Origin of the sequence: Vibrio sp. CDRSL-10 TSBA, from assembly GCA_039696685.1 — a bacterium.
Taxonomy (GTDB): Bacteria; Pseudomonadota; Gammaproteobacteria; order Enterobacterales; family Vibrionaceae; genus Vibrio.
Map to the genome: position 1 here is coordinate 1,439,649 of CP155565.1, position 56,610 is coordinate 1,496,258.

General features: G+C 51.3%; 34 protein-coding genes and 18 pseudogenes (1 of these 52 cut by a window edge). 35 read left to right on the forward strand and 17 right to left on the reverse strand.

Annotated features, from left to right (window positions below):
• Nucleotides 1–536 carry the beginning of an MFS transporter gene (locus ABDK09_07070; GenBank protein XAW87870.1) on the reverse strand. 646 nt of this gene lie to the left of the window's left edge, so 536 of the gene's 1,182 nt are visible here — the first part of the coding sequence; it begins with the start codon at nt 534–536; its stop codon lies beyond the left edge, outside the window.
• A 237-nt stretch (nt 537–773) separates the two neighbouring features.
• On the opposite strand from ABDK09_07070, the gene ABDK09_07075 reads away from it, so the two are divergent.
• The 3 genes and pseudogenes from ABDK09_07075 to dkgB all read left to right on the forward strand — a co-directional run bounded on the left by ABDK09_07075 (nt 774) and on the right by dkgB (nt 3,958).
• Entirely contained in the window at nt 774–1,655 is an 882-nt protein-coding gene (locus tag ABDK09_07075; GenBank protein XAW87871.1) for a LysR family transcriptional regulator, read from the forward strand.
• Between the two features lie 230 nt (nt 1,656–1,885).
• Nucleotides 1,886–2,987 (forward strand): annotated as a pseudogene (locus tag ABDK09_07080) (alkene reductase).
• Between the two features lie 170 nt (nt 2,988–3,157).
• Nucleotides 3,158–3,958 carry a 2,5-didehydrogluconate reductase DkgB gene (gene dkgB / locus ABDK09_07085; GenBank protein ID XAW87872.1) on the forward strand — a complete coding sequence of 267 codons (801 nt, stop codon included), beginning with the start codon at nt 3,158–3,160 and terminating at the stop codon, nt 3,956–3,958.
• A 160-nt stretch (nt 3,959–4,118) separates the two neighbouring features.
• Here dkgB and ABDK09_07090 read toward each other — a convergent pair whose 3' ends face one another.
• The 6 genes and pseudogenes from ABDK09_07090 to ABDK09_07115 all read right to left on the reverse strand — a co-directional run bounded on the left by ABDK09_07090 (nt 4,119) and on the right by ABDK09_07115 (nt 9,369).
• Nucleotides 4,119–4,784: an HAD-IB family hydrolase gene (locus tag ABDK09_07090; protein ID XAW87873.1), complete on the reverse strand. Its 666-nt coding sequence runs from the start codon at nt 4,782–4,784 to the stop codon at nt 4,119–4,121.
• A gap of 1 nt (nt 4,785) precedes the next feature.
• Nucleotides 4,786–5,827: pseudogene (locus ABDK09_07095) on the reverse strand (ABC transporter ATP-binding protein).
• On the reverse strand, nt 5,827–6,606 hold the full coding sequence (locus tag ABDK09_07100; protein XAW87874.1) for an ABC transporter permease: 780 nt from the start codon (nt 6,604–6,606) through the stop codon (nt 5,827–5,829). Before ABDK09_07100 ends, ABDK09_07095 begins: the two are co-directional and overlap by 1 nt.
• Nucleotides 6,593–7,483, reverse strand: coding sequence for an ABC transporter permease subunit (locus tag ABDK09_07105; GenBank protein ID XAW87875.1), 891 nt, complete (start codon nt 7,481–7,483; stop codon nt 6,593–6,595). Before ABDK09_07105 ends, ABDK09_07100 begins: the two co-directional genes overlap by 14 nt.
• On the reverse strand, nt 7,480–8,289 hold the full coding sequence (locus ABDK09_07110; protein XAW88483.1) for an alkaline phosphatase family protein: 810 nt from the start codon (nt 8,287–8,289) through the stop codon (nt 7,480–7,482). The genes ABDK09_07105 and ABDK09_07110 overlap by 4 nt, the downstream gene beginning before the upstream one ends.
• Before the next feature lie 9 nt (nt 8,290–8,298).
• Nucleotides 8,299–9,369: an ABC transporter substrate-binding protein gene (locus ABDK09_07115; protein ID XAW87876.1), complete on the reverse strand. Its 1,071-nt coding sequence runs from the start codon at nt 9,367–9,369 to the stop codon at nt 8,299–8,301.
• 234 nt (nt 9,370–9,603) lie between these two features.
• On the opposite strand from ABDK09_07115, the pseudogene ABDK09_07120 reads away from it, so the two are divergent.
• Nucleotides 9,604–10,324: pseudogene (locus ABDK09_07120) on the forward strand (UTRA domain-containing protein).
• A gap of 3 nt (nt 10,325–10,327) precedes the next feature.
• Here ABDK09_07120 and ABDK09_07125 read toward each other — a convergent pair.
• On the reverse strand, nt 10,328–10,987 hold the full coding sequence (locus ABDK09_07125) for an HAD family phosphatase (GenBank protein ID XAW87877.1): 660 nt from the start codon (nt 10,985–10,987) through the stop codon (nt 10,328–10,330).
• Between the two features lie 266 nt (nt 10,988–11,253).
• Between ABDK09_07125 and ABDK09_07130 the strand changes: the two genes are divergently transcribed.
• A complete protein-coding gene (locus tag ABDK09_07130; protein XAW87878.1) occupies nt 11,254–12,993 on the forward strand; it encodes a SulP family inorganic anion transporter in 1,740 nt (579 codons plus the stop codon).
• A gap of 88 nt (nt 12,994–13,081) precedes the next feature.
• Here the strand turns inward: ABDK09_07130 and ABDK09_07135 are convergent.
• The 5 genes and pseudogenes from ABDK09_07135 to ABDK09_07155 all read right to left on the reverse strand — a co-directional run bounded on the left by ABDK09_07135 (nt 13,082) and on the right by ABDK09_07155 (nt 18,518).
• A pseudogene (locus ABDK09_07135) lies at nt 13,082–13,703 on the reverse strand (glutathione S-transferase).
• A gap of 255 nt (nt 13,704–13,958) precedes the next feature.
• The gene (locus ABDK09_07140; GenBank protein XAW87879.1) at nt 13,959–14,990 is read right to left on the reverse strand and encodes an NADP-dependent oxidoreductase; all 1,032 of its coding nucleotides are present in this window, start codon (nt 14,988–14,990) and stop codon (nt 13,959–13,961) included.
• An 85-nt stretch (nt 14,991–15,075) separates the two neighbouring features.
• A pseudogene (locus ABDK09_07145) lies at nt 15,076–15,673 on the reverse strand (TetR/AcrR family transcriptional regulator).
• Between the two features lie 177 nt (nt 15,674–15,850).
• Nucleotides 15,851–17,548, reverse strand: a complete 1,698-nt coding sequence (locus ABDK09_07150) for a pseudouridine synthase (protein ID XAW87880.1) — start codon at nt 17,546–17,548, stop codon at nt 15,851–15,853.
• A 118-nt stretch (nt 17,549–17,666) separates the two neighbouring features.
• Nucleotides 17,667–18,518, reverse strand: coding sequence for a DMT family transporter (locus tag ABDK09_07155; protein ID XAW87881.1), 852 nt, complete (start codon nt 18,516–18,518; stop codon nt 17,667–17,669).
• Between the two features lie 134 nt (nt 18,519–18,652).
• Here ABDK09_07155 and dmeF point away from each other — a divergent pair, with 134 nt between their 5' ends.
• The gene (dmeF, locus tag ABDK09_07160) at nt 18,653–19,609 is read left to right on the forward strand and encodes a CDF family Co(II)/Ni(II) efflux transporter DmeF (GenBank protein XAW87882.1); all 957 of its coding nucleotides are present in this window, start codon (nt 18,653–18,655) and stop codon (nt 19,607–19,609) included.
• A gap of 17 nt (nt 19,610–19,626) precedes the next feature.
• Complete coding sequence (locus ABDK09_07165; protein ID XAW87883.1) at nt 19,627–20,043, forward strand: MarR family transcriptional regulator; 417 nt, start codon at nt 19,627–19,629, stop codon at nt 20,041–20,043.
• Nucleotides 20,044–20,093: 50 nt separating this feature from the next.
• Here ABDK09_07165 and ABDK09_07170 read toward each other — a convergent pair.
• Nucleotides 20,094–20,679 (reverse strand): annotated as a pseudogene (locus ABDK09_07170) (LysE family translocator).
• A gap of 108 nt (nt 20,680–20,787) precedes the next feature.
• On the opposite strand from ABDK09_07170, the gene ABDK09_07175 reads away from it, so the two are divergent.
• The 23 genes and pseudogenes from ABDK09_07175 to ABDK09_07285 all read left to right on the forward strand — a co-directional run bounded on the left by ABDK09_07175 (nt 20,788) and on the right by ABDK09_07285 (nt 49,338).
• Nucleotides 20,788–21,231, forward strand: a complete 444-nt coding sequence (locus tag ABDK09_07175; GenBank protein XAW87884.1) for an Lrp/AsnC family transcriptional regulator — start codon at nt 20,788–20,790, stop codon at nt 21,229–21,231.
• 387 nt (nt 21,232–21,618) lie between these two features.
• Nucleotides 21,619–21,904, forward strand: a pseudogene (locus ABDK09_07180) (type VI secretion system PAAR protein).
• Nucleotides 21,819–22,895 carry a sel1 repeat family protein gene (locus ABDK09_07185; GenBank protein ID XAW87885.1) on the forward strand — a complete coding sequence of 359 codons (1,077 nt, stop codon included), beginning with the start codon at nt 21,819–21,821 and terminating at the stop codon, nt 22,893–22,895. Before ABDK09_07180 ends, ABDK09_07185 begins: the two are co-directional and overlap by 86 nt.
• Before the next feature lie 441 nt (nt 22,896–23,336).
• Nucleotides 23,337–23,847: pseudogene (tssB, locus tag ABDK09_07190) on the forward strand (type VI secretion system contractile sheath small subunit).
• Between the two features lie 46 nt (nt 23,848–23,893).
• Nucleotides 23,894–25,367: pseudogene (tssC, locus tag ABDK09_07195) on the forward strand (type VI secretion system contractile sheath large subunit).
• Between the two features lie 2 nt (nt 25,368–25,369).
• Nucleotides 25,370–25,807, forward strand: a complete 438-nt coding sequence (tssE, locus tag ABDK09_07200; protein ID XAW87886.1) for a type VI secretion system baseplate subunit TssE — start codon at nt 25,370–25,372, stop codon at nt 25,805–25,807.
• Nucleotides 25,808–25,811: 4 nt separating this feature from the next.
• Nucleotides 25,812–27,582 (forward strand): annotated as a pseudogene (tssF, locus tag ABDK09_07205) (type VI secretion system baseplate subunit TssF).
• Nucleotides 27,546–28,563, forward strand: a pseudogene (gene tssG, locus ABDK09_07210) (type VI secretion system baseplate subunit TssG). The pseudogenes tssF and tssG overlap by 37 nt, the downstream one beginning before the upstream one ends.
• Nucleotide 28,564: 1 nt before the next feature.
• A complete protein-coding gene (gene tagH / locus ABDK09_07215; protein ID XAW87887.1) occupies nt 28,565–30,145 on the forward strand; it encodes a type VI secretion system-associated FHA domain protein TagH in 1,581 nt (526 codons plus the stop codon).
• Between the two features lie 2 nt (nt 30,146–30,147).
• The gene (gene tssJ, locus ABDK09_07220) at nt 30,148–30,624 is read left to right on the forward strand and encodes a type VI secretion system lipoprotein TssJ (GenBank protein ID XAW87888.1); all 477 of its coding nucleotides are present in this window, start codon (nt 30,148–30,150) and stop codon (nt 30,622–30,624) included.
• A 6-nt stretch (nt 30,625–30,630) separates the two neighbouring features.
• Nucleotides 30,631–31,966: pseudogene (gene tssK, locus ABDK09_07225) on the forward strand (type VI secretion system baseplate subunit TssK).
• Nucleotides 31,967–31,968: 2 nt separating this feature from the next.
• Nucleotides 31,969–32,742, forward strand: a complete 774-nt coding sequence (icmH, locus tag ABDK09_07230) for a type IVB secretion system protein IcmH/DotU (GenBank protein XAW87889.1) — start codon at nt 31,969–31,971, stop codon at nt 32,740–32,742.
• A gap of 24 nt (nt 32,743–32,766) precedes the next feature.
• Nucleotides 32,767–35,378 (forward strand): annotated as a pseudogene (gene tssH / locus ABDK09_07235) (type VI secretion system ATPase TssH).
• A gap of 2 nt (nt 35,379–35,380) precedes the next feature.
• Complete coding sequence (locus tag ABDK09_07240; protein XAW87890.1) at nt 35,381–36,961, forward strand: sigma-54 dependent transcriptional regulator; 1,581 nt, start codon at nt 35,381–35,383, stop codon at nt 36,959–36,961.
• The gene (gene vasI, locus ABDK09_07245) at nt 36,958–37,614 is read left to right on the forward strand and encodes a type VI secretion system-associated protein VasI (protein ID XAW87891.1); all 657 of its coding nucleotides are present in this window, start codon (nt 36,958–36,960) and stop codon (nt 37,612–37,614) included. Before ABDK09_07240 ends, vasI begins: the two co-directional genes overlap by 4 nt.
• Nucleotides 37,615–37,623: 9 nt before the next feature.
• Nucleotides 37,624–39,031 (forward strand): annotated as a pseudogene (gene tssA / locus ABDK09_07250) (type VI secretion system protein TssA).
• A 61-nt stretch (nt 39,032–39,092) separates the two neighbouring features.
• A pseudogene (gene tssM / locus ABDK09_07255) lies at nt 39,093–42,595 on the forward strand (type VI secretion system membrane subunit TssM).
• Between the two features lie 77 nt (nt 42,596–42,672).
• Nucleotides 42,673–43,947, forward strand: a complete 1,275-nt coding sequence (locus ABDK09_07260) for a type VI secretion system ImpA family N-terminal domain-containing protein (protein XAW87892.1) — start codon at nt 42,673–42,675, stop codon at nt 43,945–43,947.
• 194 nt (nt 43,948–44,141) lie between these two features.
• Nucleotides 44,142–46,215: pseudogene (tssI, locus tag ABDK09_07265) on the forward strand (type VI secretion system tip protein TssI/VgrG).
• Nucleotides 46,197–46,805 (forward strand): DUF4123 domain-containing protein, encoded by a 609-nt coding sequence (locus tag ABDK09_07270; GenBank protein XAW87893.1) that lies wholly within the window; start codon nt 46,197–46,199, stop codon nt 46,803–46,805. The pseudogene tssI and the gene ABDK09_07270 overlap by 19 nt, the downstream one beginning before the upstream one ends.
• Complete coding sequence (locus tag ABDK09_07275) at nt 46,802–47,674, forward strand: LysM domain-containing protein (protein ID XAW87894.1); 873 nt, start codon at nt 46,802–46,804, stop codon at nt 47,672–47,674. Before ABDK09_07270 ends, ABDK09_07275 begins: the two co-directional genes overlap by 4 nt.
• A gap of 19 nt (nt 47,675–47,693) precedes the next feature.
• Nucleotides 47,694–48,503 (forward strand): hypothetical protein, encoded by an 810-nt coding sequence (locus ABDK09_07280; protein XAW87895.1) that lies wholly within the window; start codon nt 47,694–47,696, stop codon nt 48,501–48,503.
• Nucleotides 48,418–49,338 carry a hypothetical protein gene (locus tag ABDK09_07285; GenBank protein ID XAW87896.1) on the forward strand — a complete coding sequence of 307 codons (921 nt, stop codon included), beginning with the start codon at nt 48,418–48,420 and terminating at the stop codon, nt 49,336–49,338. The genes ABDK09_07280 and ABDK09_07285 overlap by 86 nt, the downstream gene beginning before the upstream one ends.
• Before the next feature lie 29 nt (nt 49,339–49,367).
• Here the strand turns inward: ABDK09_07285 and ABDK09_07290 are convergent, their stop codons facing one another.
• The 3 genes from ABDK09_07290 to ABDK09_07300 form a co-directional block, all read right to left on the reverse strand.
• Nucleotides 49,368–49,586 (reverse strand): hypothetical protein, encoded by a 219-nt coding sequence (locus ABDK09_07290; GenBank protein ID XAW87897.1) that lies wholly within the window; start codon nt 49,584–49,586, stop codon nt 49,368–49,370.
• 1 nt (nt 49,587) lies between these two features.
• Nucleotides 49,588–50,388 (reverse strand): SUMF1/EgtB/PvdO family nonheme iron enzyme, encoded by an 801-nt coding sequence (locus ABDK09_07295; GenBank protein XAW87898.1) that lies wholly within the window; start codon nt 50,386–50,388, stop codon nt 49,588–49,590.
• Nucleotides 50,389–50,735: 347 nt separating this feature from the next.
• On the reverse strand, nt 50,736–50,999 hold the full coding sequence (locus ABDK09_07300; protein ID XAW87899.1) for a DUF3012 domain-containing protein: 264 nt from the start codon (nt 50,997–50,999) through the stop codon (nt 50,736–50,738).
• A gap of 413 nt (nt 51,000–51,412) precedes the next feature.
• Here ABDK09_07300 and rbsD point away from each other — a divergent pair, with 413 nt between their 5' ends.
• The 5 genes and pseudogenes from rbsD to rbsK all read left to right on the forward strand — a co-directional run bounded on the left by rbsD (nt 51,413) and on the right by rbsK (nt 56,542).
• Nucleotides 51,413–51,832 carry a D-ribose pyranase gene (gene rbsD, locus ABDK09_07305; GenBank protein ID XAW87900.1) on the forward strand — a complete coding sequence of 140 codons (420 nt, stop codon included), beginning with the start codon at nt 51,413–51,415 and terminating at the stop codon, nt 51,830–51,832.
• A 27-nt stretch (nt 51,833–51,859) separates the two neighbouring features.
• Nucleotides 51,860–53,369 (forward strand): annotated as a pseudogene (gene rbsA / locus ABDK09_07310) (ribose ABC transporter ATP-binding protein RbsA).
• An 11-nt stretch (nt 53,370–53,380) separates the two neighbouring features.
• Nucleotides 53,381–54,349 (forward strand): ribose ABC transporter permease, encoded by a 969-nt coding sequence (gene rbsC, locus ABDK09_07315; protein ID XAW88484.1) that lies wholly within the window; start codon nt 53,381–53,383, stop codon nt 54,347–54,349.
• A gap of 178 nt (nt 54,350–54,527) precedes the next feature.
• A complete protein-coding gene (gene rbsB, locus ABDK09_07320; GenBank protein XAW87901.1) occupies nt 54,528–55,406 on the forward strand; it encodes a ribose ABC transporter substrate-binding protein RbsB in 879 nt (292 codons plus the stop codon).
• 214 nt (nt 55,407–55,620) lie between these two features.
• Nucleotides 55,621–56,542, forward strand: a pseudogene (rbsK, locus tag ABDK09_07325) (ribokinase).
• The last annotated feature ends 68 nt before the right edge of the window (nt 56,543–56,610 follow it).

The window sequence follows — 56,610 nt, forward strand, 5'->3', positions numbered from 1 at the left end:
GGCACCAGCAGGGCGCTGCCGATCAGGGCGATAAGGCCCAGCATAGCGACTGTTAAAAAAGTGGTCTGCCATCCAAAATGCTGACCAATGTAAGTGCCGAGCGGCACGCCGGTCACTAAGGCAACGGTCAGGCCGGTAAACATGATCGCAATCGCGCTGGCGGCTTTGTCGCGCGCCACCAGTCCGGTTGCTATGGTGGAACCGATAGAGAAGAACACGCCGTGCGCCAGGCCGGTCAGAATGCGCGCCATGATCAGGGTGCTGTAACCGGGTGACTGCCAGGCAAGCAGATTACCGGCGACAAACAGCGTCATCACCGCCAGTAACACGCGTTTGCGGTTCCAGTTGCCGGTCAGAGCGGTGAGGACCGGCGCGCCGATGGCGACGCCGAGCGCATACAGGCTGACCAGTAAACCGGCAGAGGGCAGAGAAACGTTGAGGTCGGTGGCCATGGTCGGCAGCAGGCCGACGATGACAAATTCAGTGGTGCCGATGGCAAACGCACTGAGGGTTAACGCAAATAAAGCGATAGGCATAACATTTTTCCTGTTGATGGCTGTTGGCGCGCAACCAAGCGATGTGCTGAGCAAAGTACGTGTTTAGCTGGTATCTATTTAACTAAGTATCCGTTTAACAACGTATGCATGAGCAAGACAGGCGTTTGCGCCAACAAGCTGACTGAGTAGAGAGGCGCATTATTCATGAGCTTTTGTTTGCTAAAAACGCTAGTATTGGCAAAATAATTTTGTCATTTATGTAAAAGTGGAGCGCCTATGCTGACCCGTTCTGATGATTTGGAAATCTTACTGGCGGTGATCGATAGCGGCAGTTTTTCTCAGGCTGCCGAAGTGCTGGATGTGCAGGTTGCCAAGGTGTCGCGCGCGGTGAGCCGGATTGAGCAGCAGCTCGGCATGACCATCTTAAACCGTACTACAAGGCGGCTGGATCTGACCGAAGAGGGGCGGCGCTTTAGTGAAACCATTCGTGCCGGATTGCAGCAATTGCGTCAGGCGGAAGAAGAGGTGGTGTCGCGCGGGGAACTGCCGAAAGGTAAGCTGCGCGTCGATGCGGCCAGCCCGTTTATGCTCCATCAACTGGTGCCGCTGGTGCGTGAATTTCATCAGGCCTATCCGGATATTGAGCTGGAACTGACCTCCAATGAAGGCTATGTCGACCTGCTGGAAAAGCGCACCGATGTGGCAATCCGGATTGGTAAACTCAATGATTCCACGCTGCATGCCCGGCCGCTGGGAAAAAGTCCGCTGTTTGTGGTCGCTGCGCCGGACTACCTTGCCCGGCACGGTTTCCCGGCGACGCCATCGGAGCTGCGACAGCATGAAATTGTCGGCTTCACCAGTCCGCGTGCGCTGAATGTCTGGCCGCTGCAGGGCAGTGATTACGTTGAGCCGACCATTGCCTGCAGCAGTGGAGAAACTGTGCGCCAGTTAGTGCTGGCCGGCAATGGTATCGGGTGCCTGTCCGGCTTTATGATTCATGAAGACTTGGCCGCCGGCCGTCTGGTGACTTTGCTGACATCGTACCGCCAACTGAATTCAGATCGTGAACTGGTCAACGCGGTGTATTACAAATCCTCTAACGTGGCGCGGCGCATATCGGCCTTTATCGATTTTATCCAGCCCAAATTTACCCTGTGAAACTTTGCTGTTGGTGAAACCATGCGTTTGGTGAAAACTGACGTGCTGCCCGACAACACAGATGGCTCATGGTTTTTGCAAATTTGACAAAAAAGTTTTGTCTTTGTGTCGGTTAATCCCCGCAAGTGCGCTTGTTATGATGCAGCCATATCAAGTTTAGTGACTGTTGCCTGCGCGATGCATACTGTGATGACAGCGCGGCCAGTTGAACTGCTACCAAGGGGATTACTATGACCGATGTACTGTTTGAGCCACTGCAGGTGGGCCGTTTTCGTCTCGCTAACCGAATTATTATGCCTCCGATGACCCGCTCCCGCGCTTCGCAGCCGGGTGATGTGGCCAATGACATCATGGCGACTTACTACGCGCAGCGCGCCGGTGCCGGCCTGATTATTGGTGAAGGTACCCAGGTTTCTGCCATGGGCAAAGGCTACGCCTGGACGCCGGGTATTTACAGTCAAGAACAGATCGCCGGCTGGCGTGGCGTGACAGATGCCGTGCACGACAAGGGCGGCATTATGTTTGCCCAGTTGTGGCACGTTGGCCGGGTGACCCATCCCGACAACATTGGCGGCGAGCAGCCGATTTCCGCCTCGGCGCTCAAAGCCGAGAAACGTGAAAGTGTTTGTCGATAACGGCAGTGATGCGCCGGGTTTTGTTGATGTGGTTGAACCGCGCGCCATGACCCATGCCGATATCGAACAGGTGATTGAGCAGTTTCGTCAGGCAGCAAAAAATGCGCTGCTGGCCGGATTTGACGGCGTTGAGCTGCATGCGGCCAACGGCTATCTGATTAACCAGTTTATTGATTCTCAGTCTAACCAGCGCAATGACGAATATGGCGGCAGCCTGGAAAACCGTCTGCGTTTCCTTGACGAAGTGGTCAGCGCTTTGTGTGAAGTGATGGGCGCGGATCGGGTTGGCGTGCGTCTGGCACCGCTGACCACGTTAAACGGTACGGTGGATGACCATCCTGAGCAAACCTACGTTGCGGCGGCCAAACTGCTCAATCAGCACGATATTGCCTATCTGCACATCGCCGAAGCGGACTGGGAAGATGCTCCGCTGATGCCGGTCGATTTCAAACAGGCGCTGCGTGAGGTGTTCTCCGGCGCGATTATCTATGCGGGTAAATACGATGCGGAGCGTGCGCGTCAGGCCATTGAATCTGGTGTGGCCGATCTGATTGCTTTCGGCCGCCCGTTTGTCGCCAATCCGGACTTGCCGCAGCGTATCCGCCACGGCCAGCCATGGGCGGCGCATAATCCGCAAACTTTGTTCGGCGGCGCAGAGCAGGGCCTGACCGATTATCCGGCCTATTCTGCTGTTTAACACGTTCTGCGGTTTAACACGGTCACTGATTGAGAAGATACAGCGTGCCCGGTCATGTACGGGGCACGCTTTACTATTAACTGATGACAGTTTATTGACTTACTCTTCGTTAATCCATGTTATATCAATGGCTTAATGATATTAAATAACCACGATAAGGAGCGAACTCCATGCAAATTCCTCAGCTTGGCGCAGGTACATTCCGTCTGAAAGGCGATGAAGCGGTTCAGTCGGTTGCGATGGCACTTGAGGCGGGTTATCGCCACATTGATACCGCGCAGATTTACGGCAACGAACAAGAAGTTGGCCAGGCGGTAAGTGCGAGTGGTATCGCGCGTGAAGAGCTGTTCATCACCACTAAAGTGTGGATGGATAAACTCTCGGACGAGCAGTTTTTGCCGAGCGTGAAACAGAGCCTGCAGGACTTAAACACAGATTATGTTGATCTGTTGCTGATTCACTGGCCGCTGGCAGATGACAGCGTAGCGATGGGTGATTACCTGCGCAGCCTGAAACAGGCGCAGGATCAGGGTCTGACCCGTCACATCGGCGTGTCGAACTTTACTGTAGCACAGATGAAACAGGCGATTGAAATTCTGGGCGAGGGCGTTTTGTACACCAACCAGGTGGAAGTACACCCTTACCTGCAAAACAAGGCTGTGGTTGAGTTCTGCCGCGCGCACGACATCATTGTGACGGGTTATATGCCGTTTGCTTACGGCGATGTACTGAAAGATGACGTGATCGTTGAGATTGCGCAGCAGCATCAGGCAACACCGGCTCAGGTGGTTCTGGCCTGGATGGCGGCGAACGACTTTGTCACCATTCCGTCGTCAACCAAACGTGCCAATATCGATAGCAACCTGGGTTACGTCAATGTCTCGCTGAGTGAGCAGGATATGGCGCGCATTGCGACTCTGGATCGTAATCATCGCCTGGCTAACCCGGGCTTTGCTCCCCAGTGGGACTGATCCGGTCGCGTGACCGCGACCCTGAGTTGTTAAGATAACTACGCTGATTAAGATGCTGATTAAGACGAAAAGCCCCGGCCATTGTATTGATGGCCGGGGCTTTTGCTTGTCATAGCGGGCGCGCTATATCAGCAACAGTGATAACGAAAACAACCTCAGCTTAAGCCTGACCCCAGCTCAGTACCTGCCAGTGCGGCTGCCCGGCGTGTGCAGCCAGACGCTGGCACGGATTGACCAGATAAGCGAAATCGGCGTGCTGGCACAGCGGTAAATCGTTGATCGAATCGGTGAAAAAATGCACTTCACCAAGGTGTTGCGGGTGAGTAAGTAACCACTCCTCTAACCGCGCCACTTTTCCCTCACGATAACTCGGCACGCCGACAATCTCGCTGCTGTAATGACCGTTGCTGACTGCCATATCGATGCCAAGTGCATGGGCAATTCCGACCCGTTGCGCGACCGCCTCGACTATAAAACTGACCGAAGCTGAGATGATTAGCATGGTGGTGTGTGCGGCGTGTAAGTCGGCAATCAGGTCACGTGCTTCGTTAAACAGGCGCGGCATAATGCGGCTGTCGACACACTCATCCACCAGCGCGTGGACCTGTTCAACCGGCAGAGCGGCGAGCGGCTGCATCACGTAGTCGAGATAGTCTTCCATATCCATCTCACCGCGCGCGTAGAGTGACATCAGATAGCGGTCCTGATTAAGAAATTCCGGATCGGTGGCGATGCCTTTATCGACCAGAAACTCATTCCAGATCATCGCGCAGTCGCCGTCGATTAAGGTGTCGTCCATATCGAACACGTACAGGGGTTGAGACATATCAGGCACTCACAGGTTGTATTTCATTAAGATTAAAACGCAGCTCCAGCACACTGCCCGCTGGCAGTAAGCGCTCGGAAGAGCGGTTGAGCTGATCGACGGTCAGTTCGCAGTCATCCAGCGCGACCTGATAACGGATCACGTTACCCAGCAGTTGATGACTTTTGAGAAACGCCGCGCATCGGCGCTGACATATGCGCGCCGCCGCCATAGTGGTGACCCGATTCGTGACGACCAGCTTCGGCTACGTAGATCGACTCCGGGCGTACCGCCACTTTGCGCTCGCCGTCGAGGGCAAACAATCGCTTGGCCTGCGCGGCACTGAGCAGATTGTAATGGCCCATAAAGCCGGCGACAAACTCATTGGCCGGCTGGGTGTAAATTGTCTCCGGCGAGCCTTGCTGCACTATTTTACCCTGATGCATGAGAAAAATGCGATCCGACATGGTCATCGCTTCTTCCTGATCATGGGTGACAAAAATCGTGGTCAGGTTAAGCGCCTGCTGAATGTCGCGGATTTGCTGGCGCAGGTGTTTACGGATTTTGGCATCCAGCGCCGACAGCGGTTCATCTAGCAGCAAAATGCGCGGTTTGACCACCAGAGCGCGCGCCAGAGCGACGCGCTGACGCTGGCCGCCGGACAGTTGGTGCGGATAACAATTTTCCTTGCCCTGCAATGCGACCAGCTCAATCACCTCGGCGACGTTACGCTCAATCTGCTTTTTGTCGGCGCCTTGCATCTTAAGACCAAAGCCGATATTGCCGGCCACCGTCATATTCGGGAACAGGGCGTAAGACTGAAACACCATGCCGATACCGCGCTGCTGTGGCGCGCGATGGGTGATATCCTCACCGCCGACTAAAATCCGGCCGCTGTCGACCGGGTTGAGTCCGGCCAGGCTGCGCAGCAGAGTGGATTTTCCGCAACCGCTCGGACCGAGCAGGGTAATGAATTCGCCCTGGCGGATATCGAAATCGATCGCTTCGAACACGCTGTGATCGCCAAAGCGTTTGGTGAGTCGGGAGACAGAAACGTCACTCATTATTTTGCTCCAATCCGGCTTGCCAGCCAGGTACAGATAAAGATAAACAGGAAGTAAGTCATTACTAACGCTGAGGTGAAATGGCCGCTGGTCTGGCGCATGTTGTAGAGATAAATCTGCAAGGTTTCATAGCGGGTGCCGACCAGAATATTGGCAAACACAAACTCACCGAGCAGGAATGAAAACGACAAAAACAGTGACGCCATCAGCCCTTTGCGCACGTTGGGCAATACGATATGCCAGAACGCCTGCAACGTGCTCGCGCCGAGCAGATGCGCGGCGTCCATCAGATCGCGCAGATTGATGGCCGTGAAGCTGTTGGCAATCGCGCGATACATAAACGGCAGCGCGATGGTGAAATAGGTGCCGATCAAAATCCACGGCGTGCCGACAATCTGCACGCTGCTGTCGGCGTACAGTTGCAGCAGACCGACTGAAGAGACGACCGGCGGCACGGCAAACGGCAGCAGGATCAGCAGGTTCATCACGTTGTCGAGTTTAGGGAAATAGTAAAACACCACAAAAATCGCCGGCAGCACCAACAAAGTGCTCAGCGCCAGCGCCGCGACGCACACCAGCAGTGAGCGACCAAAAGCGGCGAGAAACCGGCTGTCGCTGAGTAACTGCAGGTACCAGTTAAAGGTAAAGCCATCGGGCAGAATGGTCGCCCCCCAGCGTGAAGAGAGTGAGTAAGCCAGCGTGGCAAGGATCGGCACCAGCATCAGGGCGACAATGCCGTACACCACGCTTTTGTGATAAACAGAATTAGCGTGTTGCATGATAGCTCCGGGCAATCAGCCATTGGTTAATCAGGGTAATCGCAGCCAGCAGCGCCATCAGCAGCACCGAAATGGCCGCCGCCAGATTCGGTTCGAGAAACAGATCGCCGGACACCAGGCTGGCGATACGGACGGTGATCAGGTTGTAGTTACCGGAGGTGAGGGCATACACACTGGCATACGCGCCCATGGCGTTGGCAATCAGAATGATCAGGGTGCCGAGCAGCGCCGGAGACAATACCGGCAGGGCAATGTGCGCCCAGTAGCGCCAGGTCCGCGCGCCAAGTAGCGCCGCCGCAGCCTGCCAATCATCGCTCAGGGCGTCAAAAGCCGGATAGAGCAGCAGCACCGCGAGCGGGATCTGAAAGTAAATGTAGATCGCCATCAGGCCCCACTGACCATACAGATTAAAGTCATCAATCAGGCCATATTGTTTGAGCAGCAGGGTCAGCGCGCCATTGGTGCCGAGGATGATGATGAAGGCAAAGGCGAGCGGCACACCGGCAAAGTTACTGCTCATATTGGTAAACGCAATCACTGCATCGCGCAAACGTCCCGGTACCCGGCGCAGCGAACTGACCAGTACAGCGGCGATGGCAAGCCCGGCCAGGCTCGACCACAGCGCCAGCCATAAGCTGTTGCTAAAGCCCTGCAGGATAAAACCGGATTCGAATATTTCCCGGTAGTTGCCGAGCGACCACTGATCGTCGACCTGAAAGCTGTTGACGGTCACCCACAGCATCGGGGCCAGCTGGAACAGATAGAAAAACAGTGCAAACGGCGACAGCCAGGCGAGTGGCACAAAGCGTTGCCAGGCGCGGGGTTGGCTGCGTTTGGCAGCGTTAGTGGTTGTTTGGCTCAGAGTGGAACTGCTCATAGCGCTAATACCTCAGGCGCGTAAGGCTTGTCGTGGTTAAGACGCAGCAGCTCGCACACGGTGCCGCAGATGTCAGTCTGATGCAGCGCAACCTGTGACTGATGGGAGAAACGCTCGCCAATCACAAACAGGGGTACCGCGCGTTCTTCTTCCAGCGTGCCGCCGTGCGTGCAATCGTCGTTCATGCCGTGGTCACTGGTGACCATTACCTGGTAACCGTCGGCCAGCCAGGCCGGCACAAAATGCGACAGCAGTACATCGGCATGACGGGCGCTGTTGCGGTATTGGGGCGAGTTGAGTCCGTAGCGGTGGCCGCAGTCATCAATGTTCATCGGATGAATCAGCAGAAAGTCCGGATGATGCGTCCGGCGCAGCGTTTCGCCATCAAGAAACAGGGCTTCATCCGGGTAGTGATCCCAGTGATAAAAGCAGCCGTGCTGAATGTTGAGTTCTGCATCGTGGGTAAAGCGATCGCGCACCGCATCATAAGGCGCGCGGTTGTACAGTTCGCTGACCCAGTGATAAGCCGCGGCAGCCGTGGTTTTGCCCTGCTGCGTGGCGAGGCTGAACACAGATTCAAACTGAGAGCGGCGCACTGTCTGGTTACTGACAATGCCGCTTTCAACCGGCGTGACGCCGGTCAGCAGGCACTCGTACAGCGGACGGGACAGAGAAGGCAGTTCGCACTGCAGGGAGTAGAGTGTTGCTCTTTGCTGCTCAATCAAACCGTGCAGGTAGCCCATGCACTGACGGGCTACCTGAAGATTGAGTCCATCGAGAACAACAAGGATAACCTTATTGCTCATCATGACCTCTTACTGCTGGTGGATAAGAACATTTTCCTGCCATTGACGCGGCAGTTTACGTGCGGATTTTTCCCATGCGCTGAAATCGGTGACCGGATGCACGTTCTGATAAGCGGAGTTAGGCAGCAGCTTGTCCTGAACCGATTGCGGCAGGCTGATGTTGGTGCGAATCGGACGGGCGTAGCCTTCGGCCAGATTGATTTGGCCCTGGTCGCTGAAGATGTATTCGCGTGCCAGTTTCGCGGCGTTTGGATTGGCTGCGTATTTGTTGATGATGGTGGTGTAACCGGAAATAACGGAACCGTCCTGCGGAATGGTGACGGTAAAGCGGCTGCGGTCAATCTGGTCACGATAGTTGAGGGCGTTGAAATCCCACATGATGGCCACTTCCACTTCGCCTTTTTCCAGGTTAGCCAGACTCGGGTCGGTAAACGACAGGCGGCCTTGTTTGGCAAGCTTGGAGAAGAAGTCCAGGGCAGGCTGGAGGTTGCTTTCATTACCGCCATTGGCAAACGCAGCGGCCAGCACGGCGTTATTGGCCTGCGCCGCAACACCCACGTCACCGACGGTGACTTTGTACTTGCCGCTTAGCAGTTCGCTCCACGATTTTGGCGCATTCTCAACCAGGTTATTGTTACTGATAAACGCGATGGTGCCGGTATAGGCCAGAGCCCAGTGGCCGTCTTTATCTTTGGCCCAGTTCGGAATGTCACTCCAGGTGGTCGGTTTGTACGCCTGAGTCACACCTTTTTGCACCGCAACACGGGCAAACGCGAAGCCGACATCACCGATATCCGCCGTGGCGTTATTTTTCTCAGCGGCAAACTTGGCGATTTCCTGCGCCGAGCTCATGTCGGTATCCTGATGCTTGAGGCCGTAGTGCTGATTCAGATCCTGCCAGGTGCCTTTCCAATTGGCCCAGCTGTCCGGCATACCCACACTGTACACCGCGCCTTCTTGCTTGGCGGCGTCGATTAACGACTGGATGTTGCCCTGCTCAGCGAAAGCAGGCATGGCAAGTGTGGTGGCTAGTAAAGTGGCGCCGGTGAACATGGCCGAGCGGTTCAGTAACGTTTTCATTGTCTCTATCCTTGTTGGACTAGGTCAGTAAGTACGTTTTTTATCCTAGGCAGCGAATATGACGATTTGGCGCCAGTCAGATGACGCTTTTACGGCGCTTTTATGGCAGTTATGTTGCGATAAAGCTCTAATGTGCGGTAATTGTGCAGTGAATGTGCAGCAATAGCCTGTCATAAATCTGTTATCTGCGCTGACTATGCTGGGCGGAGGAATAAGGACTTGGACTAGATCAGGATGAAGCTACAAGCGACCACGCAATTGGGCTCGATAAAATCGACGCTGCGTGATCAGATTTGCTCGGGAGTGATGAACCAGCGTCAGAAGCTGCCGTCAGAGCGTGAGTTGAGTGAGCTGTTTGAAACCACCCGCATCACGATTAAAGATGCGCTGGTATCACTGGAAACAGAAGGGCTGATTTACCGTGAAGAGCGGCGCGGCTGGTTTGTGTCACCGGAGCGGGTACGGTACAACCCGTTGTCACGCTGCCATTTTCATCAGATGATTGCAGAGCAGAACCGTATCGCTGAAACTAAGGTGGTGCAGGTACGCAGTGTGCTGGCAACTCAGGACTATGCGCGCGCGATGCAGATCACCCGGATGACTCCGGTACATATCATTGAACGGCTGCGCTTTATTGACGGACGCGCTGTGTTATTTGTCGAGAAACTGCCTGATCGCTGCTTTGTTCGCGGATATTTTGCGTGAGGATCTGGCTGGTTCACTGACCGGGCTGTACGCTCGCAAATATGGTTACCGCACCCAGCGCTCGCGCTTTGATGTGGTGCCGACCGCCGCGCCTGTGCACGTTGCCAAGGCGCTCAATCTGGCCGCCGGTCAGCCGGTGCTGAAGATCTGCCGGGTGAATTACAATCAGCATGGTCAGATCATGGATTGTGAGTTTGAATACTGGCGGCCGGATTCGGTGGTCATCACCATCGACAGTTGCAGCGACTGAGGCTTAGCCGCGGCGCTGTTTCAGTTCATCCAGCACATCGTCAAGGGACGGCCGGACATGGTGTCCGAGTGCCAGCACCTCTTCACTGGGTTCGACCAGATCGGGGATCTGGTAGGTGATCATCCTGGCTGCGACCGCCGATTTAACCCCGTTATTGGAATCTTCAAAGGCCAGACAGCGCTCTGGTGCAACTTGCAGGCGATCCGCCGCCAGCAGGTATATTTCCGGATCCGGTTTGCCGTTGTTCACTTCACAACCGGTCGAGTACGAATCGAAATAGTGGTCAATCCCGGCCAGTTGCAGCTTAATCTGTGCCACTTCCCGTTGGGTTGAGGTGGCGACGGCGGTCGGAATCTTATTGGCTTTCAGCCATTCGAGCAGTTCAATCACACCTTGTTTGACCGGGATCGGCTGGTGTTTGACCACTGCGTTGTATCGCTGGCGCCACGCTTCATGCAGGGCCGGATAATCGAGGTCCGGTCCGTAGCCGGCGCGTAATGCCTGCTCAATTCCGGCCGCATTCCGGCCAATAACAGTCAGGTACAGATCGCGCAGAAAGGGTACGCCTACAGCGTGACAGGCTTGTTCAAAAATCTCTATACAGACCCGCTCGGTATCGAGCAGCAGTCCGTCCATATCAAAAATAGCGGCTTTAAAGTGCATAACGGCCATCAGGGTAAAAACAGAATGCGATCATTGTCACACAAGCTCGTCGGCGAAATCGACCATTTTCTCGTCTTTTATCGGCTGGTTGGCGATTATCTGTTGAGTTACGCGCCAGAAATACTTTTGATCATTGTTATACAAATCAGCAAATTAGATGCGTGATTATCCAATCTTGGTTTATGCTTAATGATATAAGTGTCGCATGGGCGACCCATAACAAAGAGGTAACCAAGCCTTGAGAAACAGCGTGGTTGCGGCAGACGATGCCGGGTTTTTATCAGTTAAAACAGTATGAACGTGCCTGGTTAAAGGATGATGTGCGTGCCGCTCTGTCGGTTGTTGCTGTCGCCTTGCCGGTAGCGATCGCTTATGCCCAGCTGACCGGGGTATCGGCGATTGTAGGGCTCTATTCCTGCGTGGTGCCTATGCTGGTGTATGCTTTGTTTGGCACTTCGCGCCAGTTGATTGTCGGGCCGGATGCCGCCACCTGTGCGGTGATTGCCGCTGTGGTGACTCCGCTGGCAGGCGGCGATGCGACCAAGCACTGGCAACTGGTGATGACCATGACCGCCATGACTGGTATCTGGTGCATCGTGGCGAGTAAATTCCGGCTCGGCATTCTGGCGGACTTCCTGTCGCGGCCGATTTTGCTCGGCCTGATTAACGGTGTCGCCCTGACGATTATTGTCGGTCAGCTGAGTAAAGTGGCCGGGGTCAATTACCAGGCGCGCTATCTGCTGGAGCGGTTACTGGAAGCGCCGCAACGGGCGCTCGATGTACATTGGCAGACCGTGCTGGTCAGCGTGTTAACGGTAGTGGTCTATTTTGTTTCGAAACGGCTGCGTCCGGCCTGGCCGGCAGCAATGCTGGCGATCATCGCGGCCGGGGGGCTGGTGTGGGTGACCCAGCTTGATGCCAGCGGCGTCAGCGTGGTCGGCGCGATTGAAGGTGGCTTACCAGTATTTCAGGCTCCGGCGTTTGATATCGGGATCAGCCGTGAACTGGTGGTGCCGGCGCTCAACCTGGCAATGGTCAGCTTCGTCAGCATGATGCTGACGGCGCGCAGTTTCGCTGCCAAAAACGGCTACGATATTGATGCCGATAAAGAATTCCGCGCACTGGGTATTGCCAATATTGCATGTGCTTTTTCGCAGGGCTTTGCCATCAGCGGCGCGGATTCGCGCACTGCAGTCAACGATGCCAACGGCGGTAAATCGCAGCTGGTGTCGGTGATCGCGGCAGTGCTGATCGGCATCATTGCGCTGTTTGTCTACCGGCCGCTGCAATATATTCCTACTGCGGCACTGGGTGTGGTGCTGATCATTGCCTCGACTTCGCTGCTCGATCTGAAAGGATTATGGAAATTACGCAAACGTGATAAAGATGCGTTTTATCTTGCCACTGTGACTTTTATTGCTGTGCTGGTGGTTGGCGTGATCCCGGGGATAACTCTGGCGGTGCTGCTCGGTCTGTTCCAGTTTTTGCGTGTGGTGATGCGCCCGAGTGACCAGCGTCTTGGCCTGGATAAAGACGGTACCATCCGCACCATTGACGGCAGCGGTAAGGCGACCGCGATCCCGGGACTGGTGCTGTATCGTTTTAATTCACCGCTGACCTATTTTAACGCCCCCTATTTTAAACGCCGGATACTGGAAGTGGTGGAAGGCAATGACAGTGAAGTGAACTGCGTGATCATTGATGCGGTGGCCAGTTTCACTCACCTGGATTTGAGCGTGATGGCGATGATCAGTGATGTGCAGACCATGCTGAAAAAACGTGGTATCCGGCTGATTCTGGCCGGACGCAAGCGCAGCATGCGCCAATGGTGTGAACTGAGCGGCGTACCGGTCGGGGACGGTGGTTTGGTACTGCGCGCCGATATGTATCTGGCCATCAAACTGAGCGGCTGTTATATCCAGGCAGTCGAAGAAGGCCAGATCCCGGAAGTGCAAAAAGAAGCGCCGGTCGACGCGCCGCCTAAGGCGGTGCCGGAAGTGGCGTGATACGCCGTGGCAAGAAAACGCTGCTGCGTGATATACAACAAAGCCTGCCGTGTGGCAGGCTTTTTAACGTCTGGTCTGAAGGCAGAAATCAGGCGCTCAGCTCGGCTTCAGTCTGATTGGCTTTCTGGTAACCCGGCAGGGTCGACAGATGACCTAGATAAGCTTTTATGTTCGGGAAATGCTCCAGCATGCCGCTGATGTATACCGCTTCCGCGATAAATGACATCATGATATCAGCACCGGTCAGTTTGCCCGCCACCAGATACTGTTTGCCTGCCAGTTGGGCGTCCACATAGCCCAGAAACTTTGGCCGCTTCGCCATTGGCGTATTGTTCCAGAAATTGGGTTTGTGCACTCTCCATACCGATGAACAGTTTGAGCAGTAGGGGCAGCATGCCCGAGCTTTCGGCAAAGTGCAGCCACTGCAGATAATCGATGTATTCGTCACTGTCTTTAGCCGGAGCCAGTTGCTGCGGTGCATAACGTTCGATCAGATACTCGGTGATGGCACCCGACTCTGCAATCACCCGTCCGTCGATTTCAATCACCGGTGATTTACCCAGCGGATGAATGTTTTTCAGTTCCGGCGGGGCGAGGAAAGTCGCTTTGTCACGCAGATAAGGGACGACGCGGTACTCGACGCCGAGTTCTTCCAGTAGCCAGATAATACGCTTGGAGCGTGACTGATTGAGGTGGTGCAGGGTTATCATGATATGTCCTTGTTTCTGTGAATGTATGTGCTGATGTGCTTGGCATTCGCTGCGTTGTACGCAGCGAATGACGGTTTGGACTTATCCCCTTCCTACTTGAAGCTGCAGCGGTGTTGGCTGCATTCGTTCACCCCAATCACATAGTGTCTCTATGCTAATGGGGATTCACTCATTTGCCGCCTACCTGCAACTCCAAGTTGTTTGGGTATATAAGGGGTTGGATTTTTAACGGTTTAGGCTGATAACGGTTGGTGCTTATAACGGCGAGTTAACTTCAATCACCAGCTTACCAAAGTTTTTTCCTTCCAGCAGGCCGATGAACGCCTGCGGCGCGTTGTCCAGACCAGCGACGACTTGCTCACGATAGTGCATTTTGCCTTCTGCCAGCCACTGTGTCATATCGGCGGCAAACTCGTTATAGCGATGGGCATAATCATCAAAGATAATAAAGCCTTGCATCTTGATGCGTTTCACCAGTAGTTGCACCATCAGGCTCGACATGCGATCCGGGCCTTCTGGCAGGGCGGTAGCGTTGTACATCGACACCATTCCGCACAGTGGTACTCGGGCAGCGGTGTTGAGCAATGGCAGGACCGCATCGAACACTTTTCCACCCACGTTTTCAAAGTAGACATCAATACCTTGCGGTACTGCAGCAGCCAGCTGCTCGGCAAAATCGTCGGCTTTGTGGTCGATACAGGCATCAAAACCCAGTACTTCCACCGCATGACGACATTTATCTGCGCCGCCGGCGACACCCACCACACGGCAACCTTTTAGTTTACCAATCTGGCCCACGGTTGCACCGACCGGGCCGGTGGCCGCTGCGACCACAATGGTTTCGCCGGCTTTTGGCTGGCCGATGTCGAGCAGGCCCATGTACGCGGTAAAGCCTGGCATACCCATGATGCCCAGCGCGTAAGACGGGTTGGCTGGTTGCTTACCCAGTTTGAGCAGGCCTTCACCGTTAGAAATCGCGTATTTCTGCCAGCCGGTATAAGCCAGTACCCATTCACCCACCTCGAAATCGGCGTGGTTGGACACTTCGACCTGACACACGGTACCACCGACCATCACCTCATCTACTGCAACCGGATCGGCGTAGGATTTGGCGTCGCTCATGCGGCCACGCATATAAGGGTCAAGAGACAGGTAAATGGTGCGCAGCAGCACTTCACCTTCGCCCGGCATATCGACCGGCAGGCTTTCAGTACGGAAATTGTCGGCCGTTGGCGCGCCGACCGGGCGTGAAGCGAGTACGATGCGTTGGTTTGTTGCTTGAGTCATCTCTGGTTTCCTTTTTCAATTAGACCAGTCGTCTAGTGTGGGTTGCAAAAAAACCGCCATCGAGATAGCGGGTCGAATTGATATATCAGTCAGGCGTATTGCCTTGCAGGATCTGCTCTGTGCTGCGCAGTGCCTGCTGCAGGCTGACATCATCCTGGCGAATTTTGTTGAGTAAGCTGGCACCAATCCACAAATTGTACAGCAGCTCGGCAGTGCTCAGGCTGTCTTTAACCTGTACTTCACCACGCGCGATGCCCTGCTCAATGCAGCGCGCCAGCCGATCGATCAGTTGGCGTGTCCCTTTGAGCAGTGCCCGGCGCATCGGCTCGGAGAGGTCGGACACTTCACCGGCCAGTTTTACCACCAGACAACGAGATGCGTTGCAACGCTGGCTGTTGTATTCGGTCCAGTAGTGCCAGTAACGCATTAATTGCTCATAGCGTGATTCCTCGTTGTCGATAAACAAGGTATCAAGCCGGGACTGATAATGGTCAAAATAGGCAACGAGCAGGGCTTCACCAAACTGCTCTTTGGATTTGAAGTAGTGATAAAACGAGCCTTTAGGCACATCTGCACTGCGCAGCAATTCTGACAGCCCGACCCCGGTAAAGCCTTTATTGACTACCAGTTTCGTAACCGACATCGAGAATATGCTGACGGGTATCTTGGGTTTTTGTGTTCATGACAGGCAGTGTAAATGGAATTAGACCGGTCGTCTAGTTTGCCTTTAGGAACTGAGTGTTCCTGTTCAGGTCACTCGATGATCAACAGAAAGGAGTGATCAATAGTAAAAAACAAGATCGCACGTGGCGATCTTGTTTCTCAGCGGATTTTGAAGCCTGTTTCGTTGGTCGCGGAGCTTAAAAATCGGCGTCAATCTGAAATGTCATCCGCTGTTTGGTGTAGGGATGGTCGAAACTCAGGGTTTCGGCGTGCAGATGCAGGCGATCGGCCTTTTCGCCGTACAGGTCGTCACCGGCTATCGGGGTATTGAAACCCTCGGCGTGGGCACAGTGCACTCTGAGCTGATGGGTGCGGCCGGTTTTCGGATACAGATAGACCCGGGTCTGGCCTTGCTCGGTGCCGATGGTCTGCCAGAAGGTTTCTGCCGGTTTGCCGTGTTGTTCACACACCATCTGGCGCGGACGGTCATCCAGGTCAGGCCGCAGCGGCAGGTGAATGTAGCCTTCTCCGTGGGCAATTTCCCCGCTCAGCAGCGCGACATAACGCTTTTCAACCTCACGGGTAATGAACTGCTTTTGCAGGCTTTTATTGGCGCGGCGGGTGAGGGCAAACACCAGCAGGCCGGAGGTCGACATGTCCAGCCGGTGCAGGACAAACGGGCCTTCCACATCAGGAAAACGTTGCTCAAGCCGGGTCAGGACCGAATCTTTGACGTTCACCCCGGGCACCGATAAAAACTCAGCCGGTTTGTTGACCACCACGATCGCCTCATCCTGATAAATAATGTCGATCTCTTTACCTTGTGCCGGATTGTCGAGCAGCGGATTGGGATCGAGTTCCATGCCCGCCAGCATATGGCCGAGGATCGGATGACACTTGTTCTGGCACGCCGGATAGAATTTCTTGTGCTGACGGATTTCCGATTTCGGTGAGCTGCCCCACCAGAATTCAGCCAGTGCGAGTGGTTGCAACTGATGCGAGAAAGCATATTGCAGCAATTTGGGCGCAGCACATTCACCTGAACCCGCTGGCGGGATTGGGTTACTGCCGGCCGCAAAAATGGCATTCAATGACTGTTCGTCACCCGCGCGGTTGAGAAAGCGATACTGACCAAACAGCTTACCCTGCAAAGCGGCGGAGAGCTGTTTGCGCTCTTCTTTGAGTTGCTCCAGTTGCTGATTGAGGCTCTCGGACTGGCGGCGCAGTTCGCTGAGCTGAATGTCCCACTGCTGCTTGAGCTGCTTTAACTGATTTTTTTCCGCCACACTCTGCCTGCCCAGTTGATCAAGCAAGGTTTGCAAGGCGGCCGGATCCAACGACTGTTCCCCTGCAGCGCGCTGCGTTTTACGCTCTGCGCGGGTGATGATCATCTGCTGGCGAAAGGTTTCGATCGCCTGCTCAGCATCCTGCTGGCACTGTTGGATGGCGGCGTCTAATGTTGCGCGACGCGGATCCTGCCTGAGCGCTTTGACTTGCTGATTCATCACGTTGATTTGGTCGGCTTCAGCGCGGAAAAAGTCCGGATCGGCAAAGCGGTCAAAGACCGGCGGGACGAAAGCAGGCCAGTGACTCTGTTCGGCCAGTTGTCCGGAAAAGGCGCTCAGATAGCCCAGCTCTCCATCGTGCGTTCTGACCACCAATACGCCAAACATTTTACCGCTCGCACCAAGCTGCGGCTCACCTTCAAGACCAAACGGATGTGACCAGTCCTGCTGCGTCATAATATGCTGCTGCAGCTCTTCGGCGGCAATGACGCTGAGCGGATGCGGTTCATAGCAGAAGGGATAAGTAAACCGCTCTGGCAGGGCAAGGGCGGAAATATCGCGCTGGAACGGAGTAAAGCAGGCAGCGGTCTTGGGCGCAGTAGATGACATAATGAGGTTCATGCTGGTGATCGACGCTGCGAATTGTACTTGGCTGCGAGGGAAAATCCAGCCCGGATTGCTGCCGTGCTCCTGCGTCTGACCTGCTCAGATGTGCAGGGATAAACTGTCAGCCATTAGCACGCTGGCGGGCGATAAACACCAGGCCAATTCCGCCCAGGATCAGCAAACTGATCAGGCTCAGGCGTAAGGTCAGCATCTCTTCCAAAAGCAGACTGCCGGCAATTAAAGCGATTGCCGGGACCGATAATTGCGCCACGGAAGCCTGCAAAATGGTCAGGCGGCGTACTACCTGATACCACAAAATATAACCGGCGGCGGACGCGATACAGCCGGAGGCCAGCGCCAGCACAACGCCTTGTGTGGTCAGGTCATCCGGATGGATCAGCCACGGTGCGAGCAGCACACACAGCAGGCTGGCACACCAGAATCCCTGCGCGATCGCGCTGGTCGGGTTGTCACTTTGCCGGCCAAGCAGGGTAAATCCTGCCCAGCAGAGTCCGGATATAATCATGAGCACTGCCGACCAAGGATCGGGTTGCTGTGCGCTGGGCAGCATCAGATAAATAAAGCCGGCGACGGAAATCGCCAGGCCCAGCCATTCGAGACGGTTGACGGTGTTTCCCTGCCAGCAGTGCGCGATGAGTAAGGCCAATTGTACGGTGCCAAACAGCAGCAAGGCGCCGGTACCAGCCGACAGATGCAGGTAAGCAACCGAGAAGCTGAGTGCGTAGCCGAACAGAGCCAGCCCGGCTTTGAGGGCAAAACGCCATTGATAGACCCGCTGCGTCTTGGGTACCACTAAAGCATGCAGCGCAATCAGAGTCAGGCCGCCGGAGATCAGTCGCAATGCGGTAAATGATCCGGCATCAATCGCACCCTCCTGCAGGGCCAGGCGGCATAAGATGGAATTGGCAGCAAATGCCAGCATAGTGATGGCGGTAACAAGGCTCGCTGGCACGGACAGATTCCTTATGTCGTTGGATTATTAAGTGTTTAACATTTAATGCGAAAATGCATAACGAGACCAATTTATTTTACTTTGATTATCAAACAAACTATGATTTAGAAAATTTGATAATCAAAGTATTTATTATGCAATCACCGAACTGCCCTCAGGTACACACTTTCTCTTACTCCAACCGGCAAGGGGAGAAGAACACGATTTATGTGCTGCTGCTCACTCTGGTGACCATGGTGGTCGAAATCGTCGCCGGGACTGTCTATGGCTCGATGGCGCTGCTGGCTGATGGCTGGCACATGGGGACTCATGCCGCTGCTTTCTGTATTACGCTGTTTACGTTACGTTATGCGCGTAAACATCAGGATTCACGTCAGTTTACCTTTGGTACCGGTAAAGTGGGCGTGCTGGGCGGCTATACCAGTGCGATTGGTTTGGGGCTGGTGGCGATTATCATGCTTGGCGAGTCGATTCATCGCTTGTTTGATCCGCTTTCGATTCAGTTTAATGAAGCGATTCTGGTGGCGGTGGTTGGTTTGGTGGTGAACGTCGCCAGTATGTTTTTGTTGCATGATCATCATGGCCACCATCATGCTCACGACCACGACCACGACCACGACCACGACCACGACCACGACCACGACCACGACCATGCTCATTCTCATGAGCATCAGCATGATCACAACCTGACCGCAGCTTATATGCATGTCCTGGCGGATGCGCTGACCTCACTGCTGGCGATTGCAGCCTTGATTGTCGGTAAGTACCTCGGCTGGGTATGGCTTGACCCGATTATGGGCATGGTCGGCGCATTGGTGATCACCAAATGGGCGCTGGGGCTGATGAAACAGACGGCACCGATTCTGCTCGATGCGCACATTGGTGAGGATTATGAGCAGCGGATTTTGGATCGCCTCGATGATGATGAAGTGAAGGTTGTCGATATGCACATGTGGAAAGTGAGCGCCAACCACTATGCCGCCACGATTCGCCTGACAACAGACAGCGATAAAGATGCTGACTACTTTAGACAGCAACTGAAAGACTTTGATAAACTGCACCACCTCACCTTAGAGGTTAATGCCAAGTAAAGAGACAAGGCCCTGATATGCCACACCTGACTGAACTGAATAATCTGATCACCGAGTTTTACGACAAAATGTCCTCCTGGGAGATGTCGGTGGTGAAAGAGACCGGCTATTCTCTGGCGCAGATCCACACTCTGGAAGTGCTGGGCAGCCATGGTGCCATGCGTATGAAAGAGCTGGCTAACCGTCTGGGGATCACCACCGGTACTCTGACGGTGCAGGTAGAAAAGCTGGTTCAGGCCGGGTTAATTGAGCGTCGTGCGATTGAAGGGGACCGACGCTCAGTGTTGGTTGACCTGACTGAACAGGGGCAGGGCGTGTTCCGTCAGCATAATGCGTTGCACTTAACGCTGACCCAGGATCTGACCCGTCATTTTACTCAAGAGCAGCAGCAGCAACTGGCCAGCATGTTGGCCAGTATGAACCGCGAATTTTGAGGATTTGGATGTGTTGTCCTACCAACCAGCCATCACCTTCGGCTATCTGATTACAACATCGGAAGGGTCGATGCCAGCAGTAACCCTCCCATTGCACCATTAAACCAGCCCACATATTTCGGATGTGTCATCCAGCTGCTGAGCTGTTTACCGGCCGCTGTCCACACACTGACGCTTGGAATATTGACCAGAGCAAACACCAGAGAGATCAACAGCAGTTGCAGCCAGCTGGCACTCTCGTTGTAAACACTCACTGCGGTCAGTGCCATTGACCAGCCTTTCGGATTGACCCATTGAAATAATACCGCCGAGATAAACGACATCGGACGGTACTCCTGCACACTGCTCACAGGGCGACTGCGAGCAATCTTAATTGCCAGATAGACCAGATAGGCCAGACACACCACATTAAGAATCTGTTGCAGCAGCGGATACGCCTGAAACAGACCGGTTAATCCGACCCCAACCAGCAGTACCATCACGCTAAATCCGACCGTGATTCCTAACATGTGCGGAAACGGTGCGCAGAAAGCCGACGTTGGCTCCGGAGGTCATCAACATAATGTTGTTCGGACCCGGGGTAAAAGTTGAAACAAATGCAAATGCCACTAAAGGGCCCCATTGACTGTAATCCATTGTGCTACTTCTCAGCGATTGAACATGGGATAAATAGTAATGGCGAATGAGCGCAATTTTGTGCTTATATTTGTGTTGAATGATAAATGTAAGCAACAAAGGTGTGTTATGGATAGGTTTGATGACAGAATATTGCGTGAGCTTCAGAGGGACGGCAGAATCTCCAACGTTGAGCTCTCCGAGCGGGTCGGTTTGTCACCCTCAGCGACGCTGAGACGGGTGCAGGAGCTGGAGCGCAAGAAAATCATTAAAGGGTATCGCGCGGTGCTGGATAAAACCCAGCTTGAAGTCGGTTTTGTCGCTTATGTCTCGATTGGCTTGAACAGCCATACCAAACAATCACAGTTCAGTTTTGAAGAACATGTCAGCGATGCCAGAGAAGTGGTGGAATGTCATAACATTACCGGCATGAACGAATATTTACTGCGGGTCGAAACTAAAGACCTGAGTGCTTATAAACGTTTTCATGCAGATGTATTAGGAGAGTGTTTACAAGTGCAATCGATTACAACTATGGTAGTCATGGATTCTCCCAAAGATGAGCGAGAGTAAAGATAAATTTTCTATCAGAGAATATTAAAATAAGGATTAATTTAATTAGGATATAATAATAAATAGATTATTTTAGTTAACGTTAAATCTATTAAAATAATAGCAATTGGTTTTAGTGACATCGAGTCATTAAAATTAATAATTAAATGACCATTTTGTTATTAGTTGTTGTTTTTAGAGTGATTACTTTAAATTTTTTCTTTTCTCTGACATTTAATTCGACCTGAGCAAGTTATCGTATAGGTCAGAACATATTGTTGCCTGGATCAGGTAAGAATTTGCCTTGTTTAATAGTAAATTCTGCTACTGCCTATATCAGGTTCGGGTATATAAATTGCTTTTAGGCTTCTCAGCTATTATTTATCTATCAATCAGAGAAGGCTTAATATGGGAAAAGGTATAGTTGTCGGTGCTCAGGGTACCGATCACGAAGGATTTCCGCCTACCCCCGTTATTGCGGGGTCGGGTTCGGTCAAAATTGACGGCAAACCTGCGGCAAGGATGGGGGACCCATTAGAAATGCACAGTAAACCTATGCATCCACCACATCCCCGAAACCATTGCGGCAGGTTCAGCAACCGTCATGATTGACGGTAAACCAGCAGCCCGAGCAGGGGATGCGATTGATTGTGGCGGCGTATTACAAGGTGGCAGCAGTGTTAACATCGGCTAAAAAATTACTTCTTTCCATTGTCTTTGGGCTGTCTGTATTGAGTGCCGGAGCCAGTGCAGACAGTTACGATGTCGAGACGCTCTCCGCTCAGCAGGCGCTGGAAAGCGGACGTTTATTAAGGGCGCAGTTTAAGAACATTGAAGCGCGTAATTACCTCAAGCATGCGGCCGATAAGGGCAATGCCGACGCTGCGTATCTGTATGCGATGGAGCTGTCGAACTACAATACCACGATACGTACCCCACCGAGAGCGAGAGATTACTTATTGCAGTCTGCTAATGGCGGTAACCGCCATGCAATGCACCATCTCTATACTCATGGCGATTGGTTGACAGAGCATGAGCAGACATATTGGCAACAGCAATATCATGATGCTTTGGTGACTTTGGGGCAAAAGGATGCGCCGCAAGCCTTGTATGAACTGGCTCAGTATTATCAACCGATTGACCCGACTCTGTCAGAACAGTACCTAGAGATGGCCGTCGATTTTAAGCAGCCACAGGCCTTGATGGAAAAGGCAAGACGTTATCAGAATGGTGACGGTTATTTTGTCTTACCGGGTGCTCGTGATACGCAAGTGAGAAAAATGTATCTCGAAGCTGCGCAAACCGGTTATATCCCGGCAATGCGAGCTTATATTAGTCTACTTGAAGATAAGGGCCGCTATAAGGAGGCACTGCAATGGCGTGAAAAAGCGCTGCATGCCGGTGATCTGACTTCTCTGGCTGCGCTCGGTTTTGTGTATGCTGGCCAAAGCGAAAACTATCAGTTTGTGCAAACGGACCTGGCGAAAGCCCGGGCTTATATGGATACTTATATTGAGACAGCGGGTACCAACCGTCTGAAAAATCTCTATCTTTCTGTTGAAGAGAGTAATAAAAACATTACTCAGCGCATGAATGTGACCCAGAAAAAACGTGCTGAAAATATCGAATATAAACTTAATGATAATGTGGTTTATTATAACCATGATATTTTTTGGGACATTTAATTATCCTTTATATTAGGAATTAGTTATGAGAGTTTGGCTTTAATGTATTTCTGGACCAAGGTCAAATTTTAGCGTTTTTCTTTACAACAAATACATTCAAAATGAATAGAATGTTCCAAAAAAATTAGTATTACAACATCGTCAGATTTTCAAATCCCTATTAAGGGAATTATAAGTAAGCTAGTGCGTGCTGATTCGCTATTAGGACAGAGTTAATTTTTCATAAACATAATTAAAAGATTGCTATGAATTGTTTTGAATATCTACAAGTTGCGACTGAAACTATAGATATTTAGGACAACGATTAGTTACGTATCAGTCTGTAGTATCTAGTTTATTATAAATAACAACATTTTTATTATTGTTAATTGTGCAGAGTCCGCAAGGCATCTGCATGGTTAATTTATCACAACGATTGGCATAGGTATTTGGAGACGTTATATGTCTAAAGAAGGAAGTGTCGCTCCTAAAGAGCGCATTAATATCAAATATATTCCTGCAACTGGGGATCCTCAGGGAGAAGTTGAGTTACCGCTGAAGACCTTGGTCGTCGGTGACTTCAAAGGTCACGCTGAAGAGACGCCTGTCGAAGAGCGCTCGACCGTTTCAGTCGACAAAAACAACTTCGAAGCCGTAATGCGTGAAAGTGACCTTAAGTTGAGCACAACAGTGCAAAACAAACTGGGTGAAGACGAAAGTGCAGAACTGCCTGTCGAGCTGAGCTTTAAGTCTCTGGCGGACTTTTCACCAGATGCTGTCGCATCTCAGGTTCCTGAATTGAAAAAGTTAATCGAGCTACGTGAAGCGTTAGTGGCGTTGAAAGGCCCACTGGGCAACATTCCAGCGTTTCCGCGATCGTTTGCAAGAGCTGCTGAACTCAGAAGAGTCGCGCGAGAAATTGCTGGCGGAACTTAACCTGGTCAGCGACGCAGAAGAGCAGACTCAGGCATAACTTGACTTGATACTTTTGTCATTAATTCGGAATTAGGAACTAACAGATGTCTACTACTGAATCAGTATTGGAAAGATCGCAGCTGGCTGAAGGCAGCCTGCTGGATGAAATCATGGCTCAAACCCGTATCGCGCCGAGCGAAGAAGGGTACGATGTAGCGAAGAAAGGCGTGGCTGCCTTTATCGAAAACCTGATTGGTAGTGACCATTCAGAAATGGTCAACAAATCTCTGGTTGATCAAATGCTGGTTGAACTGGATAAAAAAATCAGTGCCCAGATGGACGAAATTCTGCATGACGAGCAGTATCAGCAGATGGAATCGGCCTGGCGTGGTCTGAAACTCTTTGTCGACCGTACTGATTTCCGCGAAAACAACAAAGTCGAGCTGCTTCATGTCACTAAAGAAGAGCTGCTGGAAGACTTTGAGTTTGCTCCTGAAACAAGCCAGTCTGGCCTGTATAAACACGTTTACTCATCAGGTTATGGCCAGTTTGGTGGTGAACCAACCGGTGCCATCATCGGTAACTTTGCATTCACACCTTCAACACCAGACATGAAGCTGCTGCAGTACATGGGCTCTTTGGGCGCTATGGCTCATGCACCGTTTATTTCCAGTGTAGGACCTCAGTTCTTTGGCATTGATTCATTTGAAGAGCTGCCAAACGTCAAAGACGTGAAGTCTATCTTTGAAAGTCCGAAGTACACCAAGTGGCGTGCTCTGCGTGATTCAGAAGATGCTCGTTATATCGGTCTGACGGCGCCACGTTTCCTGCTGCGTGTTCCTTACGATCCAACCGAAAATCCAGTTAAATCATTTAACTACTCAGAGAATGTTAGCCAGTCGCACGAACATTACCTGTGGGGTAACACCGCGTTTGCTTTTGCAACCCGCCTGACTGACAGCTTTGCTAAGTACCGTTGGTGTCCGAACATCATCGGCCCGCAAAGCGGCGGTGCTGTTGAAGATCTTCCTGTGCACGTCTTTGAGTCTATGGGTGCACTGCAGAGCAAGATCCCGACCGAAGTGCTGATCACTGATCGCAAAGAATTCGAACTGGCTGAAGAGGGCTTTATTGCTCTGACGATGCGTAAAGGCAGCGACAACGCGGCGTTTCTTCTCCGCAAACTCGATTCAGAAGCCAAAAGTCTTCCCGAATACCAAAGAAGGCAAACAAGCTGAGACCAACTACAAGCTGGGTACTCAGTTGCCTTATATGATGATCATCAACCGTCTGGCTCATTACGTGAAAGTCCTGCAACGTGAGCAAATTGGTTCATGGAAAGAGCGTCAGGATCTTGAGCGTGAACTGAACGCGTGGATCAAACAGTTCGTAGCTGATCAGGAAAATCCACCAGCAGACGTTCGCAGCCGCCGTCCTCTGCGCGCAGCGAAGATTGAGGTCATGGATGTCGAGGGTAACCCGGGTTGGTACCAGGTGTCTCTGGCGGTACGTCCGCACTTCAAGTACATGGGTGCAAACTTTGAGTTGTCATTGGTAGGCCGTCTGGATCAAGCTTAATCATGACATATATAGCACCTGAAGAGAGTGTTTTTGGGGTTGGCTTCTTCGAGCGTTTAGAAGCCAACGCTAAACCTGTGTCTCTGACCCAAGGTCCGGACGCATGGGATGTACTCGACTCCGTTAAACGTAACGTATCCAACATTCTTAACACCCGAATTGGTGGTGCGCAAAGCGCACCTCATTTGGGCTTGGTCGATTTCAATGACGCCACGTTGGAAACCATGGACTTATCGTTACGTATCAAGCTGGCGATCCAGCAATGCCTGGAGCGTTATGAACCGCGTTTAAAGAATGTGTTGGTTCGTTCAGATAACGATCACCACAATCCGCTTACGTTGCGTTTTCATATTGCTGCCAGCATCAACAGCGATGCATTACACAAGAAAGTTCAGTTCAGTCTGTCACTGGATCAAAATAGAAAGTATCGAGTGTATTAATTGTATGACCCAAGATAAGTATTTCAGGGAAGAACTTGCTTTTCTTAAAGAGCAGGGACAAGCGTTTACCGAAATTCATCCCCAGCTATCCCGATTTCTGCAGGCGAAAACGACCGATCCGGACGTTGAACGTTTGTTGGAGGGGTTTGCGTTTCTGACCGCGCGTCTGCGTGAGAAAGTGGAAGATGAATTCCCTGAACTTACTCACTCGATCATTAACATGCTGTGGCCGAACTATCTGCGTCCGGTCCCCAGCATGAGTATTGTCACTTTCACTCCGGATAAGAGTGTCAGTGAAAAGCAGACCGTCTCGCGCGGGACCCAGCTCGACAGTAAACCGGTATTTGGCACTAAGTGTCATTTTCGTACCTGCCGTGATATCGAGCTCTATCCGCTGCAATGTCTGGATGCGCATGCGCAACATACCCGCGAAGCAACCACTATTAAGCTGGATATGAAAATGAACGGCGACATCGCCTTTGGTGACGCCGGGATTGAGGATCTGCGCTTTTATCTGGGGGGCGATAAATACAGTTCACAAATGCTCTATTTGTGGCTCAACCACTATTTGCAAAAAATCAGCGTTGAAGTCAACGGGACCGAATTTATTCTTCCGGCCAGTGCGTTTTCCACGGTAGGCTTTGGCAGCGACGAATCGCTGCTGCCTTATCCGAGCAATGTTTATGAAGGTTATCGCATTCTGCAGGAATACCTCTCTTTTCCTGAAGCCTTCCACTTTTTCGACATTAAAGCGCTCGGCCGCACTGTGCCAAAATCGGTGCAGGGTGACTTCACTCTGAATATTCATTTCTCGAAAACTTTGCCGGCAGATGTGCGGGTGCGTAAGGATAATTTCCAGCTTTACTGTACGCCGGTCATCAATCTGTTTGAGCACGATGCCGATCCTATCGATCTCAATGGCCGTAAAGCCGAGTACCGCATCGTGCCATCGAGCCGTTATCCGGCGCACTACGAAGTGTTCAGCGTGGACAGTGTGACCGGTTGGCAGGACAGCAGCCAGAAACGGCCAGCGTATGCGCGGTGAAAAGCGGCATTACTCAGCGTTTGAAACCTTTCAGCATGAAGTTGAGCGAGCACGTGATAGGCAGGCTCTGTATTACCGCACCCGTGTCAAAGAAAGTATCCGTGGTGATGGTTTTGATTCGTTTATGTCGTTTGTGCGCGGTGATGAAACCTTGTCCGTCGACGTGGACGAAGCGGTCTCCCTCAAACTGACCTGTACCAATCGCCTATTACCGCTTGAACTGGGGATTGGTGACATCTGTGAGCCGACGGATACCTCACCACCTTATGCGGACTTCCACAATATTACCATCCCGTCGCAGTCACTGCGTCCGGTGCTGGACGGCAGCCTGCTGTGGACCCTGATTTCTAACCTGTCACTCAATTACCTGTCTCTGCTTTCCAAAGATGCGTTAAGCAGCGTGTTACGTGCTTATGATTTCCGCGCTCTGGTGGATCGCCAGGCTGAGCGCGTGGCGCGTCTGCGTCTCGATGGGATCAGCAAAATCGAGTCGAAACCGGTCGATAAAATTTTGCGTGGTTTACCGGTGCGCGGCCTGCAATCGACACTGTACATCGATCAAGCGGGTTTCGGCTCTGAAGGCGATCTTTACTTGTTCGGTACAGTTCTCAGCCATTTCTTCGCACTTTACGCCAGTATCAACTCGTTTCATGAGTTGGTTGTGGTCAATTTAACCAATCAAGAGAAGTACACATGGGGAACACAGACAGGAATGCAGCCGTTGATATAACGGCCGATAGTCCGGTTGTGCCTCAGCCGCATTTACCCGGAGATGTACGCTCTTACAATTTTTACCAGTTGGTGGAGTTGCTGCAAAAACTTCATCAACTGAATCCGGAGTCGGAAGAGTGGGAACGCCAGTGTCAGCTGGTATTCAGTGCGAATCCGAGTCTCGGTTTTTCACCCAGCGATGTGAATGCGTTGCAGGAAAGGCCGGATGACAGACTGGTGATGCTGACTAATTTTTTTGGTCTGTCCGGTGCGCAGTCACCATTGCCCGGTTTCATTATCGAACAGCTGGTGAATGAAGAACCCGGCGGTATTAAGCAGCCGTTTATGGACTTCTTTAATAACCGTCTGATTAACCTGGTTTATCGCATCTGGCGCAAATACCGTTATTACGTGCGTTTTCAACCGGATGCACAGGATACCTTCTCGGCACAGCTGTTTGCTTTGGTCGGATTGGGCGACCCGGATTTGCGCGGCGAAACACCGATTAACTGGTGCAAGATGCTGGCCTATGCCGGCACGCTGGCTGGCCGCAGCCGTTTCCCCGCAGGTGGTGGCGGGTATTATCGCTCACTGTTTTGATCTTGAGGATGTGCAGATTCGGCAGTGGGTCCGTCGCAAAGTCAGCATTGACCCGTCTCAGCAATTATCACTGGGGCGCCAGAATGGCGAACTCGGGATGAACACCATGCTGGGTGAGTCGGTCATGGACTGTAACGGCAAATTCGCGATTTGTATCGGCAAATTGTCACGTGAGCGTTTTGCGGATTTTCTGCCGTCAGGCAAAGAATATCAGCCGCTGTGCAAACTGGTCGAATTCATTTTGCGTGAGCAGATGGCCTATGACCTTGAGTTGTCGATGGACGCTGATGAAGCGCCGCCGCTTAGTCTGCGGGCAGACAGCGGTGTGGCATTAGGCTGGACTTCATTCCTCGGTAAGCATACCGAGGACAAATACGTTTTGATTCAAGTGAGACAATAACATGAATGCCATGACACAGCCCTCGGTGACTCTTCTGGTAACCAATGTCCAGATCCTCGAATCCGGACTGGCTGCTCAATCCACACTTACGGTCGATGGCGGTACTATCGGCAGCGACGCCTACGCCACCTGGCGTCTGAAAGATACCCAGGGCAAGGTGAAACCTCTGCATTGTGAAGTGATGTCGGTCGATGGCGCTTTTTGCGTTAAAGATCTGTGCGGTGACACTTATGTCAACGGTTCGCATATGCCACTGGGCCGTAATCAGCTGGCGCGTCTGGAAGATAAAGACGAAGTCACCGTCGGCCCTTATCAACTGCGCGTGTTGCTGGATAAATCACGCGATAGTGAAGACAGCGATGGTCCGCTGGATGCGATGTTTAAGTCGCAGCAAGTTGATTTACTCGCAGACGAAGTTTTCGATGACAGTGAGCTTATCGCTGCGGATGAAGAACAAGCCAACCACGATCCTCTGGCCGCGCTGGATGCGTTGGTCAGCAGTGAAGATGACGGCGAATCTTTACTCAAGGAAGTCGAAAAAGCACCGGACAGTGAGCAACCAGCCAGTCTCGTTCCGCAGGATAACCTGGTGCTTAATGATCCTTCTTTCACTCCGCAGGCCGACAGTGAGTACGAGATGACTTCTTCTATCCGCCTGAAAAAAATTCTTGGCTTCGGACGTTCTGCTTCGGCAAATGAGTCGTCACAACAGCCTGCGGCTGCTCAGCCGACCATGCATCAGCAGGACGCCCAGCAGCATCAGTATCAGCAAAACGATCAGTCTGGAAATAACGATCAGGTCAGCAATTACGATCGGTTAATAAATAACCAGCAATTTAAAAATAATACAGCACCAACAGATATAAACACAAACAACGAATCAGAGGGCTTAACCATGGATGAAAACGTACTGGATCTTCTCGAAGAAGAAGTCGCCAAAAGTATGCAACCTGCGACCGATCACACCACCACATCTGCCGCCGGCGGCCAGCATCTGCTGACCGGACCTATGCTGCAGGGCCTGGGTATTGATCTGAGCGAGAACAATGATATGGAACGCATGCACATGCTGTCCCATGAACTCGGTGAATCGCTGCAGGCGTGTGTCAAAGGCTTACTGCAACTGCACGAACAGGTTAGTGAAGGCCGTTTTGGCACCATGAACCGTAACCTGCAGCCGATTGAAGATAACCCGCTGCGTCTTGGCCTTAATTACCCTGACACCATCCGCACCATGTATGACGCGGATAAAAGCCTGGTTCACCTGTCTGCACCGGCCGCCATTTCTGAAAGCCTGAAAAATGTGCGCGACCATAACGAAGCAATGCAACACGCAACGACTGAAGCACTGAGCCAGATCCTGAATGCATTTTCGCCTCAGGTCCTGCTGCGTCGTTTTAATCACTACAAGCGTAACAGTGATAACCAGACCGGTTCTGATGAAGCCTGGGCATGGAACATGTACTGCAACTACTACCAGGAACTGACTTCGAACCGTCAGCGTGGTTTTGACAAGCTGTTCTGGGAAATTTTCGAGCAGGCTTACGACAAGAAAATCCGTGAGAAGCAACTGGAGCTGTAATCGTGAACAAGCTGCTGTTTATGCTGCTTTCGCTGCTGCTGTTGTCGGCCTGTAGTTCGACAGAGCCCTACGAGCCCGCGAAAGAGCCGACTAAGGTGACATTCAGTCTGCTGACCGATGAAGGGGTGAACCCGAGCATCTGGGGAGAAGCGTCGCCGGTTGAAATCCAAGTTTTTGAATTGCAGGACGACTCGATGTTTATGTCGGCCGACTATGACCAACTCAAAGACGATTATAAAAAAGCACTGCGCAGTAACTTTGTTAAAAACTACGACTACGTGCTGATGCCGGGACAGTTCAAATTCGTCAACCCATTTGAACTGGATGAAAACACCCATTACATCGGCGTGATGGCGCATTTTTCGGATCCGGAAATCAGTGAATGGAAAAAAGCGGTCAAAGTGCTCAATACAGGCAGGGAATACCACCTGCTGATGTTTTTTAAAGATTACAACGTCAAACTGGATAGGGTGGAATAACACAAGATGTTTGCTCGAAACCGTGTGATCTGGAATGAAGGGCTGTTCATTAAACCCCAGCATTTCCAGCAGCAGCAACGTTATACGGAATACCACATCGATGAGCGCATGAGTGCGGTCAGCCGTTACCTGTATGGTGTTTCAGAGTTGTCACTGAATCCTGAATATTTGTCTTTTGGTCGTATTGCGATTGAACGTGCGGTGGGCATCATGCCTGATGGCACCGCGTTTCGTATTCCGCAGGAAGATGCGATGCCGGATGCGCTGGAAATTGACAACGCATCCCTGGCAAACCAATTGGTCTACCTGGCTGTGCCGCTGCGCAGTGAATCACTGATGGAAATTAACTGGCCGGAAGAGCAGGGCACGGGACGTTATGTCAGTCGCCGCCTTGAAGTACGCGATGTGCATACCGTTCAGGGTGACAACACCACAATTGATGTCTCGCCAATCCGCATGCAGTTAATGCTGGAAAAAGAAGACCGCAGTTTCGTTTGCTTCGATTGCGATTGCGCGCATTCTGGAAAAGCGCCCGGACGGCAGTGTGGTGATGGATCCTGACTTTATTCCTTGTCATCTCAACGTCGTTGGCAATGCTGCGCTGCACCGTTTTATTAATGAGATGTCCGGTCTGATGCGTGAGCGTGCGAAAAATATCGCCCAACGTATCAGCGCGCCATCCCAGGGCGGTGTGGCTGATGTATCGGACTTTATGTTATTGCAGGCATTGAACCGTCTGCAGCCTCAGATGCAGCACCTGGCGGAACTGCGCAGCCTGCATCCGGAGCGTTTGTTCGAGTGCCTGGCGTCGGTTTGCGGTGAGCTGGCCACTTTCACTGACGAAGGCCGTCTTCCGCCTTCATTACCGAGTTACAACCACGATATGCCAAGCTTGTCGTTTGGTCCGCTGATCCGCAGCCTGCGTCAGAGCCTGAGTGTGGTTCTCGAACCTCGAGCGGTCTCAATCCAGCTTGATAAGCGTAAGTACGGTCTGATGGTCGCGCCAGTGCACGATCCTCAGCTGATGGACAGCGCTGAATTTATTATCGCAGTTAAAGCCCGTATGCCTCTCGACGATTTACGTCGCCTGTTTACTCAGCAAACTAAAGTGTCATCGGTTGAGAAGATTCGCGAACTGATTTCACTGCAGCTGCCGGGTATTCCGCTGATTTCGCTGCCAGTGGCGCCGCGTCAGTTGCCTTACCACGCAGGTTACACCTACTACCAACTGGATAAGAGCAGCCCGGCCTGGTCGATGCTGGATCACTCCAGTGGCTTTGCGTTCCACGTTGCCGCGGCATTTGATGATCTTGATTTGCAGTTCTGGGCGATAAGGAGCTAACCATGGCACAGAATAAAAAAGAGGGCCAATACGCCAGTCTGCTGTTTGACGATGTCGAGCAGATCAACCATGACCAGGATTACTGGTTTCAGCTGCGTGGTGATAACCCGAATGTACTGATTGACGCAGCCACCCCGCTGTTTGGTTTGTCTCTGCGCGTTCGTTCATTGTCGGAATGTCACAACATTGAGCAGATCTACAACCAGACCGTGGAAGAGATCAAAGCGATTGAGATTGAGCTCTCGGAGCAGGGATTCGAGCACGCGATTCTGATGGCTTACCGCTACATTTTGTGCGCATTTCTCGATGAGGCTGTCATGGGCACTGAATGGGGCGCCTCCAGCGTCTGGGCTGAACATTCGATGTTGTCGCGTTTTCATAACGAAACCTGGGGCGGTGAAAAGGTGTTTACCATTCTGGGTCGTCTGGAAGGTGAACCCAAGCGTTATCAAGCGTTGCTGGAATTTATCTATCAGTGTCTGGTGCTCGGGTTTGAAGGCAAATACCGCGTGATGGACGGTGGACAGGTCGAGCGTGAGCGTGTGATTAGCCGTTTGCATGATGTACTGGCCACTCTCGATGATGAAGAGCCGCAGGATCTGACTCGTGCGACGGATCATGTGGTGAAAGCGAAATACAAACTAAGCCGTGAAGTACCCCTGTGGTCCGTGTTTGCCGGATTCCTGGTGCTGTGGGTCGGCATCTTCCTTGGTTACAGCTATCTTCTGCATAGCAAATCAAGCGACGTAATAACTCAATTAAATCAAATACTTTAAAAATTATAAGGCTAGGTGATCGCCGTGATCCGTATTGAACTCCCAACGTTGATTTCGAAATTAAATGCCCAAAGTAAACTGGCATTAGAACAAGCGGCGTCTTTGTGTATTGAACGTCAGCATCTGGAAGTGACGTTCGCCCATTTTTTAGATGTAGTGACAGATAATCCTCTTTCTGACGTTCGACTGGTCATCAAACAGGCCGCTCTTGATGTCGAAGCGGTCAAACAGGCGGTAGCCTCCGGTTATGCTCGTGAACAGGCGCTGGATACTTATCCGGCGTTTTCTCCGTTGCTGGTGGAACTGCTGCAAGAAGCGTGGCTGCTGTCGACCACTGAGCTGAATCAGACTGAACTGCGTTTCCGGCGCTATGCTGGTCGCGGCGCTGACTCAGGCCGATCGTTATCTGTCGCCACAACTGGCGTCTCTGTTGGCAGATGTTAACCGCGAAAGTCTGAAGAAACATTTTGATGCCATTGTGGCAGATTCAGCCGAAACCGCAGTGGATAAACCGGCTCAAGGCACAGCAGCGCAGGCACTGTCTGGTGCCACGTCACCGCTGGATAAATACTGCACCAATGTGACCGAACAGGCGCGTAAGCAAGAACTCGATCCGGTACTGTGCCGTGAAAACGAGCTGAATCTGATGATCGATATCCTGTGTCGTCGTCGCAAAAACAACCCGATCGTCGTTGGTGATGCCGGTGTGGGTAAAAGCGCGATGATAGAGGGCCTGGCACTGCGCGTTGTGGCTGGCACGGTTCCGACCCAATTACAGAAGGTTGAGCTGCTCTCTCTTGATCTTGGTCTGCTGCAAGCGGGCGCTTCCGTCAAAGGTGAGTTTGAGAAACGCCTGAAAGGCGTGATTGACGCGATCAAGAATGCGCCAAACCCGGTGATTCTGTTTATCGATGAAGCGCATACCCTGATTGGCTCTGGCAATCAGGAAGGCGGCAGTGATGCAGCTAACCTCCTCAAGCCGGCGCTGGCACGTGGTGAACTGAGCACCATCGCGGCGACGACCTGGAAAGAATACAAGAAGTACTTTGAAAAAGATCCGGCTCTGACCCGTCGTTTTCAGCTGGTTAAGCTGGAAGAGCCAAGCATTAATCAAGCGGTCGACATTTTACGTGGTCTGAATAGTGTGTATGAGAAAGCACACAACGTGTTGATCACTGATGAAGCGCTCAAAGCCGCTGCTGAGCTGTCGGCGCGCTACATTTCGGGTCGTCAACTGCCGGATAAAGCGATTGATGTGCTGGATACCGCGTGCGCGCGGATCGCGATTAATATGACGACGCCGCCAAAACGTCTGGCGCAGTTAGAAACTGCGTGTCATCAGCGTCAGCTGGAAATCGACATGCTGCAACGTGCCCATTACCTCGGCCAGACGGCCGACTTAGGTCGCCTGGATGAACTGCGCTCGCAGGAGTTGGCGGATGAAGCAGAGAAGCAGACCCTGACCGAGAGCTGGCAACAGCAAAAACAGCGGGTTGAGACCATTATTGATCTGCGCGCGCAGTTGCTGGATCTGGCTAAACAGGATGATGTGGATCCAGAAACCCGTGACGCTCTGCAAGCCGATCTGGAGTCTCATTATCTGGCTCTGCAAGCGATTCCGCATCAGGAAGTACTGATGCATGCGCAAGTTGACGCGGAGCAGATTGCCGAAGTGATCGCGGACTGGACCGGTGTGCCGGTTGATCAGATGAACAGCGATGAACTGCACAAAATCACCCATTTAACTGAGATCCTGGGCCGTTCGATTAAAGGCCAGGATATCGCCATTGAACGTGTGCATCGCAATCTGTTGACCGCGCGCGCTGATTTGCGCCGCCCTGGTCGTCCGAAAGGGGCGTTTCCTGCTGGTTGGCCCGAGCGGGGTTGGTAAAACGGAGACCGTGGTTCAGCTTGCAGAGCAGCTGTATGGCGGCAAACAGTTCCTGACCACCATCAACATGTCAGAGTATCAGGAGAAGCATACCGTATCGCGCCTGATCGGCTCACCTCCAGGTTATGTCGGTTACGGTGAGGGCGGCGTGCTGACCGAAGCGATTCGTAAGATGCCATATTCTGTCGTACTACTGGATGAAGTGGAAAAAGCGCACCCGGAAGTACTGAATATTTTCTATCAGGCGTTTGATAAAGGTGAGTTGGCCGACGGCGAAGGTCGTCTGATCGATTGTCAGAATATCGTGTTCTTCCTGACCTCAAACCTCGGCTATCAAACCATTGTCGATTATGCCGAGCAGCCTAAACAACTTGATGAAGCTTTGTATCCGGAACTGGCGGCCTTCTTTAAACCGGCTTTGCTGGCCCGCATGGAAGTGATTCCTTACAAACCGCTCAGCAAAGAGGTGCTGGCAGAAATTGTTAAGGGCAAACTAAACCGTCTGGAAAACTTGTTCCGTGACCGTTACAACGCTGAAGTGGTAATTGAAGAACGCCTGATTGACGAAATCCTTACTCGTGCGACACGCAGTGAAAACGGCGCGCGTATGCTCGAAGCCATCATCGAAGGCCAGCTGCTGCCGCCGGTATCTCTGGCATTGCTGAGCAAACTGGCTGAGCAGCAACCGGTACATCGCATTCACCTGGATGCGGTGGAGGGTGAATTTATCGGTGAGGTGGATTGAGCATGAGTAACTGGCTTACTTTCACTGCAGACTTAGTCGGGCTGAGAAAACCGCAGCAGCTGGCTACTCAGTTTGTCAGCATTATCAGCCGGGAGCTGGGCTTATCCAATGCACTGCTGTTGTTGCCAAATGCCAATGGACGTCTGCTGGTCCCTCATGATGAACGCCTCAGCTATTCCTGGTCAGTGACGGATTTTGAAAATCCGTTCTCGCATGTACTGCAGTCTTCTAAAGCCATGCATCTGACTGCGGAAGAGTTGGTCTTCTGGCAATCGAACCGGACCTTCAGCCAGTTAGTGGCTAAGGTCGGGATGTTTGATTCAGTCTGGATTCAGCCGTTGCCGATGGGGCACCGTCACGTGCAATCCATTCTGGTACTGATGGGTGACAGCAGCGTGGTGGGTAAGATCTTTACCGATGAAGCGTTTCTGAAATTTATCGATGTGTTCTCGCAGCAATGGTCTTTGCTGCATGATATGGAACGCGAGGAGCAGACGCGCCTGGCGCTGAAAGAATCACTGTGCGATTTTGAACGTGATTCTGCCCAGCGCGTGCTGGTTAAAGATCTGTCGCGCAAACTGATCGGCGACAGTGCCGTGATGCAAAAACTGCGCGAGCAGATCGTCAACGCTGCAAGTTCAAATCTGTCGGTAATGATCCAGGGTGAGACTGGTACAGGTAAGGAGCTGGTGGCCGAAGCGGTACACGATTTGTCGTCGCGCCAGCGCGCTCCGTTTGTCGCGATTAACTGTGCGGCGATTCCGGAAAACCTGCTTGAGAGCGAGCTGTTTGGTTACACCAAAGGCGCTTTCTCCGGTGCCGACAGTGATAAGCAGGGTCTGATCGCTCAGGCCAACGGCGGCACCCTGTTTCTGGATGAAATCGGTGATATGCCGCTGGCGCTGCAGGCTAAGCTGCTGCGCGTACTGGAGTCAAAAACCTTTCGTCCGGTGGGTGGGAAGCAGGAGATGACTTCCGATTTTCGCCTGGTGTCGGCAACCCACGTTAATCTGCTGGATCAGGTGCGTCGTAAAGCGTTTCGTCAGGATCTTTATTACCGACTGTTCCAATATCCGCTGACGCTGCCACGTCTGTCTGCTCGACTTGATGATATCGATCTGCTCAGTCAGCACTTTGTCCATCAGTTTAATCAGCAGCATGGTAAGAACATCCGTGGCCTTCATTATCGTGCGCTTGATTGTCTCAAGCTGCACGATTTCCCGGGTAATGTACGTGAACTCAAGCACTTGATTGAATTTGGTTGTGCCCAGACGGCAGAAGGTACCCAGGTTGAAGAACACTGTTTCACCGCGCGTATTGTGCCTGCGGCCAGTCCGGCTACCGCTTCGTCAATCGCACCAAGTGCCCCGGCCGATATCGCGTCAGACGACGTACCGGCATCCGAGCAGAATTTTAATGTGATTAACGATCTCAAGCAGGCGCTGAACGATTTTGAAGAAAAAATCATTCGCGAGCGTCTGAGTCATTTTTCCGGTGACCGCGCCAAAGCAGCGGAAAGCCTTGGTATTCCTAAACGTACCCTGGCTTATAAGTGCCAAAAGCTGGAGATCAAAGCGCTATGAGCCGAGCAATGTTGTTAATGCTGGCAGGCTCGTCTCTGCTTGGCTTGTCAGGGATGGCCCGGGCAGAAACGGCGCAGCAGACTCTCGAAGCAGCCTCGCAGTGTGTGCAGGTCAACGCTCGTCTTGAGCGCCTGGCCTGTTTTGATCGCGTATTTGAAACGCCGGTAGAGGTGGCAATGCCAACCGCACAAAGTCATCTGCCGCCATCCTGGCAGCGTGCGATGCAGGCTGTGCAAAATAGTGATGAAAACTGGACACTGACTACGGAAGGCGAGGGCAAAGGCAGCAATGCCTGGGTCACGCTGACCGCGCTCAACCAGAAGACCCGTTTTGCCGACAATGCGAAACCGGTATTGATGATGAGCTGTATCGATAACCTGAGCCGGGTTGAGCTGGCGTTGCCGAGCGGTGTTTCTGATGCGCGAATCGAAATCTCTGCGGCTGGCCTGGACCCGCAATATATGCGCAGTGACGACAGCGGTGTGTTGATGTCATCGGCGCGGGGCATGCCGGCGATCAGCATGATGAAATCAATGGCCGGACAATCGCGCTTGTTACTGCGTTCCAATGCGCCGTTTGCTGACGGGCTGCAGTTTGATACCGAGCCGTTGACCAATGCACTTAGTGCATTGCGTGAACGTTGTGGCTGGTAGGAGAAAAAGATGGAATTGACCGAATACCGCCAGTCTGTCGCGCAGCCGATCCAAGGGGAAAGCCGGGTCGGTGAGCGTCTTATCGATGACCCGCTGTTTGATTTTGTTGAAGACCAAATGATGAAGGTCGGCTCACTTTCCCACGGTAGTGTGCAGTGGGATGAAGTTGAGCACAGCGTGGTCAAGCTGTTGAGTGAAAAAACCAAAGATATCAAATTGCTGGTTTACTTGCTGCAGTGCCTGCACAACCAGTTCACTGCCGCGCGTTTCATTCTCTCGTTTAACGTCATGACCGATTTCATGGCGGAGTTCTGGGAAGAGAGTTATCCGGCGCCGGGTAAACGTGGCAATTTGCCGCGCCGTAAGTTTTTCAGCCAGATAGCGCAGCGCTTTGCCATGGTCGTCGAAAAAGTCGACTTCAACCGTTTTGATGCCGCTGACCGCGAAGCGCTCGCGACAGCCGTCGATGGCTGGCAAAAAGTGATTGAAAGTCAGGGACTCAGCTCTGAGGCGGTCGATTTGGTGGTGCGCAGTATCACCAGTCAGTTACGTCAGGCCGAACAGCGCCAGCAAACACAGCCGGCGTCTGCACAGCCGGTTGCGGCTGCCGCGACAACGACAACACCGACCACCAGCAGCCCGTCACTGGCGATTGACAACTCAAGCGATAAAGCAGCCAAACAGACCTTGTTAAAAGTGGCGGACTTTCTTGCTGAGCAGGAGTTCGGGGTTGCGCTGTCGGTACGTTTACGTCGCTACGCTGTATGGGGAGCGATCACTTCGCTGCCTGACCATAAGGCAGACGGAGAAACCATGCTGCGTGGCATGCAGCAGGATCGAATCAAAGATTATCAGGATCAGATGCGTAATCCTGACCTGACGCTATGGCGCAAGGTTGAACAGAGCCTGACCTTGTCACCGTACTGGTTCGACGGACAGCTGATGAGCTTCAATATCGCGCGTAGCCTGGGCAAAGAGACCTGGTGCAGCGCGATTTTAGAAGAGACCGAGCAGTTTTTGCAGCGCATGCCGTCACTGTATGAACTTAAGTTCAAGGGCGGTGAGCCATTTGTGTCTGAAGAGGTGGAAGCCTGGCTGGCGCAAACTCAGCAGACGACAGAGACGCAAAGTGTCGGTGACTGGCAGGATAAACGTCAGGAAGCACTGACGCTGGCGAAAGAAGGTGGTATCGCGGTGGCTTTGTCGATGCTCAACGACGGACTGGTAGCGGCGACTGAGCCGAGAGACCAGTTCTACTGGCGCCTGCTGTCTGCCGACCTGATGCAGGCCAACCATCTTGATGCCATGGCTCAGCAGCAGTACCAAACATTACATACACAAGTATCTGCTATGCAGGTGACCGACTGGGAAACCCTCGCTGGTGGAACAATTAGAACGATATACAACGTCAGAGTAAACGAAGGACACCATCCATGTGGAGATTTATTGTTGGGTTAGTGAGAAGGCTTAAGCCAGGCATGCTGGCCGCATTACCTATTTTGCTCGTCACCCTGTTCATATTACTGAACGTCGCGATTTGGTGGGCGGGACCGTGGTTAGAGGTTTTTGAAACCAAGCCACTCCAGTCTGTATTGTCGCGCGTGGTCGCCAGTGGCTTGTTCACTCTGGGCGCTCTGGCGTTATGGGGTTTGCTGCAGTGGCGTAAACTGCAAAACTATCAGGCACAGCAAAAGCGTGATGAACAACTGCGTCAGGACCCGATCCGGGTTTATGAAGAGCGCCAGGAAGTGGAACTGAACCAGGTCATGGTCAATATGCGCCAGAACCTGAACAAGCGTAACTACCTGTATTCCTTGCCTTGGTATCTGGTACTCGGGCTGGAAAATGCCGGTAAAACCAGTTTGATCAACCGCTCGGGGCAGAAGTTTGTCTTCTCTTCCGTCATGCGCGCCTCCGGACAGAAGAGCGAAAACCCGTATTCATTTGACTGGTGGATTGGTGATGAATCGGTTCTGATCGACCCGGATGGTGAACTGCTGACGCAGGGTAACCGCAGTGAAGATAACGATGGTGCGATGGAGCGCCGTCTGTGGCTGCATTTTGTTAAGTGGCTGGACCGTACCCGCAGTCGTCGACCGCTCAACGGTATTGTGCTGGCGCTGGATGTGTCTCATCTGGCAACTGCGACGGCGTCTGAGCGTAAAGCTTACGCCAGCCTGCTGCGCGCGCGTCTGCGTGAGCTGATGGAGACGTTGTCAACGCGTCTGCCGGTCTACATTGCTCTGACCAAGCTGGACTTGTTGTATGGCTTTGAACCTTTCTTCAAGCACTATACCAAAAGCCAACGTGAGGAAGTGCTGGGCTTTACTTTCTCGCTCGATTCAATCGACAACCTCGATAACTGGCTGGAAGAGTTTGGCAAAGACTACGCCGAGTTTGTGGAACGCATCAATAATGCGCTGCCACATGCGGTATCTGCGCCGATGTCACTGGAAGAGCGTAATGCGATTTACAGCTTTACCCGTCAGGTTTCGGGCCTGAAAGAGATTCTGGGTCAGTTTTTTCAGGATGCACTGGCCAGTGATCAGTTTTCTACCTCTGCTCTGGTGCGCGGCGCTTACTTTACCTCTGTGTATCAGCAAGGCGTGCCGACCAACGCGTTTGATGATGCGGCATCGCGTCGCTACGGTTTGTCACATGCGGTCAATACTGCGCAGCGGGCGAAAAACTCAACCATTTATTTCACGCAGAAGCTGTTCACCAACATTATCTATCCTGAGGCCGGTTTAGCGTCGGATAACTTCCGTATTGCGCGTCAGAAACGCCGTCTGATGGCGTTGTCTGTGATTACCGGTACTATCGCAACCTTACTCTTGGTGGGCAACTGGCACCGTAATTACCTTGCCAACGTAGAACATGCCAATGCCGTGCTGGCCAAGGTAAACCAATACCGGGATGAGTTCCCGTCTAAAGCGAGCTTGGCATCGCAGAAAGATGTGCTGGAACCGCTCAACAAAATTCGCGAAGCGACGCTGGAATTTGGCTTCTTCCGTGAAAAGCCAAAATACGTTTCAGATTTCGGACTGTATCAGGGACATACTATCGGCCCTATGGTCGAAGCAACCTATCTCAACCTGTTGGAAACCCGCTTCCTGCCGCTATTGATGGCTGACGTAGTGATGGATCTCAATCAGGCTCAGACCGACGAAGAAAAACTGGCGGTGCTGCGTGTGTATCGCATGATGGTGGACAAGAGCGGCCGTTATCAGGATTACGTGATGGATTATTTCTCACGTTACTGGCAGCAGGAGTTTCTCGGGTCGTCGTGAAATTCAGGAAGAGTTGCTGGGCCACCTCGACTATGCGATGCGCCATACCGATCTGGCTGGTGAAAGCCTGCATGGCAACAAGGCGGCGACTAAGGTGATGAAACCTTATGAGCCGACCATTGCCAAGGTTCAGGCTGAACTGGGCAGCATGCCGAATGATCAGCGTGTGTACCGTAACCTCAAACTGAATGCACAGACGGTATTAGGCCCTGCGATTAACCTGCGTAATCTGGTGGGACCGGTCTTCGATGTGGTATTTGAAGAGCGCGTGATGAACAGCAGCAGCCTGTACATTCCGCAGATGCTGACTAAGCGTGGCTTTGAAGAGTACTTTATGCCGCGTTCTGAGTCGGTGTCTGAGCTGGCACTGATCGACAGCTGGGTTCTGGGGCAGTCTAAGTCCGCTCAGTTCAGTGAGGCGGACAAACAGGCACTGCGCAATAAGATTCGCGATCAATATGTCGCCGACTACACCAACACCTGGCGCGCAGCATTGAACGAAATTGATGTGAAGTATTTCAGTGACATCAATGATGCCGTGGCGGTACTGGATAACCTGACCGGGAACATCGAGCCGATGCAGCGTCTGCTGCGCACGCTGGACACCAATACTGAGTTGTATGCCTCTCTGCCGGATGATGATGCGGCGCAGCAAGCGCTGTTGCAAAGCCCGAAATACAAAGTGGCATCGATGATCGAGTCACCGTTTGCTGAGCTGAATGACATGCTTAAACCGGTGGGCGATAAACCGGCTTACATGAATGAAGTGCTGGCCTCGGTGGAAGAACTACAGAATTACCTGAAAGCGATTCAGACTGCTCCGGATGTCGGCACTGCGGCACTCGATGCGACCAAGGCACGGGTGAAACTGGTTAATGCGGATCCGATTTATACCCTGAAACGTATCGCGTCCGGGCTGCCAAAACCGCTCGACAGCATGATTGCCAAAATTGCTGACGAAAGCTGGTATGTGATCAAACAAGAGGCGATCCGCCATCTGGAAGTGCGCTGGCATGATGATGTCTACAACACGTTCCAGCGTAAACTGGCGGGCCGCTATCCGTTTAATCCGAAGGCGAAAAAAGACGCATCGCTGCAGGACTTTGAAGCCTTCTTTGCGCCGAACGGTACACTGGATAACTTCTACAATAATCAGTTGCGGATGTTTATTGAAGAGAACATCACTGTGAATGACGGCGAAAATGCTCAGTCTTTGATTCGGAAAGATGTGCTTGGCCAGATCAAACAGGCACAGAAGATCCGCGATGCTTTCTTTAACCGCAAAGGCATTCTTGATGTCAGCTTCTCGGTTGAACCGCTGCGTCTGAGCGGCAACAAGCGCCGCAGTGTGCTCAATGTCGACGGTCAGTATCTGGCGTACAGCCATGGTCCGCGTGACAGTGTGGAACTGATTTGGCCAAACACCCTGCGTGATTCTGCGGTGTCTAAAGTGACGCTGGTTCCGACTCAGTCCAATATGTCACCACGTAGTATTGATATTCAGGGACCGTGGGCGTTTCTTCCGTCTGCTGGACCAGGGTGATGTGGTGGCTGCCAGTGCAACTTCGGTGGACTATAAGTTTGATGTCGATGGCGGTGACATGATCTACCGCATCAATTCAGAGGCGAACGCCAACCCGTTCACCGAGCGCTTGTTTAACTCGTTTAAGCTATCCAATACCTTGTATTAAAAAGTTTATTTTCGATATTACTAACCTAATTAAGTGAGCGGGGTAACCCGCTCCTTTATTCTGGGACTGAGCCGTACATGTCCAATATTTTGTTTATTGATAACGCCTACTACCGGGTTTGTGAACAGGTGGATGAGATTCGTCATCTCGATGAGTACCAAAAAGTAAGAGATGAGATCAATCGTCGTTTTAACCCATTGGCCGGGGCGACAGACTGGGAACTGGTGCGCGATTGTTGTGACACTCTGGCCAGAAAGGCGGGGGTGGATCTGATGATGAGCGGCTACTTTGCGGTGGCGAGTCTGAAAACTCAGGGGCTGGCCGGATATGCCAACGGACTGGAATTACTCAGTGCCTGTCTCAACAGTCAGAACAAGCCGGACGCCAAGTATGCCAAGATGCACAAAGAGGTGCTGGACTGGGTGAATGGCAAAGTGGTGCCGGAACTGAAAGCCATTAAGCCCAACTATGAATCACTGCGTGATCTCTATCGTTGTGAGCGCTTGTGCGAACGGATTCATCACCAGTTGGAGAAGCAGCAGCCGGATTACCCGGTTGATTTTGAAAGTGTCGGATTTGTGCTATTTGAACACATTGACCGGATTGAAACCCAGTACCACAGCCTGGTGAAACGTCAGATGCAGCAGCAGGCTCAGGAGCCGCCGAAAGTGTTGCGCAGCTTGCATCGTAAATGGGTTGGCGCCGCATTTGTCCTCGGCGGTCTGCTGTTTGGTGCCGGAGTCTGGGCTTATCAGGTGTTGCCATGGTTCAGCCACAGTGATTATTCGGCTGAGGTGAAAGTGGCGACGCTAAACAGCGACCAGGCTCTGCGTCAGTTCCAGCTTGATGTTTCCCCGGGCCAGGTAGCGCGCTGGAAAGAGGATCTGGTCGGGCTGTATCAGCACTCGATTGAGCGAAAAAGTGCCGCTTCAGTTGAACAGAGTAAGCGCGAAGCGATGCATGAGATGTCAGCGCTGATGGCGCTCTATCAGCAGGATCCTAAGGTGGCTGAATCGCAACAGGCATTTTCAGCCGCGCAGCAGGAGGCGCTGGAGCAAACCGATACTTTTGTGCAGCGTTTCGGTGAAATGCGTACCCGTATGGCCAACATTGCACTGCTGGCAAAACGTGGCCGATGGAGCGAATTACAGCGTCAAACCAAATCGCTGGAAGATTTTGCCGTGAGTCTGTCACCGATTTATGGCCGGGTGGATTACGTGCAGAGCCTGATTAAGCAGGGCGAGGTCGACGACGCCCGTAAGGAGTTGGACATCCTGAAACTGCGCCTCAATAACCTGAGCTGGACCATGGCCCAGCTGGAAGAAAATCTATCCGCAGACGTGGCGCGCTGAGAGCGTCACCTTCATCACACGGCGGGCAAAAAGTTGCGTATTGGGCAGCTTCTTGCTCCGTCGTGGCGGCAGATTGCCCTGATGATGAATTTTTAAATATAACTAACTGATTATTAATATAAATAGGTTTGGCATTACCCTTGCTGCAAACCCAGATTTGCACATTATCAACGGTCAGAGATAGGAATGGCAGGATGGCGACGTTAAGTTACAAGTTCCGGGTAGATGGTCTGGAACCCGATACCCTAGTGGTGCATGCCTTTGACGGGCAGGAGACCCTGTCCTGTGAGATCATAGATGGTCGTCCGTGCTACGGGTTTCGCTATGAACTGGCGCTGGCCAGCCGCCAGCCTAGCATCAGCGCCGAAATGGTGGTGGATAAAAGCGCAGAACTGACCCTGTATCGAGACGAGGTTCTGGTGCAGCGCGTGCATGGCGTGGTGCGGGCTTTCAGTCGTGGCGACACCGGCCATCATCATACATTCTATTCCCTCACTCTGGTTCCGGCGCTGGAGCGTTTATCACTGCGTCACAACAGCCGCATTTTTCAGCTCAAAACCGTTCCTGAAATTCTGTCTGTCCTGCTGCAGGAAATGGACATCAATGATTACGCCTTTGCGCTGACCCGCGATTATCCGCAGCGCGAAACTGTGCGTGCAGTATCGAGAAACCGACCTCGAATTCTTACACCGTCTGGCTGCGGAAGAGGGGCTGGTGTACAGCTTCATTCATCAGGAAGGCCAGCATACACTGCTCTTCAGTGATGCGTCTGACAGCCTGCCTAAACTGGGCGAGCCGGTACCTTATAACACCTTGGCGGGCGGTGTGATGGATACGCCATACATCTCCGCATTGCAGGTTCGTACACGTGCTGAAGTCAGTCACACCGCGATGCAGGATTACAGCTTTAAAAAGCCGGCCTATTCTTTTGCGCAAAGTGCGCTGGGTACCGAAATGGATTACCAGCACACGACTTACGAGCATTATGACGCGCCGGGCCGCTTCAAAGAAGACGTCAATGGTAAAGCGCTTAGCCAGATTCGGCTTGAGTTCCTGCGCCGCGATGCGCGCACTGCGAGTGGTCAGAGTAACCAACCTTTGCTGCGCGCCGGAATGAAATTCGATTTGCAAGAGCACTTAAATGACAACCTGAACCGCGACTGGCTGGTGGTGAGTGTTCACCACCAGGGCACTCAGCCCCAGGCGCTGGAGGAAGAAGGCGGCAGCGGTGCCACCACTTACGCGAACCAGTTCAAACTGATCCCGGCACATATCAGTTGGCGGGCAACACCGGAGGCAAAACCTCAGGTTGATGGCCCGATGATTGCGACCGTGGTCGGCCCACAGGGCGAAGAGATCTTTTGTGATGAGCATGGCCGGGTCAAACTGCATTTCCCCTGGGACCGCTACTCCAATGCTGATGAACTCAGCTCATGCTGGGTTCGGGTATCGCAAGGCTGGGCCGGCAGTCAATACGGAATGCTGGCGCTGCCACGCATTGGCCACGAGGTGATAGTTTCATTCCTTAACGGCGATCCGGATCAGCCGATCGTGACCGGCCGTACTTACCATGCGACCAATACCACGCCATACCCGCTCCCGGAAAACAAAACCAAAACGGTGATCCGCAGCGAAACCCATCAGGGTGAAGGATTTAATGAACTGAGTTTTGAAGATCAGGCCGGCAGCGAACAGGTCTACCTGCATGCTCAGAAAGATTTCGATGGCTTAGTCGAGAATGACCACCGCAGTGAAATCCGCCACGACCGCCATGTTACGGTAGAAAATGACCGCTTCAGCCAAGTCGTGGCCAATCAGCACCAAACTATCGGTGGTGAGAGTCGCAGTAGAATCGGCGCGGACAGCAGCCTGAAAGTCGATGGCTCAGCCCAGCACCAAGTCGGCAATCTCATCGCGGTGCAAGCCGGGCGTGAAATCTCCCTCAAAGCCGGCGCTAAATTAGTGGTCGAAGCCGGTGCCGAAGTCACCCTCAAAGCTGGCGGCAGCTTCGTCAAAGTCGACGGTGGCGGCGTGCATCTCTCCGGCGCAGCAATCAACCTCAATGCCGGCGGCAGCGCAGGCAGTGCCTCCGGCTACGCCGGACAGGCAGCCTTGTTACCGGGGGGAGTTGAGGCTGTAGCGGCGCCTGCTGATATCGCTTTACCAACGATCACACCGACGGCCTATTTACAGATGATAGATAGCGGTTCATTGCTTAAAGAATTGTGTAACTGCGGTGCGGGGGGCACATGTCCGATTCACCAATAAAACCAGAATGGCGGGTTATCGCCACATCGCCACCGGAGTTGTCCGAGACGCACAAAATTTACGCGTTATTAGAAACAGAATTGTGGCCTGAGTGGCGAATAGAGTTATACAAAACGACCAAGGAACCTCAGTACGCGATGCTATTTGACGGGACCCGCTTCAGCTCAATTAGCAACGGTCCGGCGCTGATTGATATATCTGAATCTGCGGAGATGTTACAACGCTGCAGTGAGGTGCTTACAGCAACTCCGGGTGGGAGCGTGATGGTGACATCTTCAGAAGTCGGGCTGCAAGAGTTATTGCAATCACTACGCAACAGTTTGATTGTGCTCAGCAATAACAATGAAGCGATATTTCGCTTTTATGATCCCAGAACCATGCTACCGATGCTGGCTGCTATGACAGATGACGAACGTGCCCAAATGTTTGCCCCAGTTCGTCAGTTTATTTGGCATCACAAAGTTTGGTTAAGTGCTGATATTGCACATACAGCGGAGTTCAAGCCAAGTCAGCCTTGGGAAATTACTTCAACTCATATTCAACACATGCAATCAATCCTGCAACAGTGGTCACGGAGTTTCAAACAGTGAGTCAGTCATACACCATTCAACCAGGCGATACCTTACTGCAGATCGCGATTGATCAGCAGGTCGACTACACGGCCCTTTTAGCTGCTAATGATAAATATCAGGCAAACCCGGACTATATACGAGCTGGTGACATTCTTATTTTACCTGAGTCTGAAATAGTAGAGAGTATTGAACCAACTTATTCCGTTGAACCACCTGTATACGGTCCTGAATGTGAATCTGAAGGGGAAATAATTTCTCAGCCGGAATGTAAAGCAATTGAAGTTCATGATGTTGTTTTCGTAACCGGAGATTCACCGACAGAATATTATTGTCTTAGTGCAGATCATCAAGAAAAGATAAAAAAAGAAGTAAAATGTACTGACCAACTTATACAAGGTTACAAACAACTGTTGGATGATGCACCAACTGATGCTGATCTAGATCCGAAAAAGATTGAAGAACATGCACTTAGAAAAAAAGCATGGTTGGAGGATGCAGTTTATGCTGGCGCGATCAAAGTCGATAGCCAAAAACAAAATGCAGGTGTAGCACAAGAGCGCTCAAAAGAGTCACCTCCGACCCAGCATTATATTAGCAGCAAGATCACGGAGTTGAAGCAACGCAAGGCAATAGTCAGTAATTACGTGAAAGACTCAGATGAGATTTCGGCAGTCATTTTAAGAAATAGAGTCATTAAAAGTATTGATAGTGAAATATCACATTGGGAAAGGCAATTTAATAAGCCATCATCCACGGCGACTTCAAATAAACAAAGTATTGATCTAAATAACTTTAATACAAAAACATTGCAAACTAAACCGCCTCGCAGACATGTCGTAGAAGTGTGGTTGGTTAGCGAGAAACAGATTGGTTTACGTCCGATCTGACTTTTTTGAGAAGGCAAAATTGAGATGGAAGAACAACCCTGTAAAAACAGAATTATTAAAGGCTTTATCGGCTCGTGATTGGCAAAAATTTAAACAGGCCGTAGTTACTGATATTAAGAAAGGATTTGATGATTCAGTTACGGCAGGAAAAATAGACGCTGTATTTGCTGAATGGAAAGGTGATTGGAAATATCATGAGTGGAAGGCTTCGCAAGAGTTCCACAATGACGAAGGGGAAGTCGTATTTGCAGCAACACAGGAAGCACAATTATTTCGTTTTGCAGCACAAGCTAGCGTGAAAAGTGAGCTCGAACTTACGAAAGGCAAACTTGATATAGGGGTAGGCGCTGAGGCTAGTTTCGCACTTGCTGAAGGGGCCGTTGGGGTGAAGCGTTATTATCCGTCTGAGAATGGCTATTCGGTTGAACTAAGCTACACCGATGCGAATAAAAAACCAGCGGTATATCCATTTGGTAGTTTTAGAGCTAATGCCAGTTTGATGTTAAGTTGTTTTGTGGGAGGGATGACTAACGGCAGAGTTAGTATCAGTAACCAAGCCAAACCAAATCCAAATCCCGGACACGAGATTCTATTCTCTCCTACAATAAGTATGGATAAGATGCCATCTGGCGGGGTAGGCGTTAAAGCAGAAATATTCGGCGGCGCTCAAGCTGGAGGTCAGTTGGAGGGGGCGATGGAATGGAAAGCTCCTCCTGACATAGCGTTAGACAAGGTATTTGATTTTGAAACACTGGCAAAGGTTAGTGCAAACGGGAAACGTTGCATTCGGTGCAGGTGCTGGCTTGGATTTTCAACTCAATTACGATAAAGACGAACACATATTTATTTTTAGCTGTTCAGGGCGATTGGTTTTTGGGCCTGGAGCTAGCGGAGGTTTTGGTACGGTTATTCAATTTGATCAACTATGGCAATTATGTGTAATTATCTTTAAAGGATTACAAGCCATAGATTATAGGATTATGGATAATATCGGCGAGCCAATGTATAACTATCTAGTTCAATCTAGCTATGCTGCTTTTGTTGCCGATTTTGTAAGCGACCCTAAAAATGCATTAAAAGAAGTAATTAGTGATTCTCAGAATAAAGTTAGTATATGGTGGAAAGATCGATTAGAAAATTGGAATGATAAAGTAGGTTTACAAATCGAAGCAGAAACACTGGCTGAAAACATAATAAAGAGTGTGACTATTGATGGTAGCTTTAATAGTGAGGAAGTTTCTATGCAGGAGTTGCCCCCTGAAACTGTTGGAATTATGCTAAATACACTTGTTTCCACATTCTATTTTTCATTTGAAGAAAAACAAGAAACGGCTATATATATATTGTTCGTCTCTATGGTCAAAACCTGGCGTCGTCTTGAGGAAGTTTTAGTTAGATTGAACTCAGAAGGTACGAAACAAAATGGAGAAAAAGTTATTTTTGATAATTTACGGCGTATCAATGCGATTTTAGACGGTGAGCAACAATTAAATTTCAATAACTGGGTTATTAAATTAGCTGAGTTAGATAAAATGAATATTTATAATTATAAGAACATGAAGCCATTTACACCCAAGACTGGCGCTATGTTTCGTGCTAAGCGTATTATTATTGAAGAGAAAATTAATAATTTAAATAATAACAATGGGAGTTATTACGTATAACTTGCTCTTTTTCAATAGAAGTCGTATTTCTATTCGACTTCTATTGGAGTTTGTATTGCACAACGGAATCCATGACGATAAGAATAATTTTTCTGAACAGGGGCGTCGCCTACCCGCTTCATTGTTTTACTTCTTCTCATTACTTTCTTTGTTCCAGTATCTGGGCCTTGAGGATTATATTCAGGAGAATTTTTATAGTAGTCTACTGAAAACCAGTCATTAACCCATTCACCGGCACCTCCTGTCATATCATATAAACCTAAGGGGTTTCGGTGGGAAAGAACCTACTTTGTCTATACCCATTGAATTTCCGACATTCACTTCATCTTTATTAAAATTACGATAAAAACCGATCTCTTTATCATAAAATTTGCCATTTTCATGTTGAAGAAACCCGTTGTTAGTTGCGTAATAGAGGTTTTTTCCTCTGCTTCTTGCTGCATACTCCCACTGAGCTTCAGTCGGTAGATCAAATGGGAGTGAGGTTATTTTTCCGACCCACTGGCAGTAGTCTTTAGCCTCTTGCCATTTTCTTGTTTTTGCCGGCCAATTAACAAAATTTTTTAATTTTGATTCTGACCTTAACATCGGTTTACCATCAATTTTTCGCTGTACAAAAGGCATGTCTAGAGTTTGAAAGTAAACATCCAAATCAAGCATTTCAGTTTCAAATTTTGATAGTGAATACGAATCCAATGTTACTTTGTGTAGATGACTGGAACCATTTTTAACGCTAAAAAAATCAGAAAGGCAAGTTGAGTCTGGAGTCCACACCGGTCGGTTAAGATCCTCATTCTCGCATGGCATTAGAAAATCACCCATCATAAAACTGCCGCCTTCGATAAAGACCATATTCTCTATAGACTTTACCGCCACGTTAACAATCTTTTGTTTTAGTGACTGCTCAGTATCCGGATACAGGTTGTTTACAGTATGAATAATTTCATCGATTTTATTCTGAGATACGACATCACTTTTAGCTTCGATATTACTGTTGCATGCAGTTAAAATTATCACTGAACCAACTATGCCTAGCCATTTATGTTGCATTAATAGTCCCTCTTTTTGAACTTATATTCTAAGACTTTATTGAACTGTGTAGTAGGTTTGAAAAAAACATGTAATGTGATCTTTGTCCAGATTTTTGTTGATGTAAGTTTTAGATTTATAGCTTTATTGAAAAATACCCATTTATTTCTATATCGAACGTAAAAGTATTAAAACCAGTTTACTAAAACTCAATAATGATAAAAAATGAAATGGGACATCTAGATGAAAGAATACGATTTTTATGAAACTTCGATTGATTTATTTTAATCAGCGATGGCTTTAAAAACAACGCCGCCCGATCCTCATGGTATCCGGCGGCGTTTTGCGCTCTTTAGCTCACTTTCTTATTAGAAAATGCAGTGCTTGGCGTAGGACGTTGCTTCGTTTGCACTCCAGTCGCCTTTAGGTTTGGCGTCCATTGCTTCACACCATTGCGGAGTGCCGACTTCTTGCTGGAACAGACAGTGCTTGGCAAAATCGACGGCGTTTTGCGCGCTCCATTCATTGGTTGGTTTATCACGCATCTCTTCACACCAGCCGCTGCTGCCGACTTCGTTTTCACAGCCGGCCAGGGCCAATGCTGCCAAGATTACCACGGCGAATTTTTTCATTATAAATCTTCCTTTACGCTATCTAAGCTTGCTGCGCGCCACTATACCGAAACCGGCCTCAGTTGTGTTAAATCTCCGCCAAATATCTGCGTTTAAGCGCAATTCGATGCATTTTAGCCGGTGTTAGCCCCATATGCAGATAGGGTGATTGGCTATGATGTTGCGTGTTCTGCACCAAATTATGACATATGTGCACCAAACCGGATGTTGATGATAGAACTCTCAGTGATCATTCTCACTGTTTATTAACTCTGTCAGCTGAATTGGACGATCTAACTCACAGTCTGTTTTGCTGCCGGGTGCAATTCAAAAACCGAAAGAATAGGATGCCATCGAAACGTTTCGATGACTGTTTCCTGAGCGAGCTGCCAACGCAGAAACAGCCCAACGTAAGCGCATAAAAAGGTAAAACGATGAAAAAAAGTACCCTACTCAATTCCGATCTGTCCTACCTGGTTTCAACACTGGGTCATACCGATGAAATCACCATTTGTGATGCAGGTTTACCGATCGCAGAAGAATCACAACGTATTGATCTTGCACTGACTCATGGTGTTCCGGGTTTCCTGCAAACGGTGCAGGCCATTCTGTCTGAATCACAGATTGAAGGCGTGGTCATGGCGCAAGAATTTGCCGATGTGAGCCCGGAGCTGCACGCGGCGCTTCTCGATGAACTTAAAAACGAGGAAGCGCGTTGTGGCAAGAGCATTGCCATCAGCTACGTTTCTCACGAAGAGTTTAAGGCGCGCACCCACTACAGCCGCGCCGTAGTCAGAACCGGAGAATGCACACCGTACGCCAACGTTATTTTCCAGGCTGGTGTTGTTTTTTAATCCGCCAAACTCGATTGAGGACTCATTATGACTCAACCAATTCTGGCTCTCAGCAAGATTGAAAAAGCCTTTCCTGGTGTCAAAGCGTTGGATAAAGCGAGCCTGAATGTTTATCCGGGGCGCGTGATGGCGCTGATGGGAGAAAACGGTGCAGGTAAATCGACGCTGATGAAAGTACTGACTGGTATCTATTCCAAAGATGCCGGCACGATAGAATATCAGGCACAAACTGCCAGCTTCAAAGGACCACGCGATTCACAGCACGCCGGTATCAGCATCATTCACCAGGAAACTTAACCTGATTCCTGAGCTGACCATTGCTGAAAACATCTATCTGGGCCGTGAAAAGACCGGTGCGATGGGGCGGATTCTGTGGGCGAAAATGTATGCTGATGCCGACAAATTGCTGGCTCGCCTGAACGTCAAACACAGTTCGAAAACCTTGCTGGGCGATTTAAGCCTGGGTGAACAACAGATGGTGGAAATCGCCAAAGCGCTGTCGTTTGAGTCCAAGGTGATCATCATGGATGAGCCGACCGATGCGCTGACCGATACTGAAACTGAATCGCTGTTCAGTGTGATCCGCGAGCTGCGTGAGCAGGGCTGTGGCATCGTGTATATCTCACACCGCCTGAAAGAAATTTTTGAAATCTGCGATGACATCACCGTGCTGCGCGATGGCAAATTCATCGGAGAATGCCGGGTTGAGGATACTAACGAAGACGGACTGATCGAAATGATGGTTGGCCGTAAGCTGGAAGAGCAATACCCGCGTATCGATGTCCATCCGAGTAATGATATCTGTCTGGAAGTGATTGGCCTGACTGGTTCGGGCGTGCATGACGTCAGTTTCAACCTCAAACGCGGTGAGATCTTGGGCGTTTCTGGTCTGATGGGTGCAGGCCGTACTGAACTGATGAAAGTGATTTACGGTGCGCTGCCGTCTGAACGCGGTGTGATCAATCTTAACGGCAAAACGGTCAATCCGGTCAGCCCGCAAGATGGTCTGGCAAACGGAATCGCGTATATATCCGAAGACCGCAAAGGTGATGGCCTGGTGCTGGGGCTGTCAGTGAAAGAGAACATGTCGTTGTGCGCACTGGATAAGCTCAGTAAAGGCGTACAAATCCAGCATAGCGAAGAAGTGATTGCGGTGCAGGATTTCATCCAGCTGTTCAATATCAAAACACCGTCACGGGATCAGATCATCGGCAACCTGTCTGGTGGTAACCAGCAGAAAGTCGCGATTGCCAAAGGGCTGATGACCCGGCCAAAAGTGCTGATCCTGGATGAGCCGACCCGCGGTGTGGATGTCGGCGCGAAAAAAGAAATCTACCAACTGATTAATAAATTCAAAGCAGAAGGCATGAGCATCATTTTGGTGTCGTCTGAAATGCCGGAAGTGCTGGGGATGAGCGATCGGATTCTGGTGATGCACGAGGGTCGCATCAGCGGGGAATTCGATGCCGCCCAGGCCAACCAAGAAAATTTACTGGCGTGTGCCGTTGGCAAGACGTTAAACGAGGACGCAGCATGAGTAGCAAAACCATGACCGATTCATCCCCAAACAGCGGTAAGAAGCTGCTGAGTAAAGAGTGGCTGATTGAGCAAAAATCACTGATTGCACTACTGTTTCTGGTAGTGGTGGTCTCCTTTTTAAATCCCAACTTTTTTACGGTTGATAACCTGCTTAACATTCTGCGTCAGACGTCAGTCAATGCGATTATTGCGGTCGGTATGACCCTGGTTATTCTGACGGCCGGTATTGATCTGAGTGTCGGTTCGGTGCTGGCGCTGTGTGGCGCGTTTGCAGCCAGCCTGATTGCGATGGAGGTCCCGGTGTTTGTCGCGGTGCCGACTGCCTTGTTGGCGGGTGCGGTACTGGGTGGCATCAGCGGTATTATTATCGCCAAGGGTAAAGTACAGGCGTTTATTGCTACTCTGGTGACCATGACTTTGCTGCGTGGTGTGACCATGGTGTACACCGACGGGCGTCCTATTTCGACCGGTTTTACTGATACCGCGGATGCGTTTGCCTGGTTTGGTACCGGTTATGCGCTCGGTATTCCGGTACCGGTATGGTTGATGGTGGTTGTGTTTGCTGCGGTCTGGTATCTGCTGAATCACACCCGTTTTGGTCGCTACGTGTATGCTCTGGGTGGTAATGAGTCAGCAACCCGCTTGTCTGGTATCAACGTTGACCGGGTAAAAATGGGTGTGTACGCGATTTGTGGCGCTCTGGCGGCACTGGCTGGCATCATCGTTACCTCTCGTCTGTCGTCAGCGCAGCCCACGGCGGGTATGGGTTACGAGCTGGACGCGATTGCAGCGGTAGTGCTGGGTGGTACCAGCCTGATGGGCGGTAAAGGCCGTATTATGGGGACTCTGGTCGGCGCGCTGATCATCGGCTTCCTTAACAACGCCCTTAACCTGCTCGATGTTTCGTCTTACTACCAGATGATCGCTAAAGCGGTGGTTATTCTGCTGGCGGTACTGGTCGACAACAAGAACAAGTAATTCCAAGCGTTCCAAAGCAAGCGGTTATCAATCGAGGTTAGAGGAGTAACCGCTTGAAAATAAATAGTTAAGCTTGATGTATAAGTAAAACTTTAAAATAACTGTGAAACTTTAACATGTATGTGAAACACCGGGCTCAGTCTTACTGAACCGGCCCCCTACAATAAGGACGATGAAAATGAAAAAACTCGCAACCTTGATTTCTGCTGCTCTTCTTTCTTCAACCGTTTCTGTTTCAGCTCAGGCTCAGGACACTGTCGCTATCGTGCTTTCGACGCTGAACAACCCGTTTTTTGTATCGATGAAAGATGGCGCAGAAGCCAAAGCACAGGAACTGGGTTACAACCTGATTGTGCTTGATTCACAAAATGACCCGAGCAAAGAGCTGTCGAACGTGGAGGACCTGACTGTTCGTGGTGTGAAAGCGATCCTGATTAACCCAACGGATTCTGACGCGGTTTCCAATGCTATTCGCATTGCCAACAATTCCAACATTCCGGTTCTGACCCTGGATCGTGGTGCAAGCCGCGGTAAAGTAGTCAGCCACATTGCGTCTGACAACGTGGTTGGCGGCGAAATGGCAGGTCACTACATCATGGAAAAAGTGGGTGAGAAGGCAAAAGTGATTCAACTGGAAGGTATTGCCGGTACGTCTGCAGCGCGTGAGCGTGGTGAAGGTTTCATGAACGCGGTGAATGGCAGCGAAATGCAGCTGATGGCCAGTCAGCCTGCTGACTTCGACCGTACTAAAGGCCTGAACGTAATGGAAAACCTGCTGGCAGCCAACCCGGATGTCCAGGCTGTGTTCGCACAGAACGATGAGATGGCGCTGGGCGCACTGCGCGCAGTACAGGCGTCAGGTAAAGACGTCGTTATCGTTGGCTTTGACGGTACTGACGACGGCATCGCCGCGGTTAAACGTGGCAAACTGGCAGCCACTGTGGCTCAGCAACCGGATCTGATTGGTGCGCTTGGCGTAGAGACTGCCGATCAAGTTCTGAAAGGTGAACAAGTGGATGAGTACATCCCGGTTCCGCTGAAAATCATCGCTGAATAAGCGGCGTTGATTTGATTGTTGTTACTGCTCTCCCTGTGCGGGAGAGCAGTGCAGACAGCTTTAATGCTTCTGAGCGGGTAACATCCCCCTTTATGCTGGCGTTTCGTCTCTGTGGGTTGTCGGTCTTTTCTGCAACAGACTCAAGCATTAAATCTCTCTGTTTCTCAATCATTTATCCATTTTCTTACTTCCTATCAGACTGAGGATAACCTTTATGAACAAGTTGGTGGTATTAGGTAGTGTCAATGCTGACCATGTTCTTCAAGTGCCTTCATTTCCTCGCCCAGGCGAGACGCTGCACGGTCGCAACTATCAAGTTATCCCAGGTGGCAAAGGGGCCAATCAGGCCGTAGCGGCTGCCCGTTTGAATGCCGACATCGGTTTTATTGCCTGTGTGGGTGACGATCCGTTCGGGATCAATATTCGTGAAAGCTTTAAGCTCGACGGCATGGACATCAGCGCCATCAAGATGCAGCCAAACTGTCCGACTGGCATTGCGATGATTCAGGTGTCAGACAGCGGCGAAAACACCATCTGTCTGTCGGCGGAAGCCAACGCCAAGCTGACTGCACAGGTTATTGAAGGCGATTTAGAACGTATTCGCGCCGCCAATTATCTGCTGATGCAACTGGAAACCCCGATGGATGGAATCGTTGCTGCGGCTCAGGCCGCCAAGCAGGCGCGTACGAACGTGATTCTCAACCCGGCACCTGCGCAGGCACTGCCGGATGAACTGCTAAGCTGTGTGGATGTGATTACGCCAAACGAAACCGAAGCTGAAGTGCTGACCGGAATCACCGTCAATGATGATGAGTCAGCGCAGCAGGCCGCCAATGCTCTGCACGCTAAAGGGATTGAAATCGTGATGATTACCCTGGGCGCTAAAGGTGTCTGGCTGAGCCAGAAACGGCCGCGGCGAAATTATCCCTGGCTTTCGTGTTCAGGCGACCGATACCACAGCTGCCGGTGATACCTTCAACGGCGCCTTGGTGACTGGCTTGCTGGAAGATATGCCGCTAGAATCGGCGATTCGTTTTGCCCATGCCGCGGCGGCGATTTCGGTGACCCGATTTGGTGCCCAGACCTCGATTCCGCGCCGCGAAGAAGTTGAAGCGTTTCTGTCTCAGCAAGCGTAAGCGAGCGGACAATCGGCAAGTTCTTAGCTTGGGCAGGAAAGCAGAATAAGCGTACAGGAGAAAATGAC

Bases quoted from the DNA above. Each gene is read 5' to 3' on its own strand.
- icmH (XAW87889.1), top strand. From the start codon at position 31,969: ATGGCACAGAATAAAAAAGAGGGCCAATACGCCAGTCTGCTGTTTGAC.
- rbsB (XAW87901.1), top strand. From the start codon at position 54,528: ATGAAAAAACTCGCAACCTTGATTTCTGCTGCTCTTCTTTCTTCAACC.
- ABDK09_07270 (XAW87893.1), top strand. From the start codon at position 46,197: ATGTCCGATTCACCAATAAAACCAGAATGGCGGGTTATCGCCACATCG.
- vasI (XAW87891.1), top strand. From the start codon at position 36,958: ATGAGCCGAGCAATGTTGTTAATGCTGGCAGGCTCGTCTCTGCTTGGC.
- ABDK09_07295 (XAW87898.1), bottom strand. From the start codon at position 50,388: ATGCAACATAAATGGCTAGGCATAGTTGGTTCAGTGATAATTTTAACT.
- ABDK09_07290 (XAW87897.1), bottom strand. From the start codon at position 49,586: ATGACAGGAGGTGCCGGTGAATGGGTTAATGACTGGTTTTCAGTAGAC.
- ABDK09_07115 (XAW87876.1), bottom strand. From the start codon at position 9,369: ATGAAAACGTTACTGAACCGCTCGGCCATGTTCACCGGCGCCACTTTA.
- ABDK09_07130 (XAW87878.1), top strand. From the start codon at position 11,254: ATGCCGGGTTTTTATCAGTTAAAACAGTATGAACGTGCCTGGTTAAAG.
- ABDK09_07150 (XAW87880.1), bottom strand. From the start codon at position 17,548: ATGTCATCTACTGCGCCCAAGACCGCTGCCTGCTTTACTCCGTTCCAG.
- ABDK09_07110 (XAW88483.1), bottom strand. From the start codon at position 8,289: ATGAGCAATAAGGTTATCCTTGTTGTTCTCGATGGACTCAATCTTCAG.
- ABDK09_07140 (XAW87879.1), bottom strand. From the start codon at position 14,990: ATGACTCAAGCAACAAACCAACGCATCGTACTCGCTTCACGCCCGGTC.
- ABDK09_07165 (XAW87883.1), top strand. From the start codon at position 19,627: ATGCCACACCTGACTGAACTGAATAATCTGATCACCGAGTTTTACGAC.
- ABDK09_07090 (XAW87873.1), bottom strand. From the start codon at position 4,784: ATGTCTCAACCCCTGTACGTGTTCGATATGGACGACACCTTAATCGAC.
- ABDK09_07075 (XAW87871.1), top strand. From the start codon at position 774: ATGCTGACCCGTTCTGATGATTTGGAAATCTTACTGGCGGTGATCGAT.
- ABDK09_07105 (XAW87875.1), bottom strand. From the start codon at position 7,483: ATGAGCAGTTCCACTCTGAGCCAAACAACCACTAACGCTGCCAAACGC.
- ABDK09_07175 (XAW87884.1), top strand. From the start codon at position 20,788: ATGGATAGGTTTGATGACAGAATATTGCGTGAGCTTCAGAGGGACGGC.
- dkgB (XAW87872.1), top strand. From the start codon at position 3,158: ATGCAAATTCCTCAGCTTGGCGCAGGTACATTCCGTCTGAAAGGCGAT.
- dmeF (XAW87882.1), top strand. From the start codon at position 18,653: ATGCAATCACCGAACTGCCCTCAGGTACACACTTTCTCTTACTCCAAC.
- ABDK09_07300 (XAW87899.1), bottom strand. From the start codon at position 50,999: ATGAAAAAATTCGCCGTGGTAATCTTGGCAGCATTGGCCCTGGCCGGC.
- ABDK09_07240 (XAW87890.1), top strand. From the start codon at position 35,381: ATGAGTAACTGGCTTACTTTCACTGCAGACTTAGTCGGGCTGAGAAAA.
- ABDK09_07125 (XAW87877.1), bottom strand. From the start codon at position 10,987: ATGCACTTTAAAGCCGCTATTTTTGATATGGACGGACTGCTGCTCGAT.
- ABDK09_07100 (XAW87874.1), bottom strand. From the start codon at position 6,606: ATGCAACACGCTAATTCTGTTTATCACAAAAGCGTGGTGTACGGCATT.
- ABDK09_07260 (XAW87892.1), top strand. From the start codon at position 42,673: ATGTCCAATATTTTGTTTATTGATAACGCCTACTACCGGGTTTGTGAA.
- rbsC (XAW88484.1), top strand. From the start codon at position 53,381: ATGACCGATTCATCCCCAAACAGCGGTAAGAAGCTGCTGAGTAAAGAG.
- tagH (XAW87887.1), top strand. From the start codon at position 28,565: ATGAATGCCATGACACAGCCCTCGGTGACTCTTCTGGTAACCAATGTC.
- rbsD (XAW87900.1), top strand. From the start codon at position 51,413: ATGAAAAAAAGTACCCTACTCAATTCCGATCTGTCCTACCTGGTTTCA.
- tssE (XAW87886.1), top strand. From the start codon at position 25,370: ATGACATATATAGCACCTGAAGAGAGTGTTTTTGGGGTTGGCTTCTTC.